Source organism: Paenibacillus sp. UNC496MF, assembly GCF_900113915.1.
Classification (GTDB): Bacteria; Bacillota; Bacilli; order Paenibacillales; family Paenibacillaceae; genus Paenibacillus_Z; species Paenibacillus_Z artemisiicola.
Genome location: NZ_FORE01000011.1, coordinates 344,674 through 401,139 on the forward strand (window position 1 = coordinate 344,674; position 56,466 = coordinate 401,139).

The window sequence follows — 56,466 nt, forward strand, 5'->3', positions numbered from 1 at the left end:
GATTAGCGATACAGGATGAGAGCAGTCTCGCCAGGCCTACTGCTTTTTGCCCCGTTTGCTTGCTTCGCGATAATATACGGCCTTCTGGACGATGGCGATGACGGCGAGGACGATGATGGGCAGCGGCGTAAACGCGTACAAAAAGGAATAGAGGACGAAGAACAGAATGCCGCCGATGATCAGCCGATCGACAGCCTTGAAGGAACTGTAGGCGGACCGGTAGACGATGAATCGCTCCGCTTCATCCAGCTTGTCGAACAGCTCGCGCTGCGCGGTTCTCGAGCGCATATCGATCGAGCGATCCGGAAACAGACGGTTATAACGGCGAATGACGATGGCTTGCAGGAGGACCGCTGCCAAGACGAACGCGACGGCGCTTAGCAGGTTCGCGATCAGGAAGGCTTCTTGACCGCTGGCCTGTGCTTCCCTGCTGGCGAGATAGGCGAAGCAAAGCGCGAACCACAGAAAGGCCGTCATCAGATTGAACGCGCTGATCTTGAGCAGCTTGCCGACCGCAAGCTCGCTCGCAGGCGGTTCTTCCTCCTCCGGCATCGGGGTTTCGTCGCCCGGCTTGGAAGATAACCGCGCGATTCCGGCGATGCTCCATATCGTGAAGAGGAGGCACGCGATGCCGATGATCCCGAAGATCATATCGTAATCGTACACGAACCCGGGCCTAAAGGTTACATGGTCGGGACGCGGAATCGAATCGCTGGTCAGCACAAACCCGCCAACGCCTCCGACGGCCATCATGAATAGCAAGTAAAGCACGGATAGTTTGTTCGATTTATGGTTCATGGTGCTCCCCTTCCCCCTCCAGGTAAAAGATTGACTCCACTTGCGCGCGAAAGACGGCCGCGATCTTCAAACACATGACGATCGAAGGCGCGTAATCCCCTCTTTCGATCAGGGCAATCGTTTGCCGGGACGCGCCGATCAATTGGGCGAGGTCGTTCTGCGACAGTCGGTCGCGGGCCCTAAGCTCCCGGACGCGGTTGCGTAATTCACCCACCGTATCACCTCCACATTGGAATTATACATAATCATAGTCAATTTGCATATGATCATATACAAAATGACTATGATGATGTACGAACACGTCATCCTCCTCAAGCGATAACATGAAAAAGAGCCGCGCTGCGCGCGGCTCTTCCGTCTCCTGCAATCGATTTATGCCTGTACGCTTACGCAAAGAACCGTCTTAGCTCTTGCGCCACCAATTCCGGCTTTCCGCCTCGATTGGCATTGCCGACGTCGCACGCCCCGCCGTGATCGAGTCCGGGCATTTCCACCCGTGCGGCCCGGGGCAGCGCATGCTCCAAAGCATCGAGCGCGGGCTTCAGGTACGGCAAGCCTTTGCTGCCTCCCAGCAGCAGCGTTTCGGTGCTCAAGGACTTGAACCGGTCCAGCTTTCCGGTCATTTCCGCCAGCAGCCGCCCGTCATAATGGAGCGTCGGAGCCAGCATGCGCATCGTGACGTCGCCCGCCTTTGCTTTCTTGTCCTCCGCCGCCATCATCTTATTCGTCATGGACTCGAGCAGCCGCCGAGGGATGGCGTTCAGCACCGCCCCGCCGAGCCGCAGGCCTTTCAAGCACGTGACGAGCGCGGCGGCCGTCTTGCCCCGGGCCATCTCTTCGTCGTAACGGGCCAACCATTCCGTCCGCTTCGCGTCCATCAGCAGCGCGGGTTCGTAGAGGGCAACCTTGCGTATCGCCGGCAAGGCGAGCGCCGCTTCGAGGGCGATGAGACCGCCCGAGCTGATCCCGAAGACATAGCGGGCACCCGTTTGCTGAAGCAGCGCCTCCACGTCTTCGACTTCCTTCCGGATTCCGTACGGCTCGCCGAAGGGTCCGCTGAGACCGCGTCCCCGGCGATCGGGCACGTAGACCGTGAACGCGTCGGCCAGCCGCTCCGCGAGCGTCATGAAGTGCTGCGAAGACAAATTGGCCCCGTGAATCACCACCAAGCCCGGTCCCCGACCGAATTGCCGATAACCGATGGGGGTGCCGTCACCGGATCGGACAGTACCGAGCGTAAAGGTCTTCTGTTCCGTCGCCGTCGCAGGGGATTGCATAACGGTTGCATTCATCCTTCCAAACGCCTCCTTAGAAGTTGCCCTTTTATTGAACCGCGTCGATCATTTCCCGGCCATGTTACTGCGAACCGCGGAGCCGCTCCGCTACTTCGCGCAGCCATTCTTCATTCCAGGACAGTTCGCCCGAGCGGAAGTCATCGATCACGGCGCGCAGCCACTCCAGCTCGGCGCCCGCTACGGCACGGCCGTATTCCGCCTCCAGCATGAACACCCGGGGAACGGTCTCCTTGTACCGCAGGAGCTGCGCATCCATGCGTTGGACGGCTTCTTGAAGCGCGGCTTCCCTCTTCTCGAATTGACGCAGAACGTCACCGGGCTCCAGCAGCGTGAGAAACGAGACGGCCGCGGGAAAATCCGGAAATTCCCGCGATTGGGTCGCGAGCATCTCCCGCAGCCATTCCTTCGATGCCTCGCTTCCTGCCTCGGTCAATTCGTACATGGTTCGGTCGGGGCGCCCGCCTTCGCTTAAGGTGCCTTGAACGGAAATGAGCCCCTCTCTGAGCAGCCGGTCGATGGTTTGATAAATACCGGTACGCTGACGGACGTTGATGACCTCATCCTTTCCTCTTTCTTTGATCAGCTGCTGCATTCTGTAAGGGTGCATGGGTTCTTCGGCTAACTGGGCGAGCACCGCTAAAGCCAGCGGCGATCGCTGCGGTTTGTTGGGTTTGTTCTTCATAGTCATAATATTACTATTTATATTATGGCTATGTCAATGGTTTCCAGCGAAATATCCCTATCCGCTCCAAAGCGATTTTTTATGTACCGGAACCCAACCTGAGCGATCGTGCTTCCGGACGGTACGAAGACGCCCCTAAGCGCGAAGAAAGGCAGCCGATCCATTCCGGACGGCTGCCTGAAGCGGCAAAAGAAAAACCGCTCAAACGCGGTTTTCGCATGGCGCGGATGTTCTCGTCCCGTTGCCGTTAAGCCGAGCGCACGCGCTTTAACGTTTTGCAAATTAAAACGTATTATATACGTTTTCGCATTCCTCGCCGGTCGGTTCATAGAAACAGTGCTTCTTCCATCGTCCCGCGAACGGCTGATCATACCATGTCGGCGGACACGGCCCGGGATTCTCGAACGAACCCGGACGGAAATACCAGAGGGAGAATTTGGCCGGCCAATTCCGCTCCCCGTTCACGGCGCGCTGCGCCAGACGGCGCTCCCTGTCTCTCGCGCCTTGATAATACAACCCATGCTGCAGCGCTTCGAACGCATGCGGCTGATTGATCATTTGAGGAATCGTGCGAATGCCTTTAAAATCGGAGCAATTCCCTCTTATCCGGTTAATGCCGACATTTCCGACCAGAAGCATGCCCATCTCGCCTTCGGTCTCGGCTTCGGCCCGAAGCAACCTCGCCAGCATATCGATGTCCTGTTTCCGGGCTTTTACGACTGCCATTGCCTCACCTCTTTAGATTTCTAGACTCATCATATTGTAGGCGAAGCGGAAGTGTGACACCGGCGGAATCGAGAGCGGCCGTAAACCGCCCATTTTCGACGCGGCTTGCTCATGGGAGCCGCTCGCCGTCGCCCGCCGATGCGGGCACTTCCTCCGGCAGCTCGCCGAACGTCATGCCGGGCACGTTGCGCGGTTTGTATTCGATGACGTCGGAGGAATAGATGGACACGTACAATTTGCCGGGCACCGCCAGCGCGCGGATCAGGATCGGTTGATTGTATTGGTTCTCGAAGGCGAAGTCGGGCCCGTTCCAGCTGACCGTCGCGTCGCGGCCCGAGCGCACGTACGGCACGCTCCGGCTGTGCGAATAGCGCTTCACGATCTGCAGCCCCGCACGGTCGCTCGCATTGAACAGCGTGGAGGAAACCTGGCATATCCCGCCGCCGATGCCCTCGGATAATTCGCCTCTCACGATGACGGGCGCCTCCAAATACCCTTTTTCCCTCGTGCGCTCGCCGACGACTTTGTTGAACGAGAAGGTCTCCCCCGGAAAAATGACCGTATTGTTGATCGCCTGCGCCGCCAGCCGGATGTTATGCGAACGGTTCTTGTTGCGGCTGTTGTAATACGTGGCGTAGTGGCCGATGGGCTTCTCCTTGATTTCCGCCAGCAGCTCGCGATCCACCCGCGGATAGACGGGAGCAAGCGGCGCATCGATCGCGGATGCCCCCGTGCCGTAGAAGTACGCATAGAACTTCTCGGTAAACTGCGCCTGGTCGAGCCGGTAGCCGAGCTGTTCGGCTACGATTCCGCCGTGATCGCCGATGATCGCGTTGCGGGGCGCTTCATAGCTTCGCCGCTTTAACTGCTCGACAAGCCGGTCGAACTTGTCCAAGTCCACCATGGTGAACCCGGGCGACGCGTAGTCGGCGCGATGAATCACGACGGCGTTCTGCCCGCGGAGCCCCACGGATAACTGTTCGTCGGGCTGCCCGTCGTCGATGCCCGGCTGCAAGAGCCGCATAAGGCCCGTAATCCATAACCATTTCATAAGGCGTTCTCCACTTCGTCGATTGTTCTAACTGCCATCGGGAAGTTCTGCGGCGATCCCGCTTAGCCGCGCTTATCGCGCACGGCCGCGATGCGGAAGCCCGGACCTATCCCCATTTTTAGGACGTATTCTGCCCTCGAATCGGAAAGCTATGCCTCATCGACAAAAGCAGCCGATCGATTGATCGGCTGCGATTATGGCTCCGTTGGGCGTTCGCGGCAGTCCTTGCGCGTCTAAGCGACGGTCACGATCACGGGCTGATGCTTTGTAAGGATGATCGTATGCTCATGCTGGGCCACGAAGCTATTGTCGGGCACGCCCATCGTCCATCCGTCCTGCCGTTCGACGGCATAACCGGCGCCGGTGGATAAGAACGGCTCGATCGTAATGACCATGCCTTCTTTCAGGACGCGCTTATCATGCTTGTTATAATAGGGAAGAATTTCTTGAGGAGCCTCGTGCAGGGATCGGCCGATCCCGTGACTGCACAGATTCTTAATCACGTTATAGCCGCCCTTTTGCGCCTCGCTTTGAATCATCCTGCCGATTTCGTTCAATTTCACGCCGTGCCTGAGGGAAGCAATCACCTTCATCATCGTATCGTGCGCGTATTGGCAGAGGCGCGTTAATGCCGGATCGTACGGAGCCAATGGAAACGAGTGCCCCGCATCCGCGAAATACCCGCCAAGCTCGGCCGAGACGTCGATGTTGATTAAATCGCCCGGTTGAATTTTGCGGTCCCCCGGTATGCCATGGGCGATTTCATGGTTTACGCTGATGCACGTATGACCGGGAAATTGATACGTTGATCTCGGCGCGGACACGGCTCCATGCTGATCCAAGATCTGCCCTCCGATTGCATCCAATTCCCGCGTCGTCATTCCCGGACGTACGCGTCGTTTCATTTCGCGTATCGTCATGGCCACGATTTTGCCGATTTCCTTCAGACCGTCCACGTCGTTTTGAGATCCGATCGTCACCGCATTGTCCTCCGTTTGTTCGAGATAACGCCATTTTATCACAAAGGGGAGGTCCTCCGTTATCCCGGCCGTTACCGAACCCGTAAATCGGGATCGTGACCGCCTGCATGAAGGGGAACGCGGTGAATACCCAGCCTTACAGCGAAAACCCCCGAGCGCCCGCGATACTTGGCATCTCGAGCGTGGCGCCTGCGCTCGCGTTCTCATTCATTGAGATACAGATCGACCTTGTTCTGAATCAGCTTGGCGACGTCCTCCGCCGATTTCTGGCCCTTGAAGAAGGATTCGCCCTCTTCGGAGACGATCTCGCCGACCCGGGACCGTTTGCCGACCGCGTGAACCGCGCCCGTCAAGTAGTCGCCGAACTGGTCGAGCAGCGCTCCGTCGGCTTTGACGGTCATGCCGTCGGCGGGACCGTTCGGCAAGGTGCTGAGCGTCCCCGCCTTGCGAAACTGCTCGGCCTGCTTGTCGTAGGCGACCCGGCTGATCGGGAAGCCGGCAAAGGAGATATCGCTGATCGAGTAGCTGGAGGCGGTGTTATCCGCGGGAACGGTCGCCGCCTCCTCGGCCGCGAGGAAGGCGATGAACTTCCAGGCTTGCGCCTTGAAGGGCGAGCCGGCGTTGATGCCGACGGTCTGGTTCGCCTGGAAGTAGCCCCCCGCTCCCAGCTCCGGCGCATGCGGCTTCGCATAGAGCTTGGCATGTCCGTCGAAGGAATCCATGGAAAACAAATAATCGGCCATCGACTGAATGGGGATCTCTTGGAAGTAGGTGTCGATCGATCCTTTGCCGACGCCGCGATCGACCTGCTTGGCGATCCCTTCGTCGAACATCGTCTTGATCCGCTGCAGCATGCCCGTGAACGCCGGCGAATCGAACTTCGCTTTACGGCTTGCCTCATCGACGTACAGGGGGTAATTCTCGCCGAACATCTCGTCGAGCATGTACGCCATGCTGCTGAGAAGCACCGTCTTATTGCCGCCCTTCTGCGTCAGCTGCTTCGCGATCTCCGAGAAGTCGTCCCATGTCCAGTTCTTGTCGTCGATCTGCAAGCCGGTCTTCTGAATCGCGTCCGAGTCGCCGATGAGTCCGTTCAGATAGAAGGAGAGCGGCATGGCGTACAGCCCTCCGCCGATCTCGCTGTTGTCCAGCACGTTGGCGAAATAATCGGCCTTGTCGAACGAGGCGTCCTGCTTCATCATGTCGTTCAGATCGACGAGCAGATGCCGGTTGGCGTATTTGTCCGTCGGCAGCAGGTCCAGCTCGAGCAGATCGGGGCCTTTGCCCGCGAGCATCGCCGCGTTGGTCGTCGTCACGTATTTCTCGATATTCGCTTCCTGGGAATCGATATCCTTGAATTCGGTCTGGGTATACGTCAGCTCGATCGTCGTATTCGGATGCAGCGATTCGTACTTCTTCACGGATGCCTTCAGCTGCGCGCTCGGATTGACCGTGGCGAAGACGAGCTTCACCGGACCGGACGGCTCGCCGCCGCCTTCCTTCTGCCCCCCGTCCCCGTCGTTCGCAGCCTTCGCGGGGACTTGTCCGCTTCCTTCCTTCACGTCTCCTCCTCCGGCGTTATTCCCGGCGCCTTGACCGGTCGTGGAAGGCGTGCCGCCGCCTGCGTGATTGCCGGCGCACGCGGAGAGCGCGAGCACGATCAGACCGAGCGCGATGAACAATCCCTTACCCTTCATCGTAAAACCCCTTTCCGGGAGCAAGCTTGCGCGCATCGCGCGGTTGTCCCGCTTAACAATATAAGGCAGGGATGTGACCAAAACTTCGCCGACTTGTAATCAAAATGTCGCGATATTCCGAAGGCGATCGCATAAAAAAAACAACACCTCGAAGAGATGTTGTTTGCCGGCGCCTATTCTTGGATGCGAAGAATGATTTTACCGGTATTTTGATTCTTTTCCATCCTCGCATGGGCTTCGTTCGCTTGGTCCCGCGCCCATACGGTGTCGACGATCGGCTTCAGGCGTCCGTCCGCAAAACGCGGCATCGCGAAGCGGGCGAACTGCTCGGTGAGCTTGATCTTGGCCGATACCGGTTGGGAACGCAGCGCCGTGCCGATGACCTGCAGCCGTTTCCGCAGCATGAAGCCCAGATCGAGCTCGCTTACTTTGCTTCCGCCCATCGTACCGATCACGATCAATTTGCCGTCCGTCGCAAGCGACGCCATATTTTGCTGCCAATACGGGGCGCCGATGAAATCCATGATGAGGTTCGCGCCGCGGCCATCGGTTGCTTCTTGCACGGCTTGGACGAACGGGCCCGCGGTGTAATCGATCGCCAGACCGGCGCCGAGCGCCAGACACGCGTCGCGCTTCTCCCGCGTGCCGGCGGTGACGATCGATGCGGCGCCCGCCTCGCGCACGAGCTGAATGGCCGCGGTACCGACCCCGCTTGCTCCCGCATGGATCAATACGTCATGGCCCTCCCGCAAGCCTCCGAGCACGAACAGATTCAGATAAGCGGTTAGGAATACTTCCGGAATCGCGGCCGCTTGTTCGAACGACAAATGGTCCGGAATCCGCATCGCCATGCCGGCCGGGATGGCGACCCGTTCCGCGTACCCGCCTCCCGGCAGCAGCCCGAACACGCGGTCTCCCGGCTCCCAGCCCTTCACGTCGGCGCCGGCTTTTTCGACAACCCCCGCCATTTCGAGCCCCAAGATCTCGGACGCGCCCGGCGGAGGCGGGTACAACCCGCGTTTTTGCAGCAGGTCCGCCCGATTGAGGGCGGTCGCTTTGACGGAGACGAGCAGCTCGCCGGCGGACACGGACGGCTCGCCGGCTTCTCCGAGGTACAGCTGCTTCGTTTGATCGTCTACAAGAATGGCTTTCATGGTTATCCTCCTTCGCGTCTTGCCAGGGCAATGATTACGCTGGCAGGAATGAACGGTCATCGCGTATGACGGTCGTGTTATCCCCCGGAGCGGCGGCATCTATTCGAAAGAAATCGGCAAAACGACTTCCACCACCGTCCCTTTCTCCACCTTGCTTTCGATGCGCATCGTCCCCCGATGATTTTGAACGATCCGCATGGATACCATCAATCCGAGCCCCGTTCCCGTTTCCTTCGTCGTATAAAACGGGTTGCCGATCTTCGTGATTTCCTCCTGCGGGATGCCGTACCCCGCGTCTTGGATTCGAATGGTCAGGTGATCGTGCGTTCGTTTGGCGGTTATGGTCACTTCTCCGCCGGCGGGCATGGATTCGATGGCATTCTTCAGCACGTTGATAAAGACTTGATTGATGCTGCTTTGACACAGAATAAGCGGAATATCGGGATCCAGCTCCTTCTTGATTTGCACGTTGTACAGGTTTGCCTGCCCTTCGAATAATCGCGTCACGTGATTGAATATCGACGCTACGTCCCGCAGCTCATAGACCTCGTTGGAAGGTTTCGCCAGCACCAATAGCTCGCTCACGATTTCGTTAATGCGATCGATTTCCGCCAGCATGACATCGTTGCGCGGTTTTTTTGTGCCCTCAAGATCCTCTTTCCGGTACAACTGCACAAATCCGCGCAGGCTGGTCAAGGGATTTCGAATTTCATGGGCGATCCCGGCCGCGAGTTCGCCGATGACGGACAGCTTCTCCGATCTGCGGATTAATGCTTCGGCATGCACCCGTTCCGTAATATCGCGCCCCATGCTGATCACGTGTTGAATGTCGCCCGCCGCGTTCCTTATTTTTTTGGAATGCGCTTCTTGCCAGATATAATGGCCGTTCTTATGCCGAAGACGATAGACGAAGATCCGACTATCCGCTTGATCCGTATTCCCCCGCCTTAGCCAGCCGCCTTTCCGATCTTCCGGATGCCAATACTCATAGGCATATTGCCCGATCAGTTCTTCCGGCTCATAGCCGAGCTGGCCTCGGATGGCGGGCGAGACATAGGAAATCATTCCTTCGGGCGTTAAACGCAAAATCACGTCTTGCGAATGTTCGGATATCAGGTTGTGCAGCTCTTCGATCTTCTTGAACTCTTCTTCCTTCCTTTTTTGTTCGGTGATATCGATGAGATGGGCAATGAATAGGTCATCCCCGGCGATTCCCTGGAAATTCCTTTCTACCGTCACGCGCAGATCACCCCACGCGACGGACCCGGATTGATGCACATATCGTTTTTCGAGCCGATACCCATCCCTTTCGCCCCGTACCAATTGACGCCATAAACGCCGATCCGCCTCTAAATCGTCAGGATGGGTGCCGGAGGAAACGCCAAGCTTGATTAATTCGCTCTCGTTATAGCCTAACATACGGCATAAAGACGGGTTGGTCATCAACACGCTGCCATCCGCGGCCAATAAAGCCATTCCGATCGGAGAGGTCTCGAATGCACGTATGAACAGACTGTGATCCTTGATATGAGATCCCATTTTATCCTCCAGCTTGAGGCGTTTAGCTCCTAAAAAGGATGAACCTAATAAAGCATTATAACAGCAATATTCAGTTATACCTATAACGGAATCGTATGGATTATTCAAGGTTGTTTAACGGAAGCCGCCCTGCCTGGCGGGATGGTAGCTTGCCTATGTTCCCCAGCGCAAACAGGCTGCCTGAATGCGGCGGCCCGCGCCTTCCATGTTGTATCAAAAACGTCAAGAAAGTCACATTATATCGCTGCTTCTCCGCCCCGCTTCGTATACACTAGACGTGCTTCCCGTTCATGGCATCATGGTCGACCAGCGAGCATTCGACTTCGGAAAGGAGGCGAACTTGCGCAACCGTTCGGCGATTATCCATCTCGAATAGGAGGAATTGACATGACCAACAGGTTGAAGCCTGCGTTTCAGCTCTTCATGGCGGCCGTCATGGCGGCCGTGCTGTTCATCGCTTTCGGCAACGATGCCAACGCCAAATCGCTCTCCTTCACCGCTTCCGACGATGCCTGGATGTGGGGCACGACGTTCATGGGCAGCTCCGCGACGAGCTTGTCCGTCTACGGCTCGCAGGATAAGAAAGCGTATTTGAAGTTCTCGGCCGGAGGCGCGGGCACGATTCAGGACGCGATCCTGAAGGTAACCTGCGTCGCCGGCGGGACGGCAACGGTGGGCGCTTACGCGGGAACGGGCAACACCACGTGGACGGAGTCCAGCCTGGCCTGGAATAATCAGCCCGCCGTCGGCACGCTGCTGGATGCCAAAAACACGACCTTCGTTGCCGGCACGACGTATTCGTTCCGCGTGAACGCGCTCGTCACGGCGAACGGCACGTACTCGGTCGTTTTGAAGGCCACGGCCGGAAGCGAGGTCGCTTTCGCGTCCAAGGAAGGCGCCAACGCGCCGCAGCTGATCGTCTCCGACGGCACGACGCCGGTCTCGGCCGAAGGCCCGAGCCTGGCCGGCTATACGCTCTACAAAGACTATTCGTTCGGCACCTCGCGCAACGTGAACAGCCTGGCCGCCCTCTCGACCAATTTCAATGCCTACGGCATCGCGGGCACGACGGTCATCAACAGCGAATGGCAGCGCTACCAGCCGATCAATGCGACGAATCACGCGCTGACCGCCAATTCGCTCGACTTGACGGCCGTCGCGAATCTTGGCGGCGTCTATGACGGCGGCATCAGCAGCGGGCAGATTACCACGAAGGAGACGTTCTATCCATCGAACGGCAAGACGTACGTCTTCCAGCTGCGCGCCAAGATCCCGAACGGCGTCGGCACCTGGCCGGCCTTCTGGATGTACTCGCCCGGCGGAACGGGCTCGACCGCGTCCGAAATCGACATCTTCGAATTCTTCAACTCCCCGACGCAGAACCACTACGACTGGACCGGCTACGATCACGGCTCCGGCGTCGGCGACAATTACTACAACATCATGACGAATCAATGGGTCTGGCATCCGGGCACCGACTTCTCGGCCGATTACCATACGTACTCGCTCGTCTGGCAGGAAGGCGAAATCCAGAAGTGGGTCGACGGCACGATGGTCAAAGGCTCCAACTTCGCTTGGTTCGGCCCTGCGCCGCAAGTGCTGATCAACCTGGCGATCGGCGGCAGCCCGAACAGCAATCCGACCGCCGCCTCGTTCCCGGCGAAGTTCAGCCTCGATTATTTCCGGGTCTACGTAAAGAATTAATTCCTGCTCCGAAGGGAAAAGAAAAAGGATGAAGCGGCGTTCGCTTCATCCTTTTTTAATTCCGTTCGATGAACGGAACGAACCATATGAATCGCTTGAACGCTGCCGCTCAAACGACGAACGGCACGCCGGTTAATCGCTCGCTCAACGTCCACAGCCGTTCGGCGTCCTCGTCGTTCACGGCCCGTTCGTATACCCCGGGCGTGAAAGGCGCGGACGTTAGGACGGCGATGTCCCCGTTCTCGCAATAGACGCCGCCCTTTCCGTCGAGCTGCGCATGAACCGCGCACCACACCAATGTGGCCGCGCCTTCTTCGATCGTCTTGAATTCGTCGTCGTACGTTAATAAGACGCGCTCTCCCCGCTCGTTCAACGCGCTGATGCCCCGCAATTCGTCCTCGGTCATGTAACGGCTCAAATTCGTGATGATCGTGCCCGGATGAGCGGCGAAGGCGCGTACGCCATGCCGTTCTCCGCGCTTGTCCATCGCCACCGCGAACAAGGCGTTCGCCGTCTTCGATTGCGCGTACGCAGCCCACCGCTCGTAGTCCCGCGCCGTGAAGTTGGGGTCTTCGAAGTCAAAGCCGCCGAGCTGATGCCCGCGGGACGAGACCGATACGATCCTGGCGCCTCCCGCCTTCTTCAGCGCCGGCCACAACCGCGCGGCCAGCTGAAAGTGGCCCAGATGGTTCGTCGCAAGCTGGCTTTCGTAGCCCCGGGAATCGCGCATCGGCGGCGTCGCCATAATGCCCGCGGAATGGATAAGAATATGCAGCGGACGGCCGCCGGCGAGGAATCGCTCGGCAAACGCGTCGATGGAGCCGGGGTCCATGAGCTCCAACCGCTCCAGCTCTACGCCCGGAATGCCGCTTAAGGCGGCCTGCGCTTTTGCCGGCGTACGGGCGGGCACGATAACCGTCGCGCCGGCTGAAGCAAGCGCCTTGACGGCTTCCAGCCCAAGCCCGGCATAGCCCCCCGTCACGATCGCGACTTTACCGGTCAAATCCCGGCCGTCCAGGGCTTCCTTGGCCGTCGTTCGAGGCCCGAATCCCGTATGAAGCGGCGTCTGGCGCGCAAGAGGATTTCGATTCGTCATGAGCGCGGCCTCCCGTTATTCTTCCCATCTGGAATGAAGCACGTGATGGCAAAAGTTAGGACGCTGGTAGCCCGGCAGGAGCAATTCGCAGATGTCGGCGTTAATCGTGCCGTACGTCGTCTCCGGTTTATGCCTGAAGCCTTCCAAGAAGGCGTTCAGAATGTTCTGTTTAAAATGGTTGCGCGGGAACGCTTGTACGATTTGCTGGCGAACGTCGTCCGAAATGAGATCGAAGTCCTTCCCGACGACGTCGTAGGCGACGCCGAAATTCATGAGCGCCGCTTCGGCTTCTTTATACTCGACGATGCCGATCGACGTGTGCAGGGCCACGGCATCCCACACCAGCCGGACCGATTCCTCCGGAACGCCGCGGCTTCGCAGGAAATCGCGCGCGGCATTCGCGCCGTCGACTTCGAAACGCTTGTCCGGGCTGCGGAACGCGGGCGTCAATCCCAAATCGTGGAAGAGGGAACTGATATAAAGCAATTCCGGGTCGTACTTCGTCTGCTGCAGGTTGCCTTGAAGCGACGCGAACACGAATACCCGGTTCGAATGGTTCCACAGCAGATCGTCGCCGTGCTCGCGCAAGAGTTCGGCCGCTTCGACGGCCAGCTTGCTGTCGGGAATTTTAATGTCTGCGATTGACGTTGTCATGATTCATAACCTCCTAAGATGTCGTTAAACCCATACTAGGGGTTCCGCGATCGGCGATCAATGGGGGCCTTTCTATGAGGATGATCGATCGCATGCATGATCCCCTGCATCCCTCCAGCGTCCCCTTTATCTGGAGCGGCTATGCTTGAGTCGCCTCGCGCCGGTTCCCTCCGATGCGGAAGTTAATCGCGGTTGACAATCAAGTTGCCGTCCCTTGGATTGATGATTGCAACTCATTCAGTTATAATCCATTTCGTTATTCGCTTCCCGCGCTCTTTAGGCGTAAAAGCAACCTGCGACTATGGTAAGATAAACGGGAGACGGTACGATTTAAAGAACGAAAGGAATTTCAATGAGCGACAAAATCATGGTTATCGAAGACGAAAAAAAATCGCGGAGGCCATCGCCTATGCGCTGCAACGAGAAGGCTATCTCGTCGAAGTCGTCCATCGCGGAGACGCGGCCCTCGACAGATTGCCGCTCTTCAAACCCGAAAGGAATCATAGAACCGAATGACGCCGACCTGCCCGCTGCCGATTCGCAACGGGGCAAAGTAATAGAACGAGTCGTTCTCGATCAGATAGGCGGTTTTGCCGCGGAGCGCGAGGTCCAGCGTCTGCCGGATGCCGTCCGACGCCGCGAGCGCCGGATTCGAGAAGAAATACGCGGAATCGCAAGGCGGCTCGATCGCGCTCGTCCGCACCGATTCGGAAGGCACCTTGTTCCGCCTCGTTTTCCCTGCCTATGGAACCTCGGCTTCGTAAGGCGCGCAAAAGCCGGCCCGTCCGCCGCCTGCGAGGGCGACGGACGGGCCGGCTTCATGCGGCCGCGGTTAACGCCGCAAGGAATAATCGATGTCGACGATGCCGCTCCGGTACGGCTTCCCGTTCCATTCCGCATAGACGAGACGCTCGCCGGAAGGACTCCACGCGCTGGTGACCGGTTCGACGTCGACGGCGATCCGGGTGGACTTGTCGGCCAGCATATCGTACAGATAGAGACCTTTGACGGCCGCGCCGCTCGCGTCGGCTTTCAGGCCGTAGGCGATGACGCGTTGATCCGGCGACCACGAGATGCCGCTCGACTCCGTCCCCTCGGCGATCGTCCGCTGGACTTTCCCGCTCTTGTCGCAGAGCTTGAGGGTCGTTCGGGAGCCGTTGACTTGCAGCACCAGCAGCTGGCGGCCGTCCGGCGAAGGCAGGACGTTCGTCACGTTGTCGAGGTTCAAGCCCGACGTCTCCTTGGTCGCGACGTTCAGCGCCTTGAGCGACGCATCGGATTGCGTGTTGTAATAGAGCGTGTCTCCGATCTTCTCCACGATATGCAAGCCCGTCTCATCCAGCTGGCCGACCGCCGTGATCCGGCCGTCCAAGGTCGCGAGATACGCGCCTCCGCCATACGCCGTCCCTACGATCGTCGCGGAGTCGGCCCATTTGGCGCTGGCGGCTCCTCCGATCGGCGCTCCGGTCAACCGGAACGTGTCCTTGGTCTCCATATTCATGACCGCGTAGACGGGATCGCCGAGCGAATACTCGGCATAGATCAAGTGCTTCTTGTCGGGCGACAGTACGGCCCCGCCCAAGTACGTATCCTTCTGCTGCTTCAGCAACGCGTACTCGCGCGTATCGAGGTCATACAGATATAGACTTCGGGGATACGAATCCGCGAGCTCCGCCAGGGACATCTTCCCCAAGGCTTCGTTTTCCTTCGAGACGATAATCGTGTGCTCATCCACCCAATCCATGATTTCCGCCTGATCCAAGCGGACGATATTTTCGACGGACACGCCGGGCTCTCCCGCCGGGCTGCCGGCATCGTTGACGACGGTTATTTTCGGTTCGTTCCCTCCTCCCGCGCAAGCCGTGAACAGGCAGGCGGCGGCCAGCACCGGGATAAGTTTCATTGCGGTCATCATTCGAATCATGTCATTCTCTCCTTTTTATCTGTGATTCCCGTTTTCGTGTCAATCGTCGTTCCTAGCACCCTCGATCGATCACATGAACACTGTAACAAATCATTGTTCCAAAAATAGAAACGATTGTTTCGAAGTTGTAAATAAACGTGTCGGGATTGTTGCACGCGGCGCCCAAGCATTAACAATAGCCGGTCAGGAATGACCGGCTGCTTTGGCGGTATGTATCGCGATTGGCTCAGTTCCAGAAATATTGCATCTTCCTATACCCGACGTCCCACATCGTTTCGCTTCCTTCGATGGTTATGGCAAGCACGCTGCCCGGTTCAAGCGGCATCTCGAACATCGCCGGGAACAGGTCCGGATAGCGGCGTTGATCCTCTCCCGAGCCGGTCAACACCTCGCGTCCATCGACGGTAACCCGGATGCTTCCGGTACCCTCCGATGGGTCGGGAAGCCCGTAAAGCAAGGAGAAATCAGCTTCTCCTTGCACGCATACGTGTACGTTTTCGTACGTTTGCCTACGACGTGATACAGATTATAACGGGGATCGACGATTTGACCGTTTATTTGGAAGCGATTCGGTTTAAGGCCCGGGGCCGGAAACGGCGGTCGCCGCAATCGCGCGCCAACCGTTTTTTGAGCGTGCGCCGAGCTTATACGCGCCGAAGCCGACCGCGGCGCCAAGCGAATTTTGGATGGCGTCGTTGACGTCGAAGCTGCCGAGCAGCGTCAGCGCCTGCACGGTTTCGCAGACGAGAATGAACGCGATGAATAAGGCGATAAATCGGACAAAGCGGACTCGGAATACCAACGGAATCAGAATGCCGTACGGAATGAAGGCTGCGACGTTGCAAAAATCAACCAACGCCATCAGCGTCGGATGCAGCGGTTCCGTCAGACTTGGCAGCTTATAAAAGCTGTCGGGCATCCCGATGAAGGTGTAGCCGGCGGTTTGCCCGGCGCTTCTTCTGCCGAAAGCAAGAAACAAAAAATAAAGCATTGCCAGGGTATAGAGGATAATGAGGGTGAAAAGGAATTTGCGCTGCCGTGACATGATGAATTCCTCTCTGCTCCGAAATCCGGTCGCATTCCCTTCCGATAACCTAATCGAGACTAGCGGCGCTGTCAATTCCGCCGCGAAAAAGGGCCGCAACAGGTCGCTTAGCGCGCCTGTCGCGGCCCTCGGCCCGTACGCCGGCCGCAGCGGATCCGAGCGTGCGATCAGAGCGTACACTCAATCGGCATCCCTTTCGAGTCGATCCAATTGATTCATTAATGCGTTTAAACTTTCGGCGACCGTAGCATGGGCCGTATCGATAACAAGGCGTTCCCGATCCCAAGCCTCGTAGCGTCGTGCCCTGACCTGCTCCCATGTGGGCAGCGCAAAGCCGGGAATATCGGTTTCGCGAGACTCGACTCGATGCCGATGTACGGACGCGTCGGAGCAGATCACTTCGATCTCCGCATACGGCTGATCAAGCGACTCTGCCACGCTGCGCCAAGCCTGGCGGGTGATGTGGATCGGATTGACCGTATCGGCAACCACGTCGAGCCCGAGACGCAGATTTTGCCGCGCTACCGCATAACACACGTTGTAGCCCTCGGGTCCTTCGACGCTGATGCCGGTCTCCCGCAGGCATGCTCCACGACATCGACCCGAAGATAGACAGCCCCAAGCGCTCTGGCAAGCGCCGAAGATAACGTGGACTTCCCGGTGCCCGGCAGCCCGCTGAATAGATATAGCATGAACCTCGCCTCCTTTCCTATAATCTTCGATCCTTGCGTTTGCCTTGCCGTTTTTTCCTCAAGGCTTGATCCATTCATACCGAATATCTTTCAACTGCTCTTCGTTTTCGCGTCCTCTTCCCACGATCCGAAATCCGTTCCGTTCATAAAATCGCCGGGCCTTCCGATTGACTTCGAACGTGTATAAACAGAGCCGTTCTTCCGCTTGCTGCTTGGCCAGGTCGAGAAGCGTCTTCCCGATCCCTCTCCCCTGATGCTCCGGATGGACGTAGAGCTGGTTCACCCAATTCGGATTGCAGGCAAGGATGCCTGCCACTTGCTCACCGGACGATTCAATGGCAAGCAGCACTTTATTCGTCGCGACGAGGATATGATTCAGAAAGTAAACATGGTCGTCAAAGGAATGGATCGCTTCCTGCCCGATTGCCCGCTGCTTGCTCGCTCGCCACATCGCAACCGTCGGCATCGCGTAAGACGGATCATAGTCAATGATGCAGATTCCCAATCGAATGAACTCCTTCGGTTTTGGCTTGGTTACGATTCATTATAGCAACGACATCAGTATGAGTTCACGCCCCGACATAATATTGCGCCTGCGCATTCCAGAGCTCGGCGTATTTGCCGCTCCGGTCGGCGATGAGCTCGTCATGGGAGCCGCGTTGAATCAGCCGGCCCTCGTGAAACACGGCGATGTCGTGGCAGAACCGGCAGGACGAGAGCCGGTGCGAGACGAAGATAGCCGATTTGCCGCCGATGAGCTTATTGAAGCGCGAATAAATCTCGAACTCCGCGATCGGATCCAGCGCCGCCGTCGGTTCGTCCAGGATGACGAACGGCGCGTTCTTGTACAACGCTCTCGCGAGCGCGATCTTCTGCGCCTCGCCTCCCGAAATCTCCACGCCCTCGTCGGAATAATCCTTGTGCAAGTAAGTATGCAGCCCTTGAGGCAGTTTCTTCAGCTTGTCGCCAAGCCCCGCCATGACGAGCGATGCCTCCGCCGCTGCGGCGTCGTAGCGCTCGGAGGCGGAGACGTTGTGGCCGAGCGAGAAGGCGTACAGCTTAAAGTCTTGAAACACGACGCTGAACGCGCCCATATACGCCGCATAGTCGTAATCCCGAATGTCCACGCCGTTTAACGTAATTACGCCTTCCGTCGGTTCATAGAGCCGGCACAGGAGCTTGATCATCGTCGTCTTGCCGCTGCCGTTCAGCCCCACGACGGCCAGCCGTTCGCCGATCGTCAGCGTCATGCTGAGATGCTTGATGGCGTAGTCGTCGGACCCGGGGTACTTGAACGACACGCCGCGAAACTCGAATTCCAGTCCTTCTTGCGGAATCGGCCGGCTGCCCTTGCTTTGCCGCAGGTGGTCCGGCAGGTCGAGGTAATCGAACGCGAGGCTGAGATACGGATTGTTCGTCATATAATTGCCGAGCACCGAGACCAGTTTGGCCAGCGCGCCGACGGCGCCCGTCACCGCGCCGATATATTGCACCACGCTGCCCAAGGGAAACATGCCGTAGAGCGCGCGCAGCCCGATGAAGAGATAGACGCAGCCGCCCAGCACGGCATTCATCGCCGCCGACAAGGCGTTGTTCTTGCCGAACAAGTCGAAGATCCGGTACCAGAACTCCGCGCCGACCGATTGATTGTAGTGATCCTCGATCGCCTGCGCCTGCTTATAGAGGCGAATGTCCTTGGCGGCGTTTTTGGACTGCATGTATTCGTTGAAGAAATGCACGTACGTATTCGACTTCGGATTTTCCTCGAACACCTTCTTTTGAATCCGCTCCTCCCGCTTCTTCAGCGCATAGGTGAAAGGAAGGTTGAGCAGGATCAGAAGAATCAGCAAGCCGGTGGCGAGCGGAGAGGTGATAAACGCGTGCTCGAAGGAAGAAGCGACGGTAAACATCCCGAAACACAGAAGGATCGATCCCGCCAGTTCGAACAGGGCTTGCAGCAGCTCCGGCAGACTATAGTGCAGGCGCAGGATCCCGAGGCCGTTGCCGTTCGTCTTGGCTTCGATATCCGCCAACCGTTCGTTATTCCTTGCATCCTCCACTTGATCGTAATTCAGCTCCATATAGCGCTTGCCCAGGAAAAAGTAGAACCGCGTCCACAACGTGCTGTTCAAGGTCGTGATCCGGCGCGTCGCCGCGGCCTGGATCGCCGAACCGGCAAATGCCAATCCGACGGCAAGCGCGGCATACAGCGCGATGCGCCCGGCGTCGCGCCCGCCGGCCAGCTCGTTGATGATCCGGGCGGACAAGTAGAGCACCGTCAACGGCTGAACCGCCTTAATGAAAGACGAGACGACGGTCAGCGGGATGTAGGCGGGCGTCAAGCGATGAACAATGCCGTATCCGCGGCGCAGATTATGCCAGATGGAACGCTTCTTCATGGTCGGCAACCTCCCCGTCCTTATAATAGTGAGCCTGCACGCGGAACATCTCGGCATACTTCCCGCCGGCGCGCATCAGCTCGTCGTGGGTGCCGCACTCGGCGATGCGGCCGCCGTCCATGAGCAGAATCCGGTCGCAGAATCGCGTGCTCGCCAGCCGGTGGGAAATATAAATCGAGGTACGGCCCGCGGTCAGCTCGGCGTAACGCTGGTAGATCTCGCTCTCGGCGATGGGGTCGAGCGCGGCCGTGGGTTCGTCCAAGATGATGACCGGCGCGTCTTTATACAGCGCGCGCGCCAGCGCCAGCTTCTGCTTCTCGCCGCCGGAGAGCTCGATGGCGTCGGCGTGGACCCGGCGGACGAGCAGCGTCGATGCCCCCTTCTCCAGCCCGCTTACCTTCTCCATCAATCCGGCCATGACCAGGCTTTTCGCTACGTTCGCGTCATCCGTCCGATCCGGGGGCTGCTGCGAGACATTGCCGGCGATATCGCAGCAGAAGAGATGAATATCCTGGAATACCGTCGAGAAGAGCGTAAAATACGCGTCCCGGTTGTAGCGCGTCACGTCGACGCCGCCGAGCGCGATCTCGCCGCGCGTAGGCCGATAAAGGCCGCATAAAAGCTTGATCAACGTCGTCTTCCCCGCTCCGTTCGCCCCGACGATGGCGATGCGCTCGCCCGGCTCGATCGCCAGATCGATGCCGCTAAGCGTCGGTTTCCCGGCATCCGGATAGGTATAGCCGACGTTGCTCAGCGTAATCGCGGGAGGCAGCCGATCGCCGGACGGCAGTTCGTGGCCGGCACCGGTATTGGAAAGATCGGGAACATCCAGGTAGCCGCGGATGTCCGACATCTCGCTTAACGCGCGCATCAGGTCGCTGGAGCTCGTCAAGATCCCCGACAACCAGCCCGCGAACGCGCCGATGGCGGCAAAGACGAGCACGAAATTGCCCAGGGTCATCTCGCCGTTCATCACCAAATAGATCAGAAACGCATACGCGGCGCCGTCGCGGAGCAAGCTGAGCGCCGCATCCGCCAGCTGAGCCTTCATATCGCCCGTCGCGACCTTGCGCTCTTGTTCGGTGCAGGTCCCGAGCACGTTGTGAAAGAGGCCGCGAATTAAACGGCTTAGGTCGTAGAGCCGCACGTCTTTGCCGCCGGACGGCTCCTTCGAGGCCTGCTGGAGATATCGGAGCCGGCCTTGCAGCTTGGACCGCTCTTCCCGCGTGTTCCGCTCGATCTTGCGGGCGCGAGACAGCGCAAGCCAGTTGATGCCGGCCGAAACGGCGAGCAGGAGCAGGATAAGGGGATGAACCGAACCGATCACCGTTCCGTAGGCCAGCAAACCGAGCACGTTCATCAAGAGCTGCGACAGGTTCCGCGGTATGTTGGAGGCAGGCGAGTGATTGCTTTGCATGGCGCGCCACGCCTTCTCTCCCAGCTTCGCGTATCCCGGGCTTTCCAGCACCTCGTAGTCCATGTGCAGATGCTTGTGCATGATGGTTTGAAGATGCTTCAAAATGCTGATCGTCCCGACGGATTCATGGGTGATGAGGTCGGCGTAGCTTTTCGCCCCGCTCAGCGCGGCCAGCAGAAGCGCCAGGCCGCCGACCGACAGGATAAACGCGCTTGGCGCGACGCCTTCCGTCAGGTTGTCGATGACGATTTTGGGCATCAGGATGCTGACGAAGGGAAACCCGACGCCGACAAGCGCCGAGACCGCGCAGCACATCAGCGTCAGCGGTCTTGCCCGCCAGTGCAGCCGCATGGAATACAGGATGTTCGACCATGCGGAGTACGTCCTTTTTGTGGGTGTGGACACGCTAAAACCTCCTTCTAAAATTTAGGAGAAACACAATGTCGACATTCAGCATAGCACACGCGGCCAATGCCAACCTATCAAGCGCTGGTTGAGCGCGGCTATTCAACCGGCGGTAGAATGAGGAAAGGCCGCGGGAGCCAGGATCCATCGCTCACGACAAAACACCCCGAATCGTCCGCGGCGTCAGCCGACGGTAATTCGGGGTGCAGGCTTATTTAACGTCTTGAAGCGGACCCCACGGAGCTGGTAAGGGCAGTTGCGAGAAACATCCGCTACTCCGCTGCCGGCTGCGGCTCTGCCGCCGGCGGTTGCTTCAACGCCGCCAGCGACGATTCGATCTCCGCGGTAAGCGTCGGATCGAGATATTGCGGCGCGGACCGCTTGGCCGGCGCGCTGAAGCGATTCATGGCCTCCAGCTCCGCTTCGATCAGCAGCACCCGCTCCTCCGCGCGGGCGAATCCTCTGACGATGCCGTCCGTCCGAAACGCCACGGCGCGCTGGTTCAGCTCCTTCAGGGAGCTGGCCACGTTCACGCGGGATTCGAGCAGCAGCCGGCGGTGCTGGTATTCCTCCGATTGCGCCTGCAGCTGGTCGATGCGCTCCTCCAGCACCTTCGTTTGTTCCTGAATCGCGCCGTACTGCTCGCGGTAAACGGCCAGCTTCCTCTCCTCCAGCAGCTTCTCCTGCAGCGCCAGCTTCGCGATCTGATCCTCGCCCCGGCTCACCGCGAGCCGCGCTTGGCGTTCCCGCTTCTCGGCCGCCGTCTCGGCATTCGCGATCAGCGCCGCTTGCCGTTTCTCGATGAACAGCTGGCGCGCCAACGCCCGCTGTCCTTTTTCCAGCTCGCCGCCGAATTCCCGCATGTATTGATTCACCATATGAAGCGGCTTCTCGCACTTGTCGATCAGCTCGTTGGTTTCGGCGAGAAACACATCCTTGACGCGCCTGAAGATTCCCATCTTACTTCGACTCCTTCGTTTGGTTTTGCTGCAATTCCCATTGGTCCAGGAAGTCCGAGGCCGACGGAATGCCGGCAAACCCGTTCGCCCCGTCCGCGACCCTCGCTCGTTTGCCTCGGCTGCTCATCCAGAACAAGAGCGCGCCGGCGAGCAGCAGCGCCCCGCCCGCCGCTATGCCGGGACCGATGCCATGCGCATGACCCCGCTCGATATGCGTGCCGCCCTCCCGAAGCATCGGCGCGATCGGCGGTACCGGAATGGCTGCGCCTGCACCGGGCGGCGGCGGCACAGCCGCGCCTTCGCCGCCTCTTATCTCGACCTTCACGCCGCCTGCAGGCCGGCCGGGCAACTCTTGATTCACCCTCACGACCTTCGTTACGTCACTCCCGCGCTCATGGGTCACCGTGCCGAAGCCGACTCCGACGGCCACGACGATGACGGATGCGAGCAGCGCTTTTTTGACCCAGGGTCTCATGCGACTCACGTTGGAATCATCCTTTCCTTTATGGGATTCTTGTCTCTACAGGACTTACTATAGGGAACGTTGGTAAAAGTACGGTAAAGGGCCAATGATTTCCCGCGAGCTTCGACTTGCGGAGCGCAAGGGCGGCATGGCTGCTTCGACCGCTACACGGGAAATTCCACCGAAAACGTGCTTCCTTTCCCGGGCGCGCTCTCAAGCACGACCGAACCCCGGTGGGCGACGACGATCTGTTTGGCAATCGCGAGTCCAAGCCCGGCGCTGCCTTCTTCGCGCGAACGATGCTTCTCGACCCGGTAGAACCGGTCGAAGATGCGCGACTGGTCCGTCTCGGCGATGCCGATGCCGCTGTCCCGGACGATGATTCGCCACTGCCTCGGGTTAGGGTCGAGCCCGACGTCGACCTTGCCTCCCTCGGGCGTGTATTTGATCGCGTTATCCAGCAGGATATAGACCAGCTGCTTCAGCCGCTCCGAATCGCCCTTCACGGTCAGCGCGTCCGGCAGCATCGTCCGCAGCGCGATTCCCTTCTTCTGCGCCACGCTTTCGAAGGCAAGCACCCACTGGCGCAGCTTCGGCACCATGTCGAACGCGGCCATCTCGAACTCGACCGAGCCGGCGTCGGACCGGGCCAGCATCAGGAGATCCCGCAGCATGCGGCTCATCCGGCCGATCTCTTCCTTCATATCCGATACGACTTCCTTCGAATACGGCGTGATGGTATCCGCGTTCTCCAGCTCGATCACTTCGAGGGACGTGTTCATGATGCTGAGCGGCGTTCTCAGCTCATGCGACGCATCCGCCAAAAATTGCTGCTGGTGCTTGAACGTTCGCTGAATCGGAATCATCGCTTTTTGGGACATCGCAGCGCTCAGCTTGACGGCCGCAATGATGAACACAATCAGGATCAGGATGAACACGAGGAGCAGATTCCGGAGGATATCCCAGTAAAACGTGACGTCCTTCGCCGCGTAGATCGTCGCCGGCCCGTTCGTCGTCATGATCGGATGCGCGCCTACGAAGAGCAGCCGGTCGTCCGTTCGGACCGTCATGGTCCCGACGCGCTGCGCCTCTTCGGGCTGCCAGCGCAGCCGGAACGCATCCCCGTCCGGCTGCCACTTCGCCATCCGCGCCCGATGGCGTTCGCTTAGCTCCGGGACGGCATCGCTCCCCGCGAGCGCTTGTCCGCGCTGATCCAGCACATAGTAGAAGTACAATTCGTCGCTGCGGCCGAACTCCAAATCGGGCACGACCACGCGGCCGTCCTCGGTCGCGTACAGGGTCGAACGGAGCGAGTCGGTCTGCTCCCGGTAGGCCATGAAGAGGAAGAACAGCGATACGATGATCGCGAACAGCGCCAAAAACAGCACGATGAGCCAGGTGTAGGTCATCGTGAGCTTCCGCTGCGTGTATTGGAACAAGTCGCGTTTCTTTCCTTTTTTAAGCGTCCATTTCAAACCGGTAGCCGACCCCCCTGATGCTGTGAATGACCGGTTCCCCCGCGGAATCGTCCAGCTTGTCCCGAAGCATCTTCACGGTGACGTCCACGTTCTTGTAGGAGACCTCGCTGCCGATCCCCCAGATGCGATCGAGAATCGCCTCTCGCGTCAGCACGTTTCCGGTGTTCCGCAGGAAGAAATCGAGCAGCTGGTACTCCCTCGGGCTCAGCGGAATCTCCGCGCCGTCCCGCGATAGCCGGCGCGAGGTGCGATCGAGCGCGAACCGCCCGAACGTCACGCTATCCGACTGCCTGGGGGCAAAGTTCCGCCGGGCCAGCACGCGAAGACGGGCGAGCAGCTCGTCCATCTCGAAGGGCTTGGTCAGATAGTCGTCGGCCCCCGCGTCGAGCCCGAAGATTTTATCCTGCAGCGCATCCTTCGCCGTCAAGAGCACGATCGCTTGCCCGTAATTGCCGCCGCGCAGCCGTTTGCAGACCTCGACCCCGTCCATGAGCGGCATCATCCAATCCAGGACGAGCACGTCGTACGCCGACCCTCGGGCATAATCGAGCGCATCCTCGCCGTTCTCCACCCAATCGACGTGGTAGCCGCCCTTTTTCTCCAGCATGTATTTGACGAGTTTGCCGAGCTTCTTATCGTCTTCCGCCAATAAAATATTCACGCGTACGCTCACCTTCGCTACCTTCGACTAATAGTTTATGATACCAAACAAACGGTAAAAGGTCGGTAAAAACCCCAAAAAAACAGCGGCAGCCGAAGACCGGAAATCAAGTCTCGGACTGACGCTGGCATCAGCGCTATAATCGAATGAATCCGCTAACGGACGATACGCGGGCGGCAAAGCGGCAGAGAAGGCAGAAACGGTCTATCTCAATCCCGCCTCCGCCAGTTTCTCGTCCAGCACCGCCTTTTGGCGCAAATGGTGCCTGCCGTGCATGCCGACCATCGCCAGCCACTCGCGGGCGTTGAGCCAGCCAAACCAGCCATGGCGCACCTTGCAGGCCGGATTCGCCTCCTGGACGCAATCCGCCCAATAAGCCAACCTCTCGAGCACGTGTTCCAGCCCGGCTCTGATCTCGTCCTTGCTCTCGGGGTTGCGCGTCGCGTTGGGCGGTTCCTCGAGCTTCACCCGAATATTGGGCCATGCTTGCTCCGCGAGCGCCTTCGCGCCGTCCGCCGTCTTGCCTTCGGACGATTCATGCGCCGCCTTGGCGCAGGTTTCCATATGGTCCATGTATTCTTTCGCCACTTCGATCACGTGGATATGCATTTGCCCGAGCGACCATACGTCTTCGTCGCATTTATAGCGCAATTGTTCGAGCGAATAACCGTCCAGGTTCCGCAGGTATTGCTGGATAACTGCCGTAGAATCGTTCATGAATTGATCCCCTCCCCGCTGATTTCGTCGATTCCTTCATTGTCCATCCCATGCCGCCGCGCAGCCCGCTCAATAAATCTTCTTCAACAGCGCGATCGCTTCCTCCAAGGTGAGGCCGAAGGTTTTGTAGTAGGCCGCGTCGCTTTCCATTTGCTTCAGGATCATTTCATCGCGGATGCTCCGCATCTTCTCGGGCGAAAACTCGGCGACGAAGCATCCTTTGCCGGTGACGGTGTGGATCAAGCCGCATCGCTCCAGCTCCTCCCAAGCTTTCTTGACGGTGATGACGCTCACGCGAAGCTCCAAGGCAGCCTGCCGGATAGGCGGGAGGACATAGCCGCTCGGAAGCTCGCCTCGCAAAATTTGCGCGCTGATCTGTTCGAATAACTGCTGGTAAATCGGTTTTTCCGACGCGTTCGAGATCGAGACGTTCATAGAAGTTCCACGTTGAGGAATCGTTTCGCCGCAACGCGGTAGGCAATCAGGGTGAAAATCGCAAAGATGGCGATGCCGGCGATCAGAATGAGGGCGTGAACCGCGAGATGATCCGCGACGGACACGTTGAAGACGTCGAACAGCGTCGGAATCTGAATGCCCAGCCATTGCGCGATGCCGGCGAATACCATCGCGGCCGCGACGGCCGTGCCGAGCGGCCCGCCGTATTTGTACGCCGTCTTGTAGTACATGGGGATGAAGACGAGGTTGAAGATCGCCATAATCACCATGCACAGTCCCCAGAAACCCATGGTCGGAGCGAAGAAATAGTACGTGATGTTCATGCTCGAGTAGACCAGATCGTGGATCAGACCGAAGATGACCGCGAATCCGACGTGCAGCATCTCCAGGATGATGATCACGGAGACCCTTGCTTTCACCATATCCGGCTTGGTTACGGGCATCATCGTCGTGAACAGCAAGTCGTTATGCGTCCTGAAGTTGCCGAATATGCCCGGGACCGATATCCAGAAAAAATACATCGGAACGATAAAATAGATCCAGCTCGGAATGAGCATTAACATCGCTAATAAAAACGGCATGACGAAAAAGATCGGCTGGATGCCTATTTTCAGCTTGGCGCCGTGGGACAAGGCGAGCGCGAGACTGTACTTGACTTTCATCCCCGTCGACAATTCCGCGACCTTCTTGTTCTCATCCAATTTGAACCGCCTCAGATAGCCGGAATAGGCGGCTTCGTCCCAATGCTTATAGAACCGCTTGATCGTATCGGTCAAGGTTTTGATCTTGCTGCGGGCATAAAATTCGATGCCGCCGAACGCGCAGCCGATCTCTTGTTTCAACTCGAGCTCGCGTTCGGCCATGTTCTTGCCCAGAATGCGGACCTCTCCGCCATCCGCGCGGATCATGTTCATCATCAATTTGATGGTGGTCGTTTTCCCCGCCCCGTTGGCGCCGATAAAGCCCATAATATACCCTTGCTCCAGCTGAAAAGAGACGTCCCTTAATTGAAATTGCGGATAGTGCTTCGTTAAGTTCCGAATGTCCAAGGCCAGCATATCACGTGCCTCCTCACATAATTGTGCATATCGTATATTCACAATATAACGCGCTGAAAAAAGGAAGTTAATGACATTTATGCTTAAGAAGCGCGATCTTCTTCAGTTCCCCGTATTGGCGGACCTAACAAAACCGGCAGATCTCTGCCGGTCCGATGGTCATAAGCTATGAGTCGCAATCGCTCTTGGTTGGCCGTCGACAACAAAAGTTTCGCCGCCGCTTCGGGCACGGATGCTTCCGCATAACCGGCTTACCGCGCGCTCGTTAATCCTTATTTCCGGGGTCATACAGCTTCTTCAACGTTACTCTTGCGGATTCGCCCTCGCTCTCCGGCCACGTATGCAATTTCCTGAAATCCGTGTTGTCCGTGATTTGATCGATGCTTCCGATCAACCGGCGGGCGGCAAGCCGTTGAATGTCCGGATCCGCGATTCGAGCGGCGATCAGGCTTGCGATTCGTTCGCCGTGCATGACGTTGAAGGGGCGATCGTAAAAGGGAGATGCCTCCTCGGGAACCGTCTCGGTAATTCCGAGCGCGTTATGCATCCGGGCTGCATGCGCGTAGGCTTGATTGAACGCCTGTTCGCGCGCTCGCCATGTCGCGGCCGTCTGGGCGGTCCACAGGCAGGGCGAGATGCGATCGGCGCACTTCAGCCGTTTGAATGCGGTACCCAACCACTTGGGATAGGGCGCATATCGACGCTCCATGAGGAAGCAGAGATGGATGAGATCGCGGACGAGTCGCGAAGCGATGATCGCGGAGCCGAGCTCGTCGCCGATGCAGCCCGCGCGCAGCATCAGATGCTCTTCTTGGCCGATTCGCTGCCAGGCGGAGGCGAGGAGATACAGCCAAACCTCGCGCGGATAGTAAGCGAACTGCTTGCGCATGGCGGAGAGTCGGCCATGATCGTCCCGGAACACGTCCCCCCTTGTGATTTCGAGCAGGGCCTGCGAAGGAAACGTCAGCCAGTCGAGGGGTTCGATGTCTCCCCTCATCCCCAGGCCATGCTCGATGAACCGCGGCACCGTTGTAATCACGGTCTTCCGAACGTCAACGGGAAAACCGCAGAATCTTTCAGGCGCCCGTTCGCGCAGCGCAGCCCGGATCGATTCCGCCTGCCCGAAATCGCCTTGGTCCAAAAACAGATAGACCCGGGGAACCCAGTCGTGATCCGCGGACATCTCCGTATCGTAGCCCAGCACTTCGCTGCCCGGTCCGAGCAGCGCCGACGAATACGGTACGCCTGCATAAGCGTCCTTCATGACCGGCTCAACGACTTCGAGATGAAATCGACGACATAACGCGACGCCCTTCATAAAAGCCATGCCTGCTTCCTCCATCCTCTTCTCCGTCTCCATCTCTATCACCAACTCCATCCACGCGAGATCGTATCGGCTCCTGCCATGATTTGACGCTGGAAGGAACCGATTCGTTGCGTTACGCGGCCCGTTAACCGAACAAAGGCAGCGGTCGTTTCCAGCCGGCCGGCGCGATTATTGCCCGGCTCTATGCGATTATTTCTCGGGTAATCGCAGCGTTCGACGGTTACGCTTCCGAAATTACGATAATTCTCGAATCGGTAAGCTTCTTGTCGTTTTTCCGCGCGAAACCCCCGTCCGGGCAAATAGCCCGCCGGGGGTTCCTGTATGGGATCTTATTCCAGCTTAAAGCAGCTCTTCGTTTATCGCAAGCCGCAGCGTCTTCACCTCGAACGGGCGGAACGCCAACCCGATGGCGTTCCCGTCGACGTCGAACGGCAGCTCGGCGATCGGTTCCTCCAGCATATTCGTTTCGCGGACCGCATGGAGAGGCACGTCCGCGCGCAGCGTGCAGGACACCGAAGCGCCCTTCGACTCGTACAGCCGGACGACCCAATCGCCCGATCCGTCCTCGGCGAGCTTGACGGTTTCGACGATGACGCTGCCGGCCTCCGTCTCGAAGAACGATCGGCGCGTCAGCCGCGCGCCGCCGCGCGCGACGGTCAGCGGCACGTTCAGCTCGTACGCTTCGCGAACCACGGGACTGTCGAAGAACGAGCCGTCCCAGAAGAGGAAGCCGTACGTAAAGACATGCGTGCCTTGGTCGGACGTTTCGTCCGGATAGGTCGGCGCCCGAAGCAGCGTCAGGCTCATCGTGCCGCCGTCGACGGAGATGCCGTACTTGCAGTCGTTCAGCAGCGCGAAGCCGCGGTTCGTCTCCGCGAGCGCGGACCACTTGTGCTGGCAGGCCTCGAACCGGTCCGCGTCATGCGGACGCGAGGCGTGATTCGGCCGCTTGACGTACCCGAACTGAATGTCCTGCATCGACTCGCCCGCATGCACGCGAACGGGAAAGTCCACCTTGAGCAGCTTGTTCGTTTCCTGCCAATGGACCGTCGTCCGGAACTCGACCCGACGGCTGCCGGCACCGACGCGGATCTCCTGGATCAGCGTCGACCGGTTCAACCGTCGCTCGACCCGCAGCGCCGCGAAGAGCGGACCGTTCGCCGCGACGGATACGGCCGCCGGCTCGTCCAGCTCCAGCCTCGCCATGCGATAGCGCCGGTCGATCTCCCACGCGTCGAAGTCGGACGGCTGATCGCGGTACATCCGCATGACGTTGCAGTTCCCGTCCGCCCATTCCGTTCCGGTCGCTTTGTCGACGATGCTGGCCAGCTCGCCCCGCTCGTTCACGACGATCGCGAGATATTCGTTCTCGAGGCGATTGCCCGAGGCCCGAACGGCCGGTTCCGGCGCGATGGCCGGCGACGCTTCCGGCGAAGTCTCTTCTTGCCGGACCGCATAGATGGCCCACCCCATGGACGGCGCCTCGACCTCGGCATAGCCGACGCCTTCGTGCCATTGAACCGGCAGGCTTCGTCCGGCCGCGTCCGAGATGCCCTTCGCGCCGCCCGGGAGCGCGACGAGTCCCTTCCTCGCCCACGACAGCGCATTGAATGCCGTCACGCCTGCACCGCCCGCGCCCGCAATCGTATTCCTCGCATCGGCGGCCAGTCCGTTCGCCTGCTCGTTCAACGCGGCGAGCGCGGCCTGCGCTTCTTCGTGGACGCGATGGATGGACGAGCCCGGCAGGATATCGTGGAACTGGTGCAGCAGCAAAATCTTCCACAACCGGTCCAGCTCCGCATACGGATACGCGCGCCGCTCGGCCAGCCGCGCGGCCGCCCCCCACAGCTCCGTCTCCCGCAGCGCGAGCTCCGCCAGCCGGTTCAGCTTCTTGATCGGCGCCTGCGACGTGTACGTACCCCGGTGCGCCGGATAGTACAGCTCGCCGACGTAGGTCGCGACCGGATCTTGGCGCTTGGCTGCGTCTTCGAAGAACGCGATCGGCGAACCGTGCTTCGTGCGGGGTACGCCCTCCAGGTTCTCGAGCCGCCGCATGAATTCCAGGTCGTCCCGGTTCGCGCCCCCGCCTCCGTCGCCGTGCCCGAACTGCGTCAGCCGGGTCGCGATGCCGTCTTTCTGCGCGCGGTCGTTCCACTGGCTGATCAGGAAAGACGGGGTGATCCGAATCGGATAGTTCGCCCCGTAATCGAGCAGGTGGGACAGGATGCGAGTGCCGTCGATCCCTTCCCAGTAGAACGTGTTGTAGGGAAACGGATCCCCGGCGTTATCGTACGTATTGAACATCTTGACGGAAGCGAAATAGCGAAGACCGCAGCCCTTCATGATTTGCGGCATATTGCCGGAGTAGCCGAAGACGTCCGGCAGCCAGAGCATCTCGTTGTCCTTGCCGAACTCCTCCCGGAAGAACCGCTTGCCGTGCATCGCCTGGCGGATCAAGCTTTCGCCGCCCGGAAGGTTCGTGTCCGGCTCCACCCACATGCCGCCCTCGGGGATGATCCGGCCTTCCGCGACGGCCCGCTTCATGCGGCCGTACAATTCCGGATACAGCTCCTTCGCCGTTTGGAACAAGTACGGCTGGCTTTGGACGTACCGGTACTCCGGGTACTCTTCCATGAGCGCCAGTTGATTCGAAATCGTGCGGGCGATCTTGCGCTTCGTCTCCTGAATCGGCCAGAGCCAGGCGATATCCAGGTGGGATTGTCCCATCATATGCAGCAGCGGCGACGTCGATCCGTTCACGCAAGCCAGCAGGGGCTTCATAATGTCCCGGCAGCGCTTCGCATTGTCCGCCATGGCTTCGCCGCTCAGGCTCCAATCGAAGACGGCGAACACTTGCGTCAGGCAGCGGTCGATCTCCGCGACGCGAAGCGAGTCGGGATCGATATGATTGCGCAGGTCGTACAGGCATTCCAGATCGAGGAAGAACTGATAGACGTCCTCTTCGAAGACGCAAATCCGCGATTCGCCGAACGTCGGGCATACGCCCGCATGTCCGGCGTACGCTTCCGCGACGATCTCGAACCGTTCGCCCGCGCGCGCGCCGCGCGTCAGCGTGAGGTCGCGGTGCTGAAGATCCATGGCGCCGCGCACGGCGCCGTTGACGTACACCGTCGCTTCCGAACCGTAATCGAGCACGGCCGCAAGCCGTTTGCCCGCGGCCTCCTCCGGCACCGCGAACGACGCGCGAAACCAGCCGTACGTCCAATCCCCGCCCCACCGTTCGCCCGGAGCGATCGGCCCGAACGGCCTTCCCGCCAATTCGCCGATCGACAGCTGCTCCCGGGTCGCGAATCCGTCGAATGCCAGCCCGGCGATCTTCGTGAACAGCAGCCGGTCCTTCTTCTGCAGCAGCTTAGCGACATGAAATACAATCTCTTTGGTTCGATTCAACGTGTCTGCTCCTCGCTTATGAATTCATCGCAGCCGTTCGAATGCCGCCGATCCGAACCGTGGCCAAGCCCTGTACCGAGCGGCATATGGCCTTTGATTCCGCCATGGTAGCCGTCTACGAAATACGCTTTGCTCATCCCACTCCAACTCCTTCAAGACGCTTGCGGCAGCGGCCGCTCCCGGTACGATACGACCGGGAGCGGCCGCTGCCGCTTCTTTCTAGGAAGCATGCCTGACGTTAAGAAGACGATTTCGCGTTTGCGCCGTCTTGAGCAGGGACGAGCCCGAGGCGCGGATCGGCCAAATCCAGCTTGTACATGAGCTGGTTGTAGTTGTACCGCGGCGTCGGCGGATGATCGGTGTAGGTGTTGGTATACGTCGCCTCGAAATAGATCGTCCGTCCGCCGTTCTTGGCGAAGACCGCGTGCTGGGCCGGGTTGTAGAACGTGTAGTTGTTATGCGTCACGATCTTCGCCGCCTTCGTCCAAGGTCCTTGCGGCGACGGAGCCGCGGCGACCCAAAGCTCGCCCAGCAGCGACGTCTTGCCGAACTTCTGCTGCGCGATCATGACGTATTGCTTCAGGTAATCGTTCCATTCAACCGAGCTTTGGGCAAGCTGCACCTCTTCGCCGTCGGCCGCGCTCTTCAGCTGGTAGTAATGCGGGTCGTCGTTCTTGATCAAGCCGAGCCCGATCAGCTCCTTCTCCTGGTCCTGCGAGATCATCGGCGTGTTCTTCTTCCAGCCCCAGACCAGACGGCCGTCCGCATCGCGGTCGAGCTTCGTGTTCGCGCCGTCGTACCGCGACCCGGGAGCGAGGCACGTGAACGATTCCCACTGCGTGTAATCCAGTACCGCGCTCAGCTTCGACTCCACCCGCAGGTTCGGGAATTGATGCTCGGTGAACACCCAGTAGCCTTTGCCGTTCTCCTCGTAATACGTCGCCAGGCCGTCCTCGCCGGCGTGGCGCCAATCGTTCATGTCCTTGGACGGGAAGTCCGCGACCGGTTCGAACTGCTGCTTCTTGTCGTCGAACATCAGGATGCCGTATGCCCGCGTCTCGGGCGCATGGGTGCTGTAAGGAGCCAACAGCCGCTCCTTGCCCTTGTCGTCCTTGACCGTCATCAGCCCGAATACCCAGGCGATGTTGGCGCCGTCGGGCAGCGGCGGCACGAGGCTCTTGACCGAGCCGTCGTCGTTGGTGATGTACTGGAGATCGACGCCGGCATCCGGATCGAGCCCGCCTTGGCCCGGCAGCTTCGACGTCGCGCCCGTGACGCGGAAATTGCCGAGCGGGTAGCTTGGCCGGTCCGTATCGCCCCAGAACCAGTACAGCCGGTTGTTATACACGATCGTCTGCACGGAATCCTGCCCCATGACTTGGCCGTTCAGCAGCGGTTCCTTGATCGGCGCCGGCAGGCCGAGCAGCGCGCTGTCCCGGTAGATGCCCTCGCCGGTGACGCGATACAGCCGTTCGGCGACGTTCAGCCGCGTCATCTGCAGCGTCGCGCTTCCGCCCGGGGTCACGTCCACGGCCGTGCCGTTGTAGCCGAAGCCGTCCTTCGGATATTCGTAGCCGTCGCTCGCGAGATGGAAGAACACCCTCTGATTCATGAGCCCCGGCTCGTCGAACGCGACGACGCCGGCGCTGTCCGTGTAAAACGAGATGCTGTTCGTCGTTCTCAGCTCGACGAGCGGGATGCCCCTGCCCGTCGCCGAATCGACGACCTTGATCATGAACGGCGCGTTCTTGTCCGGCGCCGGCTTCGCCAGGGACATCCCCGGCATCATCATCGAGACGAGCAGCACCAACGCCATTAGCCCTGCCAACTTCCCTCTTCCCGCTTTCATCTTCATTCCTCCTGATTCTTCGATTACCGCAAGCGAAGCTCGCGAGCGAACCTTGCTCTGAACCTTGGAGCTTATCTTGGAGCGGATCCTTGATGCATGACTTGGAGCAGTTGCCAAGAACAGTTGCTTAGCGCAGTTAAATAGTTACATAGAGCGGCTGTTTAGACGTTTGCAAGGACAACTTACTTAACCCCGTTCATTCAAAGCGATCACTTGGAAACGACCCGCTTGGCGGCATCGTTGTAAATCCGCAGTACTTTATCGAGGTCGCCCATGCCTTTCACCTTGGCGATGAATTTATCCCAGTCGGCGAAGCTTGCCTTGCCGGCGACGAATTTGGACTCTTGTTCCAAAATATACGTTTTGATCGGCGTCATCACTTCCGAGATCTGCTGGCTCTCGGCCTGCGTGAATTGGAGCGTCGGCGCGGTATACGAAGAAGGCACGTAGTCGTTATTCGGCATCGGCAGGCTGCGCAGGTACGGCGATTTCTCGATCGGCGATTCCTCGTACTTGCCGTTGAAATACGTATAGTCCATGGCGGCGAAGTCCACGAAGGCCTTCGAATCGGCCGCGATCTGCAGACCCGGCGAATAGTGCTTGCTCGCGCGAATGCCGTATTTGTCGCCGACCACCCAAGGATCGTCCGCGTTTTTGAATTCGTCCGTGAAGGTCGGGTTGCCGTCCTTGTCCAGCGTGTAGGATTTGCCTTCCTGTCCCCACGTGATCAGCCGGATGATCTCGGGATCGTACTGCAGGTCGATGAATTTAATGAGATCCTCCGGATTCTTCACGTCGGCGTTGATGCAGAACGTGGCCCATCCGAGGTCCGGCGTGTTGCCGTTCGCGACGTTCTGCCAGGACTTGCCGTACTTCGGATTGTCGGGGTACAGCGACACGGCGAAGATCTTGCCGTCGGCCGCCGTTCGGGTGTAGTTGCCCGGGTCCGTGAACCACTGCGCCAGCCAGATGAAGTTGTCCCCGTTCAGCGCCTTCTGCTTCAGCGTATCGTCCGTATCGGTCAGGTACTCCGGATCCAGCAGCTTCTCGTCGTACAGCTTATGGGCAAACTCCAGCGCTTCCCGGAATCCCGGCTGGAAGACGCCGTACGTGTACTGGCTGCCGTCCCAGTAGATGTCGTCCACGACGTGGTTCGCGTTGAACAGCGACCTGAGATCGTTCCATCTCGTGTTGATCGGGTACTTGTCCGGATACAGCTCCTTCAGCTTCTTCGCCGCGGCGTACAGCTCGTCCAGCGTGGACGGGATCTGGATCTTGTCCTGCTGGAACAGGTCGTACCGGTACGACGACACGTTCTGAATCAGCATCCCGGTATCCTTCGGAAAGCGCGGCAGCGACGTTTCTTTGAAATAGTACATTTTGCCGTCGGCGTTCGTGACCTGCGCCGTGCCGTTCTTCACCTGGCTCAAGTAATTCAGGTAATTGGGCATATCGTCCTTGTACTGGCTGAGGTCGAGGATCTGGCCGTTCTTCACCATCTCGGACGTGTCGTAGAAGAGCGGCGTCGCGAAGAAGTCCGGCAAGTTATCGCTCGCGATCATCAGCTTGACCTTCTGGTCGTAATCGGAAGACGGAATGTAGTCCCATTTGATGTCGATTTTCTTGCCCATTTTCTGCTCCATCAGCTTCAGCCATTCTTGCTGGATGGGGCTCTTCGTGTTGTCCACGCCGTTGGCCGAGAGCGCGACCGTAAAGCTCAGCGTCCCGCCGCTTGTCGAAGCCTTATTCGTGGATGACGGGTCGGTTTGATTCGCTGCGTTGTTTCCCTTGTTGCCGTTATTGCCGTCGCTGCAACCCGCCGCCAGAATGACGGAGGCGCAGATCGTCGAGACGACGCCCAGTTTTGCTGCTTTCGAATTCATGCTTATCCCCCAATTGGTATGGATTTTGATAAGAGGCTGAATGGCTATGATGACGATGCGAACAACGACCGATGCTCAGGCGCCTCCAATCCACGGTCCGTGTGTTCTTCGCATGCGGTCCATCCGGGCGGCCGGCTAGCCTTTAATCGAGCCGACGAACATGCCTTTGGTGAAATACTTCTGGAAGAACGGGTAAATGATCATGATCGGGAACATGGTGATGACGATGACGGCCATGCGGATGGACTTCGGGTCCATCAAGGAGCCCGGCGAATTGATGGCCACGTTGCTGGCCCCCACCCTGCCCTGGATCGCGTTGGAATCCAGCGTGAACAGATAGTTGCGGAGCACCATCTGCAGCGGATACTTCGCCTGATCCTGCAGATAGATCAGCGCCTCGAACCAGCTGTTCCAGCTGCCCACGATGCCGAACAAGGCGAAGGTGGCCAGCAGCGGCTTCGATAGGGGAAGAATGATCCGGAACAGAACCACGACTTCGTTGGCGCCGTCGATCAGCGCCGCGTCCTTCAGCTCGGACGGAATATTCGCGAAGAACGTCCGGAACAGGAACACGTTATAGGCGCCGACCGCGCCCGGAATGATCATGACCCAAAACGAATCGAGCAGATGCAGATTGCGGATCAGCAAGTAGGTCGGGATAAGGCCGCCGCCGAAGAACATCGTGATCATCAGAAAAACGTTCAGGAATTTCTTGCCGATAAAGCCGGGAATGGTAAGCGGATACGCCATCAAGGACGTAAACAGCAGCATGACGAACGTCGAGCCGAGCGCGTACCCGATGGAATTGAGATAGCCCGTGAAGATCAAGCGATCTTTGAAAATATCCGTATACGCCTTGAACTCGAAGCCGAGCGGCCAGATCGTCACGCTGCCCTTGGCCACGTAACGCGCGCCGCTCAAGGACGTGGCGATAATGTTGAACACCGGGTACAGCACCGCGACCAAGATCAGCACCATGATGAAGATGTTAAGCACGTCGAACATTCTGGAGCCGAGGCTTTCTTTCCTCATAGCTCTCCCCCCTTAAAACAAGCTCGTATCCGAAACCTTGCGGCTGATCCAATTCGTAATGAACAGAATGACAAAGGAGATCACGGACATGAACAGCCCGATCGCGGTCGTGTACGCGTATTGCGCTCCCAAGATCCCTTGCCGGTAGACGTAAGATCCGATGACGTCCGCCACGCTGTACGTCGCGGGATTATACAGCAGGATGACTTTCTGGAAGTCCGTGCCCAGCACCCCGCCCATGGCGAAGATGAGCAGGATGACGGTCGTCGGCCGAATGGACGGCCAGGTGACGTGCCGGACCTTCTTCCATCTCCCCGCGCCGTCGACGTCGGCGACGTCGTAGAGCGACGGATCGATGCCGCTCATCGCGGCCAGATAGATGATCGCGCCGAACCCGACTCCCTGCCAGATTCCCGACGAGATGAAGATCGTCCGGAACCAGCCCGGATCGAGCAGGAACGAGACCGCCTCTCCGCCGAAATGCGTAATCACATGGTTGACGAAGCCGTCCCGCGCCGTGTAGATCTTGATCAAGCCCGCGACGATGACGACCGAAATAAAATGCGGGAAGTACGAAACCGTTTGCACGAGTTTTTTGAAGCGCTTACTTTTCAGCTCGTTAAACAGCAGCGCAAGCACGATCGGCGCCGGAAACGACCAAAACAAGGAGTATAAGCCGAGCAGCAGCGTGTTCTTCAATACGCTGAAGGCCATGGGGTCGTGAAAGAACGTTTTGAAATACTTCAAGCCGACCCACGAGCTTCCCATAATGCCCTGCGCGGCGCTGAAATCTTTGAACGCGATCAGAATGCCGTACATCGGAAAGTAATTGAAAATCAGCACGGTCAAAAATCCGGGCAGCACCATCAGGTACAGATAGCGATGCCGCCACATCCGCGTTCGCATGCTTCGATCGTTAGCCTGCAATGAAAACACTCCTTTTTGCCAAATGACTGCAAACCTAGTATACGAGGTTATTCGAGCTACATATGAGTTCTAGCCGCGCTATGTTCGGACCGCACCTCCCGTTCGATCACCCTGAAGCTCGTCCGCTGCACGGTGGGTCCGCACGATTATGATAGCGCATTCATTTCTGAAATGACGCGCTATATCAAGGTTTATCGTATGTCCCCCTCCTCTAGCGCACCGCTAGCCGATGGCTCCGTTGTCGTTCCCCGCATGCGGATTCGCTTGCCTCACATACCAATTATCAGGAAGTTATTATGCTTTTACCAAAATGTAACACATACTATTTGGACCGTCAATTCGTTTTTTGACAGTAGTTATTAGATTAAGTTAGTATACTTTGTAAGCACATTATCTTATAATCAAGAGAAACAGAGCTTTCACTTCACTTGAAGGAGACGATTTATGGGCAAGAACGACTCGATATCGCCGAAGTATCAGCAGGTCAAGGATTATGTGCTTACGCAAATCGAAAACAACGCGCTCGGCAAGGACGGCCGGATCCCGAGCGAATCCGAGTTCTCGCAATTGCTGGATGTCAGCTCGATCACGGTGCGCAAAGCATTGAACGAGCTGGTCAACGAGGGGGTCATCTACCGCGTCCGGGGAAAAGGCAGCTTCGTGTCGAACCGGGGAACGGCGGCCGATGCGGCGACGCGCTACGTCACCTTCATCATTTCCGGCAATGAGTTATACGACAGCTCCTACTTGCAAATCACGAAGGGCGTCCAATCCTTCTTGAGCCAGCAGGGCTGCAAGCTGATCATCGAGTTCGTGGAAAACAACTTCGAGCAAGAGCGCGAGCTGATTATGAAGCTGATCCAATCGGAGACGCGCGGACTGTTGATTTATTCCGTCAACCCGAATGCCGCCAAGACTTACCTGCAGGAAATCCGCAAAAAGGCCATCCCGTTCGTCATGCTCGACCGCATCCCTTCCGGGTTCCCGGTCGATTGCATCACGTGCAACAATAACGACGGCGCCTACGAGGCCGTCGCCCATCTCATCGCCCATGGCCACCGGAACATCGGCTTTGCCGCCTACGACTTCTACTTGAGCGCGGAGGCCGAACGCTTCAACGGTTATCAACGCGCCATGCAGGACGCTTCCCTCGTACCGAACGACGAGACGTTGTTTTTCCGGCGGGAGCTGGATTACGACAAGCTGATCGCTGCCATCAAGCGCGGCGAGCTGACGGCCCTCTTCTGCGTCAACGACCGGCGGGCGCTCGAAATCATCGAACGGCTGACGCAGGAAGGCATAAGGATTCCCGAAGAGATCTCCATCATGGGCTTCGACGATTTCGAAAGCTCGAAGTTCGCCAAGGTGCCGCTAAGCACGGTCCGGCAAAATTTCGAAGCGCTCGGCTACGAGGGCGCGAGACTGCTCTTCGAGCTCGGCGGCGACGCCGTGCGCTGCCACAAGAAGATTCTGCTGTCGACCAGCCTTGTCATCCGGGAGTCGATCAAAGAGCTGTAGCGCACGAAGAAAACCCCGATTCGCGACGAATCGGGGTGCTTTTTTCTGTTTACGCTTGCTGCACGGTCTTAATCAATCCGGCCAAGGCATGCCTTGCATAACAAATCTCCTCGCTCGGTAATCTAACACAAGTCGAAGGTTGCGAACAAGGGAGGAACGACGCGTTGGCTGCCGACATAGGCGCGCACGAAAGGGTTGAACTGCGGGAGCTGTTGGCTGCATCCAGGAGCCATATCCGCACCATGAAGCTGTATCGACCGCATATCCGGGACCGGCAGCTGGCGCAGATTGCGGACCGACAGCTGCAATTGGCGATGGAGGGCTATGATCGATGCGTCCGGGCGGTCCAAGAGGCGGCTGCCCAAGCTCCGCCGAAGGCGGACGATCCCGGCCACCCGGCGCCTCTCGGCCCGGATGATCGAATAACCGATGCGGATGCCGCGGTTGCGTTGCTGAACCTTCATAAGACTTCGGCCGCGATGAAGTTCATGGCGGCGCTGGATTGCTCGCAGCCGCAGCTGCGCGATACGCTGCTTCAAGGCGCTCTCCATTGTGCCGAGCAGGCTTTCGAGACCTCGCGGTACTTGAATCGGAACGCGGACCGTCAAATGCCTGCGATGAAAGAGGGGACGCCGGAGCACTTGTCCGGAGAGATGAATCCCATGAATCTATGGAGGCAGAACGCGATCGCGTTCCACGGGCATTCAATACGCAAGCGCGAATAACCCGTTGATATGCGCCAAGTACCGCATGCCGCTTGCCTTCTTCATCAAAGACGCCGGCAGGCCTCTCAGTTCGAGGCCGCTCTCGCCGATCATGCCGATGCCGTCCTTACGTCCCAAGCTGGCGAGAGAACCGGAGTTCACCGGCTTGAACGCCGCCATTTTGCCGCCTTTGAAGAAAGCGAACAGGTTGCTTCCGACGAGTTCGCCCATTTGCCAGGCCAGCTGCGCGGTCTGCGGGTAGGGCAATCCGTCCGGTCCGAATACGATCGCGCAGTCCCCGGCAAGGAATACATCCGGGTGCGAGACGGATTGCAGATACTCGTTGACCGTCGCGCGTCCCCGATCAACGTCGATGCCGCAGTTCGCCACGAGCGAGTTGCCTTGAACGCCGCCCGCCCATATCACCGTACCCGATTCGATCGTCTGCCCGTCGGTCAGGCTGACCGACGAGCCATCCACGCGGCTGATCTTCCGGCCCGTCAAGAATCGCACGCCGCGAGCCTCGAGGCTCTTCGTCGCGCGCTCGACGAGATCCGCCGGGAACGCGGGCAGAATGGAAGATTTGGATTCTACCAAGTACAACGCGACGTCTTCGTAATCGACGCCGCGTTCGCGGCATATGCGCGGGAGCTCGTCAGCCAGCTCGCCGATCAATTCGACGCCCGTCAAGCCGCCGCCGCCGATGACGATGGTCGCGTCCGCCTTTGATTTTGAGCGCGCGTACGCGGCTATCCGGTCTTTGACGCGAGCGAAGATCCGATTCGCATCCGCGACGGATTTCAGCGTGAGGCTATTGTCCTGCAGCCCCGGAACGCCGACGAAGTTCGTTTCGCTGCCGAGCGCCAGGACAAGCGCGTCATAGTCGTAGGACATGCCGTTTTCCAACTCGACTCGCCGGTTTTCCGGATCGATTTTGGACACCGTGCCGATATGCAGATGGATGTCTTTGCCTCTGAGCAGATGACCGAGCGGCAGCGCGACGGCTTTCTCGGTCACGTTACCGGCCGCCAGACGATGCAGCTCGGTGATGATTTGGTGCGATTCGGATTGGTTAATGACCGTAATCGTCGCTTCCTCCGCCGTAAAATGCCGCCGCGCGGTAAGCGCGCCGAGCAGACCGCCGTAGCCCGCCCCCAGTATCAGAATTTGCTTGCTCATGTCTCCGTCCTCCCCGTTCGCTTCTTCGTTGTCCCATCATCTTCGCCTGCGCCAAGGCCGAATCCGTCACGATCCGAGACGGCGCGCGGTCACGTAATGCGCCTTCCAATAGCCCGAGTCAAGGCGGGTCAATTTGACGCCGCCGGCGCCATAGGCATTTAACATTTTGCCTTTGCCGACATAGATGCCGACATGCCCGATGATGCTGCCCCGGCTCGGTACGCGGAAGAACACGAGATCGCCTTCCTTCAGCTGCGGCTTCGCGATAAACCTTCCGACCCGGGCTTGTTCGCGGGCCGTGCGCGGCAGCTCGTAGCCGAATTTCTTGTATACGCGCATCGTAAAGGAGGAGCAGTCGAAATAATCGGTCGTCGCCGTGCTTACGCCGAATTGATAGGGCGTCCCCATGTAATTGTCCGCGTAATGGATCAACCTGGCGGCCGTCTTCGAGGACATGGCGTTCGCTTTCGGGGCTTGTCCGAGCCCGAGGCACGTCAAGCCGATCGACAGGCCCAGCCCGACGACGATTAATTTGCAGGACGTTTGCTTGATATTCATACCGATCGTCACCCTCCATGCTTTAAAATTCGTACAGCTTCCGGATGCGCAGCCGAGCTGCGTATTTTGTGCAAATGTCTGTTGTAAGACCGGCCTCCCCTAGAGACCGCTCATGTCCATTTGGGGCGGAGGCATCGGAATGAACGACGAACCCGCGCGCGAAAACGGCTTGCCCCCGATCACCACGCGGTCTTCGTTAAAGCGCTCTATGCATCCTCCGCCGGTCATTTTCTCATTCGTAACGACCATGACATAGCAGCCGAATAAATGGGCATTTTCAAAATCGGCGTCATGTTGAAGCGGGCTGTATGCCATTTTCGTTCCCATCCCTTCCTCTTGCCTATCCGATTTATAATCGATCGATTTGCAGGGAGACAGCTCGTCCATGAACTGCCTCGCCTCCATCTCCATACCGTACGAAGCTTGCCGATTAGCCTTTGAGCAATTCCCCGTTAACCAGCAATTTCAGCGTTCGGACGAAGAGCACGACGACGACGATGCTAAACACCACCAAAATAATGCCCGACAGCGCGATCAAGGGCCAAGAATCCGCGAACAGCGCGTATTTTAGCGCCGCGTTGCTGAGCGCGGCCATCGGGAAGCTGACTCCCCACCAGGAAGCGCCGAACGGGATCGTTTTCTTGAATACTTTGAAGAACAAGACAAGGAATAAAAAGAGTCCGAAGTAGAACAAAATCGAAGCGAATTGATCGATCCGCTGCTCGAAATTCGTATAGCCGAGAAAACCTACCTCGAACGGCGCGATCATAATGATCATGGATGGCGTTAACCCGGCCGGCATCGGCGCGTGATGAATCAATCGGGAGAAGATCAACGTGAAGTACACCAACGCGATCACGCCGCCTATCGCCAGCGATAACAGATTCACTTCATGCGCCCACGGAAACGGCATCGACCCTCCGGCCACCGAAATATCGAGGGTACCCACCACGGGTACCAGCGAAGCCGGAACCTTGTTCACCGGCTCATGATTCCCGTTCAACAATCGCGTGACGAAAACAAAACAAAGCGCTAATGCCGATACGGTGCCGACGATCCAGATCACCTGACCGAACCGCGTACTGTATACGCCGATTACGGAGGAGAGCAATAGAATCGCGATCGTAATCGTACCGAAAAAATTCCCGATAATCGGATGCCTGAATTCAGCCTTGACTTTCTGGCTGTAGTTCATCCATTTCGCGAGATACCCGATGCTTAACGCGATAAAGATCGCGATGGCGATCATTCCCGTTACGTCGGCTATGGCGGTGGAGGCGCCGAATACCTTGTTCGCCTCCCTCCAAGCCAAGGACAAGCCCGAGATCCCCATCACGGACGCAAATAAATTTACGGGCAAAAATTGAATGGAACCAATGCTTTTATGTTTCTCCATGGCAGTCGCTGCTTGCATGAACGGACACCGCTTTCTGGTTTTGTGTTACGGAGGCGATCGCGTGAAGTCGTTGAGATACGTCAAAAGGATCCGCTCCTTTATTCGTTTTCCTCCCGATCAGATCGGCTTTTCTCCTGTTGGCTCATTGTATGGGATGCAAAATCATAGATCAATACCGCTGTTACTATAGAAACCATAGATCAGAGCAATGATAAATCGAGGAAGACCGCTGCTTCGACGGTTGCTTCCCCCTTACGACGGCGCGGCCTCCTGCTTCAATTCCTTCACGTGAGCCGTAATCAGATCGATGAACCCGAGCGCGGCCTTGCCCATGTATTTATCCCGGTGATACGCAATCCCGACTTCCCTCGACAGCGCGGGATTCTGGATCGGAATGCGGAACAAGTCGTCGTAATCGTACATGTCGACCAGGGTCCGCGATAAGATCGTGCCGCCCGCGCCCGAACGAACGAGCTTGAACAACGATTCGATCGTCGTCGTCTCGATCAAGGGCACGAGCTTGCGGCCGGCCTCCGTGCACGTCGTGTCGATCAACTGGCGGCACCGGTGCGTTTCCGGAAACATGACGATCGGGACATTCAGAATGTCCTCGAAATTAATGGCCGAACGGCCCGCGTACGGATGATCCGAAGTCGCCACGAAATAGAAGTTTTCCCGATAGAGCGGAACCGTTCGCACGCGATCGTCCTCGACCGGAAAGATCGTCAAGGCGACATCCAACTCGTTTTGCAGAACCTGGTTCACGATATCTTCGTCGCCGATGAGTTTAATCCGGACTTTGGGGTATCTCTGATGGAAATCAAGCAGCAAGGACGATACCAATTGGTTCAATTCCCCGGGCAGCGCGCCGACCGTCAATGTGCCCCGCTCGATCTGCTGAAGCTCGTGAATTTCGTCGACGGCGCTCGCTAAATTGCCGAACGCCAGCTTGCAGTGCCGGAACAAAATCATGCCCGCCTCGGTCAACGCGATTTTTTTCCCGATGCGATCGAACAGCAAGACGCCGAGCTCGTCTTCAAGCGTCTTGATCTGATGGCTCAAGGAAGGCTGGGTAATGCCCAGCTTCACGGAAGCCCTCGTAAAGTGCAGTTCCTCCGATGTCGTGATGAAGGATTCCAGCTGCCGCAATTCCATTCGGGTCCCCCCTTTCTCTTCGTTGTCGGGAAACGCAACAGCCAAGCCAACGCCCATCCCGTTCGTCGGCTTAGTTTCCCCTCATGTCCGGCGCGATTATTTACTCGGGCTTCCCCCCGGGAGTCGCCCCGGTTTCGAACAACGCAACTATAACCAAATCGTTCTTCATCGATCAATGCCTCTTTTTCTATCAGGATCATAGTTTACTTCTATCAAAGCGCGGATGGCATCCAGTATTTGACTATCACCTGCAGAGATAGTACGTATCAGGATTCCGTATTTTACAACGCCTCGGCGTTGCGTTTAGAATTACTTCTAACGAGGCCATTCGTTAAGCGCGCATGCGGATTCCAATGCAAAAAGAAACCGAAAAAAACCGCGATAATCGCGGTTTTCAATCGTCTGCTTTTCTCCGGTCGGGAAGAACCTGCCCGTATGTCTGCCGAACCGTGCATCGTGAATCGCCGGTCAGCGGACCGCCAGCGACTTTACGCCGAGGATATGCTGAATATAGTCCTTCTTGCTCTGCGCGAGCCGTTCATCCGTCAAGTTGGACGTATCGTTTAACGCGAAATGAGGCAGATAGTCCGCGCTGATGAAATGCGCCAGCGCTTCGACCGGGCGGAGAATCTCTTGAAGCGTGAACCGGTTGAATCCGGTGGATTGGTAAGACGCTTCCGTGCCGTACGTCGAGATGGCGACGCCGATTTCCTTGCCGGCCGTCTTGCTGGCGTCCGATCCATAAGCCCAGCCGTACAGCAGGACTTCATCGAACCACTTCTTGAGCAGCGGCGGCGTGCTGTACCAATACAGCGGATATTGAAAAATAATGCGGTCATGGCTCTCGACTAGCTGCTGCTCCCGGGCGACGTCGATTTTCTCGTCCGGATAGGCCGCGTACAATTCGTGGACCGTGATCTCGCCGTGCTTTTGCAATTCTTCGCGCCATGCCTTATTGACGCGGGACGTCTCCATGTTCGGATGCGTAATGATGACCATGATTTTCATCGAATCGTCTCCAATCCTGGATAGTGATTGATTTTCACCTCGTTAGCCTGCCCCGATATCCGGTTTTGCCACGCCCGCCAGCCCGCGCGAATGATGTGGAACCGCTGCGTATAAGTTCCAGCTTCGAGCGGATACTACACCCGTCAAGGTCAATCGAAATCATCCCCTCGCCTCAATTATCCATGGAAAGAAAAGCATGATCCCATCAAAGCGGCTGCGAAAAGGAGATCGGACATTGGGTTGGAATATGCTGCAGACCAGAAGGTTTTTATGGGCCTATCTGCTTGTCGTTGTCATGCTGGTCGGCTCGGTGCTGCTTGATCAGCGGGACGTGCTGTTCCCTGAAATCGCGGGCATGGCGATGGGCGTCATCGTATTCCAAGTGCCGCACTGGATCAAGAAGCCTCTTCACTTGTGGCTTTCGCCCACGTTGGGAGCCTTCATCGGCACTTCCTTGAATTATGCGTCCCTGGCGCCGTTGATCAAATTATGGATCGGCCTTGTGATCATCGTCATCCTGATGCATCTATTCCGCGTCCAATTCGGACCGACGATCCCGGCTGCCCTGCTGCCGATCTTCATCGGCTTGCATGATTACGTGTTCGCGATTTCGACCGCGGTCTTTTCGTTTGTCATCATGTGGGCCGCTTACGCCGTTCGCACGCCCGAAAAGGCGTCGAAGGATCCGGTAAAATTCCGCAACGTCGCCGAAACGGTGACCATCACCCTTGTTTTAATGCTATGGATGGGCATCGTGGCCGCGACCGGTTTTGAAGCCCTGATCGTCCCGCCCGTATTCGCCCTCATCTTCGAGGTGTTTCATTCGAACTTCGGTTGGAAGCTCATTCCGCCTCGATTGGCCGTCTTAACGATTACGGCGCTTCTCTCCGTCGGCGTCTATCACCTATTCGGCGATTCGATCCTAACGGTCGGCGTCATCAACGTCATCCTTACGCTCTTGCTTTGCATCGCCTGCAAAACGCCCGTTCCCGTCGCGTTCGGCGTGTCGCTCATGCCGCTTATTTACCCCGCCTGGGGATCGTGGTGGTTTCCGGCAGGCGTCTTCGTCACGACGGGCGCCTTGATGTGCATCTCCGCCGCGAATCGTCAGATTCGCAATTCGCGAGCGGCGGCCGTGAACGAATAAAAGGCAGCCTCGCGGCTGCCTTTTTTATCGTTATTCAACGTACCGCCCGGCTCCTCCTATCGCCGCGAAGGGCGGTAAGCCGTTGACGGCTTCTTCGCGGCTCATGGCCGTTAAGCCGGTTCGCGTCAGTTCCAAGATGCCATAGGGGCGAAGCAGACCAATGAACGAATCGATCTTCTCTTGATCGCCCACGGCCTGGATGATCATGGTGTCCGCCCCGATATCGACGATCGAGGCGCGGAACGCCTCCACGATCCCGAAGAGATCCGGCCGCAGCCGGGCAACGGCGCTGACGCGGATAAGCGCCAGCTCGCGCTCGACGAACGGCGACGCGCTGACCTCCGCGATGCGGATCACGTCGATCAGCTTATGAAGCTGCTTGTTCGCTTGCTCGAGCAGTTTGTCGTCTCCGGTGGTCACGATGACCATGCGTGACAAGCCGGCTTCTTCCGACTCGCCGACCGTGATGCTGTCGATGTTGAACCCGCGGCGGCCGAACAATCCGGCAACCCGCTGCAGCACGCCGGGGTGGTCGTTGACAAGGACGGAAATCGTATGCCGCTTCATGCTTCATCCCCCATAATCATGTCGTCGATCGTGGAACCCGGGGTAACCATCGGGTATACGTTCTCCTCTTGACTGATCTGAAAATCAATCAGCACGGGACCCGGCAGTTCCAGCGCCTGCTTCCACGCTTCTTGCGCCTCCGCTTTATTCGTCGCCCGAAGTCCGGTCACGCCGTAGGCTTCGGCGAGCTTGACGAAATCCGGGCTTCCCGAGAGGTCCATATGGCTTAACCGGTTATCGTAGATGAGTTCCTGCCATTGCCGGATCATGCCGAGAACCTGGTTGTTCAAGATCACGATCTTCACGGGGATCCGGTAGATCGCGCATATCGCCAGCTCCTGCGCGCACATTTGGATCCCGCCGTCGCCGTTAACGGACACCACGAGGCGGTCCGGCCGGCCGACCTGCGCCCCGATCGCGGAAGGCAGCCCGAACCCCATCGTGCCCAGGCCGCCCGAGGTAATCAGCGAACGCGGCTCCGAATACCGGTAAAACTGGGCGGCCCACATTTGATGCTGGCCGACGTCCGTGGTAACGATCGCTTTGCCGCCGGTCGTTTCGCTGATCATTTCCATGACGTATTGCGGCTTTAATACGGCTGCCGAGTCCGTGTACCGAAGCGGATAACGCAGCTTGTTTTCTTGGATCTCCGCCAGCCACGCATCCGATCTCGCCGGCTTCGCATCCGCGTTCGCCAGCCGAAGGACGGATTTCACGTCGCCGACGCACGGGATCGCCGTCGCTACGATCTTGCCGATCTCCGCCGGATCGATGTCGATATGCGCGATCGTCTTCGCCTTTGGCGCAAAACCGCTTGTCTTCATCGTGACCCTGTCATCGAAGCGCGCGCCGATGCCGATCAGCAGATCGCAATTCTGCAGCGCTTTGTTCGCCGCATACGTGCCATGCATCCCCGGCATGCCCATCCATAATTCATGCGCGCTCGGGAAGCCGCCCAGTCCAAGCAGCGTCGTCGTAACGGGAATTCGCGTCTTGCCGGCGAATTCGAGCAATTCCAGCGACGCGCCGGAATGGATGACGCCCGCGCCCGCCAGAATAACGGGACGTTCCGCTTCCGCGATCGCTTGGATTAATTTGCCGACTTGGCCCCGATCCGGAATCGTCTCCGGCTCATAGCCCCGAATCCGCGGCGTGCCCGCCGGGTAGTCGAACCTCGCCTTCTGGCTCGTCACATCCTTCGGAATATCGATCACGACCGGTCCCTTTCGCCCGGTGGAAGCGAGATAAAAGGCTTCATGGACGATCCTCGGCAGCTCGTTGACATCGCGAACCAAATAATTGTGCTTCGTGATCGGCATCGTAATCCCGGTGATGTCCGCTTCTTGGAACGCATCCGTACCGATGAGCGGCGTTGCGACGTTGCCGGTTATCACGACCAGCGGAACGGAGTCCATATGAGCCGTGGCGATGCCCGTGACGAGATTCGTCGCCCCCGGTCCCGACGTCGCGAAGCAAACGCCTACTTTCCCCGTTGCCCGCGCATAGCCGTCCGCGGCGTGGATGGCCCCCTGTTCATGGCGCGTCAATACGTGCGCGAAGTCCGGGAGATCGTGAATGGCGTCGTAGATATGGAGCACGCTTCCGCCCGGAATGCCGAACACGCATTCCACGCCTTCAATCAGCAAGCTTCGGAGCAGTGCCTCCGAGCCGGTTATCCAATCGTTATTCAAGAGCTTTTGCATGCTCTCCTGCTTTGTGCCGCGCCTTTCGGTGACGATCATGATTTTTCCTCCCCCTGTCAGCGTTCGCCTCTACCGCGATTTAACGGACCCGTCGATCCAGGAACATTTGCCGTTGCCTCATTGTATGTAATTTGAATTTTCGGATCAATACCGCAATTTCTATGAACCTGATAGGCTGAGGCGATCGTTCGGGAAGCCGTTTCCGTCGTCGGGCATCGCGCATGTACGGGACCGCGAGGCAAGAAGCATCGAGGAGGCGGATAATAGAAGAAGGGCTGGATCATCGGCAACATTCGCAACGGCTTGAATCGGACAGCCTAGTTCATGCGCTGCCTCCTGCCGCGCGCTATGGAAGGGTCTAATTCGTTTGTCCTTTCAAGGCCGCGAAATAATCGAACACAACCTCGCGAAACTCCCGGGCGGCAGGCGATATGTACCGGCTCTTGTGCCACAATAACGCGATCTCCCGTACCACTTCGTGCGTCTCGATCTGGAGATACTTGATCTGGGCCCGATCGTTCCTTGCCGTGCTTGGGATGAACGCGATCCCGATTTCGGCTTCCACGAGATTGACCAGCCTCGCCGGTTCATCCCCCTCGTAGACATAATGCGGCGCGAAGCCTACCGATCTGCATACCTCGTCCATTAAATCGCGCGTCCCGTAGCCGGCCTTTACCCCGACGAACCATTCCTCCCTCAGCTCCGCCAAGGCGACGCTGCCGCGATCCGCCAGCCGATGCCCCCTCGGAACGGCGACAAGGATGGGGTCGATAAACACGATGCGGCATTCGATGTCATCCCGTTCGATCGGCGGCGAGGACAAACAATAATCCACTTCGCCTCTCTCCAGAAGCGCGATCATTTCCTGCGTCGTCAGCATTTGCACGTGAAATTGAATATGAGGCCGCTTCTGTCGAAAGTTTCGAAGGATGTAGTGCAATACGCTTGCGCTCGTCACCCCCAATTCAAGCGTGCCGTGATCCGGGCTGGATAGATCGTTCAGCTCCAGCCTGCCCTGGTCCAATTCGAACAAGGCCCGTTCCACCCGGCGCAGGTATCTTCGACCGTAATCGTTCAACTGCAGCCTTCTGCCTATACGATCGAACAGCTGGACGCCGAGATCGTCTTCCAGGCGTTGAATCGTCTTGCTTAACGACGATTGCGTCACATGCAGACGACGGGCGGCTTCGGTCACATGCTCCGACCGGGCTACCGCGAGAAAATAGTGCAGCTGAAGAAGTTCCACGTTCGCACGCTCCTATTCATTCCTTCTGGTTAATAAGAATATAACATGAAATGCGTTGGAATAAATAAACGCGATCGATTATGATGGCGTTACGAGAGTTCGGGAACGAGAAATGAGGAATGTTCATCTTGAATCGTAAATTCATTGTTTATCTGGTCGCCTTCGCCGCTTTTTTCGGTCCGTTCACGCAGACCATCTATACTCCTGTTTTGCCTGAGGTTGCCCGTCAGCTCCATTCCACCTCTTTCGTCGTCAATTTGACGATCTCGGTGTTTACCCTATTTCTGGCCATCATGCAGATGATCTATGGCCCGCTCACGGACATCAAGGGGCGCCGCAAGGTCATGCTGCTGGGCATCGCGCTGTACGTGATCGCTTCGGCCGGCTGTTTTTTCTCCGGGACGATCGCCCTGCTCCTGGTCTTCCGCGCGCTGCAGGCGATCGGCATCGCCGCCGGATCCGTCGTGGCCGTCACGGTCATCAGCGATTTGTTCGAAGGCAAAGAACGCGGCGAAGCGATGGGCACCTTTCAAATGCTGGTGTCGCTCGGCCCCGTGCTCGGGCCGGTGGTCGGCGGCTTCCTTAGCGGCTTGTTCGATTTCCACTCCGTGTTTCTCGCGCTGGCGGCAACGGGCATGCTTGTGCTGGTGTTCAACTATCTCTTCTTGAAGGAAACGAAGCCGGACAGCGTTCAAGCAGGCCGCTTTCAGCTGCGGGACTTTGCGGGGATTCTTCGGCATCGCATCGGATCGTCGATCATTTACCTTGGGTTTCTTCAGTATTATACGTTTTACTATTTTCTTGTCTTCCTCCCGAACATTTTAACCGATCGCTACGGCTTGTCGGCCGAGCAAAAGGGGCTGGTCTTTCTGCCGATGTCGCTCGGAATCGTGGTCGGCAGTTATGTCGGCGGGAAGATCCAGGCACGGTTCGAAGGCGAAAAGCTGGTCGTGCTGACGAGTTATCTAAACGCGATTTCGTTGTTGATTTTCCTGATCGTCTATTCGATCTCGCTGCCTTGGCTGCTGGCCGGCATTATCGTATTCGGGTTATCCCTCGGGCTCTCGCTCCCGGTGCAGACGACGCTGCTGACGGGCGCGTTCACGAAGAACCGCGCGACGGCCGTAGGAGCCTATAACCTCTTTCGCTATATGGGGATGGCTTGCAGTCCGATCGTCGGCAGTCTGTTCTACCGGATAGGCGGCTATGTCCTGTTGTATGGTTTTATCATGATCGTCTATCTGGCCTTTGCCTTGCTGCTGTCGCGGCGACTCCTCGGCGCGCAAGCCGTCAAGCCCGCGTCATAGAGGCTGCCGACATGGGATTAACGCAGACCCACCGCTCCGGCGGCGGGTCTTCGCTTGTTCTTAGAAGGCCGTCCCGGTGTTTTCAGGAATAGCTTTCGTTAATGGCTTTCATAAATATCCTATCGGCGAACGCTTTCTTTCGGTACAATGGACATGATACCGACTACTTAAACCATTCGAACCGGGAGGAACAGGCAAGATGATCGAATCATTCGAGCAGCTTTTTGAATCGGCACAGGTACGACGGTTGCTGGAGCAGATGTACGGCAGCGAAGAACGAGAGCAGCAGGTCCGCAGATATCGCAGGGCGATGGACAGCTACCAAGCGCAATACGGAGAGCCCGCGGCACTGAGCTACTTCAGCGCGCCGGGACGCACGGAGATCGGCGGCAATCATACGGACCATAACCATGGGAAGGTGCTGGCGGCCAGCATTCAGTTGGATACGATTGCGGCTGCGGCGGCCGTGGACACCGGGGTCATTTCCGTCATTTCCGAAGGGTATCCGGGCATCTCGGTCATCCGTCTGGACGATCTGGAGCCGCAGGCCGGCGAGAGCGGAACGGCCGCGTTAATCCGCGGGATCGCGCACGGCTTCCGTCAGCACGGGTACCGGATCGGCGGGTTCAACGCCAGCGTCGGCAGCACCGTTCTTCCGGCATCCGGTCTCAGCTCCTCCGCCTCTTTCGAAATTCTGATTTGCCAAATACTGAGCACGTTCTACAATAACGGCGAGCTGGATGCGGTCATGATGTCGCGCATCGGCAAGCATGCCGAGAATCTGTATTGGAACAAGCCGTCGGGGATGCTGGACCAGATGGCCTGCTCGTACGGCGGCATGATCGCCATCGACTTCAAGGAGCCGGCGGAGCCTCGGATCGAACGGATTCCGGGTACCTTCGAAGCCGCGGGTTACAGCCTGGTCATCGTCGGCACCGGCGGCAACCATGCGGACCTGACGAACGATTATGCGTCGATTCCGAACGAGATGCGGGCGGTGGCGCAAGCCTTCGGCGTCGAGGTATGCCGCGATTTGACGGCGGAGATGATCTACGGCCGGCTCGCGGAGCTTCGCGAAACGGCGGGAGATCGGGCGGTGCTGCGGGCGCTGCATTTCCTGGACGAAACCGACCGCGTCGACCGTCAGGTCGAAGCGATCAAAGCCGGCCGTTGGCAGCACGTGCTGAAGGATATTACCGCTTCCGGGAATTCCTCGTGGAAATGGCTGCAGAACATCTACCAAGAATCGGTGTCCCGCGAACAAGGGATTGCGCTGACGCTCGCCATCACCGAGCGGTTTATCGACCGGCTGGGCGACGGCGCCTGCCGCGTGCACGGCGGCGGCTTCGCGGGCGTCATTCTGGCCGTGCTGCCGCATGCGGCGGTCGCGGAGTACCGGGAGCTGATCGGGCGTACGACCGGCACGGAACTGTTCAAGATCCGCGTGCGCGAGATCGGCGCGGTATGCTTGAATACGCTCGCGTAGGGCCGCGGAATATGTAACGCGCTTCTATTCCATACCTTCATACTGATAAGAACGGCAGCCGATCCTCCGATCGGCTGCCGTTTTATTGAACGCGATTCATGCTGATGCTTAACGTTTCCCAATTGAGGCGTCATTCCGAACCTTCGACGATTACAAAAAAGCCGCGATTAACGCGGCTTAAGTCAAAGCTTGTTCGAGGTCAAGCGTTAGTCGCTCGCCGAGGTGCCAAGATCGTCGGAACGTCCGGCTGCGAGGCGGGACCACTGGGCGGTCGGGCGGCCGTTCAGCCGAAATTGCCCGCCCTTGGCGTCCCAATGCCGCGGCCAGCCCTCGGGCGAATCCTCCCAGAACTCCTGCCGGCCGTAGACGGTCAGGTCGAGCAATCCGTACGACGGAGCCATCGGCTCGTTGCCGCGGCCGGTGGTCCAGTACGTCTCGTAGACCTTGTCGCCGTCCCGGAGATAACTGACCAGGATCCCGAAGTGCCGGTTTGCGATCAGCCGGTCCACGGAAGCCGGAGGGACCGAATACCAAGGAACCGTCCATCCCATGAAGTCGCGGTACCGCGAGCTCTCCTCGTACGGCCCTTGGCAGAACGTCGCGTAGCTCACGTCCCGGGAATGCAGATAGGACAGCTCGCTGATATGGGTCGTGGAGAAGGTACAGCCCTCGCACTGCCGCGCGGCGGTCTTGCCGGCATGCCACATCTGATAGTACACGATCAGCTGGCGGCGGCCTTCGAACGCGTCGAGCAGCGTGACCGGGCCTTCCGAGCCGACCAGCGGGGCGGTCGCGTCCGTCTCGACCATCGGGAGCCGCCGGCGGACTGCCGCGATGGCGTCGCCTTCGCGCGTATGCGCTTTCTCCCGGATGCGCAGCGCATCCAATTCGGCCTGCCAAGCGGCCCGGTCGACCACGGCGGGCTGGCCGGACTTGTTGTCGGTTGGATTCATGGGTTCCCCCTCCTACAGGTGTACGACGATCGTGCCGGATTCGACGGTGACGGGATACGTCTCCACTTCCGGCGACGCCTCGGCTTCGATCGTCACCTCATAAGTTTTGACCAGGCACTTGTGCGGGTCGAAGATCGATTTGCCGGTGGTAATGTCGAATTCCCAGCCATGCCATGGACAGCGCACGATCTCGCCGTCCCGGCCGTACGCGTATTCGCCGGGCGCCGAAGGAAGGGTCATGCCGGTTACGGTACCGACGCAGAGCGGCGCGCCCTGATGCGGACAGCTGTTTTTGAGCGCGTAAAACCGGCCGTGCACGTTAAATACGCCGATCGGGCGTCCCTCCACGACCAACGTTCTTCTCGTTCCCGCCGGGAATTCGGCGACTGTCCCAACGACGTGGCTTCCCATGCCGTTCGCCTCCTTTAATCAAGCCTGTACAGCTCATGCGCGTTGTCGAAAAAGATCCGGCGCCGCAGCGGCTCCGGAAGCTTCGGAAACGCGCGGGTCGGGGAATCGAAATCCCAATGCGGATAATCGCTGGAAAACATGAGGATATGCTCGGCGTCCATCATCTCGAAGATTTGCAGCAAGTAAGCGTCGTTGTCCGGCCGTTCCAGCGGCTGCGACGTAATCCGCACGTGATCGCGCAAGTATTCGCTCGGTTTGCGTTTCAGCCACGGGACCTCGTACCGGAGCGCTTTATATTCCGCGTCCAGCCGCCACATCAAGGGAGCCAGCCACGAGACGCCGCCTTCGACGAGGACGATTTTAAAGCCGGGAAACCGCTCGAATACGCCTTCCGTCAGGAAGCTGACCAGGTGCGCCTGGAACCCGAGCGACAAGCAGGTGTGCCACTCGATGTAATGGGTCGGATACCCCGGGGTCGGCTGCACGTTGATGCCCATTCCGTCGGTACCGGGGTGAATGGCGAACGGCAGGCCGAATTTCTCGCATGCCTCGTAGATCGGATAGAACTGCCGCTGGCCGAACGGGGCGCGGGCGCCGGAATCGGTCATGACCTGGACGAAATGCGGATGGCCCGCCCACCGCTCGATTTCGCGCGCGGCGGCATGCGGGTCCTGCGTGTTCACCGTGATGGAACCTTTGAATACGCCGTCCGCATTGTATTTGCTCAACCATGTATCCGCGAGCCAGTCGTTATAAGCCGCCGCGATGGCGTTGCCGAAATCGGGGTCGGGGTGCAGGTTGCAAAACGCGCGCGGCATGAGAATGGCATAGGCATGTCCGTACTCGTCGATGAGCTGCTTGCGAAGCAGCTCCGGATCGGAGCCCGACGGATCGCCCTGCGGCGGTCTTGCGTCCAAGCGGTCGCCGTGCACGGGATTGCCGTAAAAGCCGCGCCCGCCTCCGTTATAGCGTTCCCGCCACGGCTGCTTCATGTAGGAACGGATCTCCTCCGCGTTTCTCGGGTAGGGATGCACGTCGCAGTCGATGATGCCCGTCCGCGTCTTCCTCGGTTCGATCGTGGTTTCCGTCTGCTGCTCCATCCTTTCGTTCGCCTCCCTTACATGATTGAAACGGCCGTCTCCCGCACCTTGCTCTCGTTGACCTCCAAGCCGAGCCCCGGACCATCCGGCACGAACAGGTAACCGTCCTTGAATTCCAATTGATTGTGAAAGAGCGCCGAGAGCTTCTCGTTATGCCCGGTGAACTCCTGATGGTACATCGCGTTGGAGACGGACGCGCAGAAGTGAAGGCTGGCGGCCGTTCCGATGGTCGGCTGGGTATTGTGCACGACGATCGGTTTGCTCCAAGCTTCGCACAAAGCGGCGATTTTTTTGGCTTCCGTGAGTCCGCCGCATTTGACCAAATCCGGCTGAATGATGTCCGCCTTGCCCTGCAGGATCAGATCGCGGAACTGCCAGAGCGTGTATTCATGCTCTCCCGCGCTGACCGGGGTATCGAGCGCATCCGCGACCTGCGCCATGGCCAAGTAGTCGTATTGCGGCGTCGGTTCCTCGAACCAGGCCAGTCCGACGTGCTCTTCGAGATAACGCCCGATCTGAATGGCTTTATGCGCGGTGTAGCCGTTGTTCGCGTCGAAGCCGATTTTCACCTCGTCGCCTACCGCGGCGCGGATCGCTTTCATCATCGGAATCGCGGGATCGTTCGCGATCTCGCCCCGCAACGGCCCGTAATTCATGCGCAGCTTCAGGACCGTAAACCCGTTCTCCACCTGGGCGCTCATGATGCGGGCCACGTCGTCGGCCGTCGCTCTTCCGTCCCAGCCGTAGCTGTAATAGATGTTCACCCGATCCCGGAATCGTCCGCCCTGCAGCTGATAGACCGGCTTGTTCGTCGCTTTGCCGATAATGTCCCACATCGCGAGATCGATCCCCGACATGGCTTCCGATTGCGCGCCGGACGGGCCGAGCTTATAGGGCGCCAGCAGCATCTTCTGCCACAGCACCTCCGCGTCGAAAGGGTCCCCGCCGATTACGTGCGGCTTCAAGGCATGCACGGCCATGGCCTGCAGCACATGTCCGCCCATGGGCGAGCATTCCCCCCATCCGCTGATCCCTTCGTCCGTCTCCAATTTGACGAACAAACTGCCCCAAGGAAAAAGAAACGTGGTCATGTTGGTGATTTTCACGGCTTTGCCTCCTTACAGAAGAATATTTAATATATTTTATATATTCTGATTTTGTAAGAAATCTCCTTCAACAGGCTCGAATTTTCCCGAACGCGCCAGGCTTGCAACAAAAAAATCCGCTCAAATGGTAATATCCCCTCATGGTTGACAGCGAAGAAAAGCCCATTGGTACAATGGACTTAAAAGCTGCAATCGGAGGGGATTTTTTTGGCGAAAAAGGGACAACTATTTTTCCAATACACGGCACAATTAAAAAGCGAGGCTATTCGTCTTTATGAATCAGGTGTAAGCTCTCGCGAAGTAGCGAAACAATTGAATATTCGTAGTAAAGCTCAAGTGTTGGATTGGGTTAAGAAATCCCAAAATGGTGTTTCATTAGAGGATGGTCGTGGACAGCATTCATCCCTCAGAGGTCGACCTAAAACGAAGTTCGCAAGTCTAGA

At 58.3% G+C, this 56,466-nt stretch carries 55 protein-coding genes and 1 pseudogene; 7 read left to right on the forward strand and 49 right to left on the reverse strand.

What is annotated here, in order from left to right; genetic code table 11:
• Positions 1-36: 36 nt before the first annotated feature.
• The 10 genes from BMZ79_RS21115 to BMZ79_RS21165 all read right to left on the reverse strand — a co-directional run bounded on the left by BMZ79_RS21115 (position 37) and on the right by BMZ79_RS21165 (position 9,922).
• On the reverse strand, positions 37-798 hold the full coding sequence (locus tag BMZ79_RS21115) for a DUF3169 family protein (RefSeq protein ID WP_090643417.1): 762 nt from the start codon (positions 796-798) through the stop codon (positions 37-39).
• Positions 788-1,012 (reverse strand): helix-turn-helix transcriptional regulator, encoded by a 225-nt coding sequence (locus BMZ79_RS21120; RefSeq protein ID WP_090643420.1) that lies wholly within the window; start codon positions 1,010-1,012, stop codon positions 788-790. Before BMZ79_RS21120 ends, BMZ79_RS21115 begins: the two co-directional genes overlap by 11 nt.
• A 172-nt stretch (positions 1,013-1,184) precedes the next feature.
• Positions 1,185-2,090, reverse strand: coding sequence for an alpha/beta fold hydrolase (locus BMZ79_RS21125; protein ID WP_090643422.1), 906 nt, complete (start codon positions 2,088-2,090; stop codon positions 1,185-1,187).
• Positions 2,091-2,154: 64 nt separating this feature from the next.
• Positions 2,155-2,775 (reverse strand): PadR family transcriptional regulator, encoded by a 621-nt coding sequence (locus tag BMZ79_RS21130; protein WP_256252929.1) that lies wholly within the window; start codon positions 2,773-2,775, stop codon positions 2,155-2,157.
• A 282-nt stretch (positions 2,776-3,057) separates the two neighbouring features.
• Complete coding sequence (locus BMZ79_RS21140) at positions 3,058-3,501, reverse strand: cell wall hydrolase (RefSeq protein ID WP_090643430.1); 444 nt, start codon at positions 3,499-3,501, stop codon at positions 3,058-3,060.
• A gap of 109 nt (positions 3,502-3,610) precedes the next feature.
• Positions 3,611-4,552, reverse strand: a complete 942-nt coding sequence (locus tag BMZ79_RS21145; RefSeq protein WP_090643433.1) for a VanW family protein — start codon at positions 4,550-4,552, stop codon at positions 3,611-3,613.
• A 233-nt stretch (positions 4,553-4,785) separates the two neighbouring features.
• Positions 4,786-5,532, reverse strand: coding sequence for a type I methionyl aminopeptidase (gene map / locus BMZ79_RS21150; protein ID WP_090643622.1), 747 nt, complete (start codon positions 5,530-5,532; stop codon positions 4,786-4,788).
• A 203-nt stretch (positions 5,533-5,735) separates the two neighbouring features.
• Positions 5,736-7,229, reverse strand: coding sequence for an ABC transporter substrate-binding protein (locus tag BMZ79_RS21155; RefSeq protein WP_177222250.1), 1,494 nt, complete (start codon positions 7,227-7,229; stop codon positions 5,736-5,738).
• 173 nt (positions 7,230-7,402) lie between these two features.
• Entirely contained in the window at positions 7,403-8,383 is a 981-nt protein-coding gene (locus BMZ79_RS21160) for an NAD(P)H-quinone oxidoreductase (protein WP_090643438.1), read from the reverse strand.
• Between the two features lie 99 nt (positions 8,384-8,482).
• On the reverse strand, positions 8,483-9,922 hold the full coding sequence (locus BMZ79_RS21165) for a PAS domain S-box protein (RefSeq protein WP_090643440.1): 1,440 nt from the start codon (positions 9,920-9,922) through the stop codon (positions 8,483-8,485).
• Positions 9,923-10,309: 387 nt separating this feature from the next.
• Between BMZ79_RS21165 and BMZ79_RS21170 the strand changes: the two genes are divergently transcribed.
• Positions 10,310-11,626 (forward strand): glycoside hydrolase family 16 protein, encoded by a 1,317-nt coding sequence (locus BMZ79_RS21170; RefSeq protein WP_177222251.1) that lies wholly within the window; start codon positions 10,310-10,312, stop codon positions 11,624-11,626.
• A 109-nt stretch (positions 11,627-11,735) separates the two neighbouring features.
• Here BMZ79_RS21170 and BMZ79_RS21175 read toward each other — a convergent pair whose 3' ends face one another.
• The 26 genes and pseudogenes from BMZ79_RS21175 to BMZ79_RS21280 all read right to left on the reverse strand — a co-directional run bounded on the left by BMZ79_RS21175 (position 11,736) and on the right by BMZ79_RS21280 (position 37,458).
• Complete coding sequence (locus tag BMZ79_RS21175; RefSeq protein ID WP_090643446.1) at positions 11,736-12,722, reverse strand: SDR family NAD(P)-dependent oxidoreductase; 987 nt, start codon at positions 12,720-12,722, stop codon at positions 11,736-11,738.
• Between the two features lie 15 nt (positions 12,723-12,737).
• Complete coding sequence (locus tag BMZ79_RS21180; RefSeq protein WP_090643448.1) at positions 12,738-13,376, reverse strand: HD domain-containing protein; 639 nt, start codon at positions 13,374-13,376, stop codon at positions 12,738-12,740.
• Between the two features lie 484 nt (positions 13,377-13,860).
• Complete coding sequence (locus BMZ79_RS21185; protein WP_090643451.1) at positions 13,861-14,094, reverse strand: hypothetical protein; 234 nt, start codon at positions 14,092-14,094, stop codon at positions 13,861-13,863.
• Positions 14,095-14,208: 114 nt separating this feature from the next.
• On the reverse strand, positions 14,209-15,279 hold the full coding sequence (locus tag BMZ79_RS21190; protein ID WP_218154748.1) for a TolB-like translocation protein: 1,071 nt from the start codon (positions 15,277-15,279) through the stop codon (positions 14,209-14,211).
• A gap of 247 nt (positions 15,280-15,526) precedes the next feature.
• Positions 15,527-15,757: a hypothetical protein gene (locus BMZ79_RS35620; RefSeq protein WP_371263759.1), complete on the reverse strand. Its 231-nt coding sequence runs from the start codon at positions 15,755-15,757 to the stop codon at positions 15,527-15,529.
• A gap of 117 nt (positions 15,758-15,874) precedes the next feature.
• Positions 15,875-16,345 (reverse strand): VanZ family protein, encoded by a 471-nt coding sequence (locus tag BMZ79_RS35625; RefSeq protein ID WP_371263760.1) that lies wholly within the window; start codon positions 16,343-16,345, stop codon positions 15,875-15,877.
• 180 nt (positions 16,346-16,525) lie between these two features.
• Positions 16,526-16,882 carry a P-loop nucleotide/nucleoside kinase family protein gene (locus BMZ79_RS21200; protein WP_256252930.1) on the reverse strand — a complete coding sequence of 119 codons (357 nt, stop codon included), beginning with the start codon at positions 16,880-16,882 and terminating at the stop codon, positions 16,526-16,528.
• Positions 16,867-17,115 (reverse strand): P-loop nucleotide/nucleoside kinase family protein, encoded by a 249-nt coding sequence (locus tag BMZ79_RS35215; RefSeq protein WP_371263761.1) that lies wholly within the window; start codon positions 17,113-17,115, stop codon positions 16,867-16,869. The genes BMZ79_RS21200 and BMZ79_RS35215 overlap by 16 nt, the downstream gene beginning before the upstream one ends.
• Complete coding sequence (locus BMZ79_RS21205) at positions 17,096-17,503, reverse strand: GNAT family N-acetyltransferase (RefSeq protein WP_090643624.1); 408 nt, start codon at positions 17,501-17,503, stop codon at positions 17,096-17,098. Before BMZ79_RS21205 ends, BMZ79_RS35215 begins: the two co-directional genes overlap by 20 nt.
• A gap of 103 nt (positions 17,504-17,606) precedes the next feature.
• Positions 17,607-19,436 carry an ABC transporter ATP-binding protein gene (locus BMZ79_RS21210; protein ID WP_177222252.1) on the reverse strand — a complete coding sequence of 610 codons (1,830 nt, stop codon included), beginning with the start codon at positions 19,434-19,436 and terminating at the stop codon, positions 17,607-17,609.
• On the reverse strand, positions 19,411-21,258 hold the full coding sequence (locus tag BMZ79_RS21215) for an ABC transporter ATP-binding protein (RefSeq protein ID WP_143089016.1): 1,848 nt from the start codon (positions 21,256-21,258) through the stop codon (positions 19,411-19,413). Before BMZ79_RS21215 ends, BMZ79_RS21210 begins: the two co-directional genes overlap by 26 nt.
• A 272-nt stretch (positions 21,259-21,530) precedes the next feature.
• Complete coding sequence (locus tag BMZ79_RS21220; protein WP_090643462.1) at positions 21,531-22,217, reverse strand: PspA/IM30 family protein; 687 nt, start codon at positions 22,215-22,217, stop codon at positions 21,531-21,533.
• A 1-nt stretch (position 22,218) separates the two neighbouring features.
• Entirely contained in the window at positions 22,219-22,701 is a 483-nt protein-coding gene (locus tag BMZ79_RS21225) for a hypothetical protein (RefSeq protein ID WP_143089017.1), read from the reverse strand.
• A 143-nt stretch (positions 22,702-22,844) separates the two neighbouring features.
• Positions 22,845-24,155, reverse strand: a complete 1,311-nt coding sequence (locus BMZ79_RS21230; protein ID WP_256252932.1) for a sensor histidine kinase — start codon at positions 24,153-24,155, stop codon at positions 22,845-22,847.
• The gene (locus BMZ79_RS21235; RefSeq protein WP_090643467.1) at positions 24,139-24,819 is read right to left on the reverse strand and encodes a response regulator transcription factor; all 681 of its coding nucleotides are present in this window, start codon (positions 24,817-24,819) and stop codon (positions 24,139-24,141) included. The genes BMZ79_RS21230 and BMZ79_RS21235 overlap by 17 nt, the downstream gene beginning before the upstream one ends.
• Positions 24,820-25,023: 204 nt before the next feature.
• Positions 25,024-25,536 carry a DinB family protein gene (locus BMZ79_RS21240; RefSeq protein WP_090643469.1) on the reverse strand — a complete coding sequence of 171 codons (513 nt, stop codon included), beginning with the start codon at positions 25,534-25,536 and terminating at the stop codon, positions 25,024-25,026.
• 69 nt (positions 25,537-25,605) lie between these two features.
• Positions 25,606-25,971 carry a GntR family transcriptional regulator gene (locus BMZ79_RS21245; protein WP_090643472.1) on the reverse strand — a complete coding sequence of 122 codons (366 nt, stop codon included), beginning with the start codon at positions 25,969-25,971 and terminating at the stop codon, positions 25,606-25,608.
• Positions 25,968-26,573, reverse strand: coding sequence for an ABC-2 transporter permease (locus tag BMZ79_RS34375; protein WP_256252941.1), 606 nt, complete (start codon positions 26,571-26,573; stop codon positions 25,968-25,970). Before BMZ79_RS34375 ends, BMZ79_RS21245 begins: the two co-directional genes overlap by 4 nt.
• Before the next feature lie 12 nt (positions 26,574-26,585).
• Positions 26,586-27,050 (reverse strand): annotated as a pseudogene (locus BMZ79_RS35220) (ATP-binding cassette domain-containing protein); the annotation flags it as partial.
• Positions 27,051-27,315: 265 nt separating this feature from the next.
• Positions 27,316-28,377 carry a DUF4037 domain-containing protein gene (locus tag BMZ79_RS21255; protein ID WP_090643630.1) on the reverse strand — a complete coding sequence of 354 codons (1,062 nt, stop codon included), beginning with the start codon at positions 28,375-28,377 and terminating at the stop codon, positions 27,316-27,318.
• A gap of 339 nt (positions 28,378-28,716) precedes the next feature.
• On the reverse strand, positions 28,717-31,788 hold the full coding sequence (locus tag BMZ79_RS21260; RefSeq protein WP_090643477.1) for an alpha-mannosidase: 3,072 nt from the start codon (positions 31,786-31,788) through the stop codon (positions 28,717-28,719).
• Positions 31,785-31,925, reverse strand: coding sequence for a hypothetical protein (locus tag BMZ79_RS34385; RefSeq protein WP_177222253.1), 141 nt, complete (start codon positions 31,923-31,925; stop codon positions 31,785-31,787). Before BMZ79_RS34385 ends, BMZ79_RS21260 begins: the two co-directional genes overlap by 4 nt.
• A 101-nt stretch (positions 31,926-32,026) precedes the next feature.
• Positions 32,027-33,637, reverse strand: a complete 1,611-nt coding sequence (locus tag BMZ79_RS21265) for a hypothetical protein (RefSeq protein WP_090643480.1) — start codon at positions 33,635-33,637, stop codon at positions 32,027-32,029.
• Positions 33,638-33,846: 209 nt separating this feature from the next.
• Entirely contained in the window at positions 33,847-35,520 is a 1,674-nt protein-coding gene (locus tag BMZ79_RS21270; RefSeq protein ID WP_090643482.1) for an extracellular solute-binding protein, read from the reverse strand.
• A gap of 135 nt (positions 35,521-35,655) precedes the next feature.
• A complete protein-coding gene (locus BMZ79_RS21275) occupies positions 35,656-36,552 on the reverse strand; it encodes a carbohydrate ABC transporter permease (protein ID WP_090643484.1) in 897 nt (298 codons plus the stop codon).
• A gap of 12 nt (positions 36,553-36,564) precedes the next feature.
• Positions 36,565-37,458: an ABC transporter permease gene (locus BMZ79_RS21280; RefSeq protein WP_090643486.1), complete on the reverse strand. Its 894-nt coding sequence runs from the start codon at positions 37,456-37,458 to the stop codon at positions 36,565-36,567.
• 465 nt (positions 37,459-37,923) lie between these two features.
• Between BMZ79_RS21280 and BMZ79_RS21285 the strand changes: the two genes are divergently transcribed.
• A complete protein-coding gene (locus BMZ79_RS21285; protein WP_090643489.1) occupies positions 37,924-38,997 on the forward strand; it encodes a GntR family transcriptional regulator in 1,074 nt (357 codons plus the stop codon).
• A 242-nt stretch (positions 38,998-39,239) separates the two neighbouring features.
• Positions 39,240-39,722 (forward strand): spore coat protein, encoded by a 483-nt coding sequence (locus BMZ79_RS21290; RefSeq protein WP_143089018.1) that lies wholly within the window; start codon positions 39,240-39,242, stop codon positions 39,720-39,722.
• On the opposite strand, the gene BMZ79_RS21295 is transcribed toward BMZ79_RS21290, so the two are convergent.
• The 6 genes from BMZ79_RS21295 to BMZ79_RS21320 form a co-directional block, all read right to left on the reverse strand.
• On the reverse strand, positions 39,702-40,880 hold the full coding sequence (locus BMZ79_RS21295; RefSeq protein WP_090643495.1) for an NAD(P)/FAD-dependent oxidoreductase: 1,179 nt from the start codon (positions 40,878-40,880) through the stop codon (positions 39,702-39,704). The genes BMZ79_RS21290 and BMZ79_RS21295 overlap by 21 nt on opposite strands.
• A gap of 66 nt (positions 40,881-40,946) precedes the next feature.
• On the reverse strand, positions 40,947-41,438 hold the full coding sequence (locus BMZ79_RS21300) for a C40 family peptidase (protein WP_090643498.1): 492 nt from the start codon (positions 41,436-41,438) through the stop codon (positions 40,947-40,949).
• Between the two features lie 99 nt (positions 41,439-41,537).
• The gene (locus BMZ79_RS21305; protein ID WP_143089019.1) at positions 41,538-41,825 is read right to left on the reverse strand and encodes a hypothetical protein; all 288 of its coding nucleotides are present in this window, start codon (positions 41,823-41,825) and stop codon (positions 41,538-41,540) included.
• A 43-nt stretch (positions 41,826-41,868) separates the two neighbouring features.
• Complete coding sequence (locus BMZ79_RS21310) at positions 41,869-42,852, reverse strand: SLAC1 anion channel family protein (protein WP_090643503.1); 984 nt, start codon at positions 42,850-42,852, stop codon at positions 41,869-41,871.
• 234 nt (positions 42,853-43,086) lie between these two features.
• The gene (locus tag BMZ79_RS21315) at positions 43,087-43,989 is read right to left on the reverse strand and encodes a LysR family transcriptional regulator (protein WP_090643510.1); all 903 of its coding nucleotides are present in this window, start codon (positions 43,987-43,989) and stop codon (positions 43,087-43,089) included.
• Between the two features lie 468 nt (positions 43,990-44,457).
• Positions 44,458-44,997, reverse strand: coding sequence for an NAD(P)H-dependent oxidoreductase (locus BMZ79_RS21320; RefSeq protein WP_090643513.1), 540 nt, complete (start codon positions 44,995-44,997; stop codon positions 44,458-44,460).
• Between the two features lie 235 nt (positions 44,998-45,232).
• On the opposite strand from BMZ79_RS21320, the gene BMZ79_RS21325 reads away from it, so the two are divergent.
• Entirely contained in the window at positions 45,233-46,144 is a 912-nt protein-coding gene (locus BMZ79_RS21325) for a hypothetical protein (protein WP_143089020.1), read from the forward strand.
• A 30-nt stretch (positions 46,145-46,174) separates the two neighbouring features.
• On the opposite strand, the gene ilvN is transcribed toward BMZ79_RS21325, so the two are convergent.
• From ilvN to BMZ79_RS21340, 3 genes are all read right to left on the reverse strand, one after another.
• Positions 46,175-46,711 (reverse strand): acetolactate synthase small subunit, encoded by a 537-nt coding sequence (gene ilvN / locus BMZ79_RS21330; RefSeq protein WP_090643518.1) that lies wholly within the window; start codon positions 46,709-46,711, stop codon positions 46,175-46,177.
• Complete coding sequence (ilvB, locus tag BMZ79_RS21335; protein WP_090643520.1) at positions 46,708-48,453, reverse strand: biosynthetic-type acetolactate synthase large subunit; 1,746 nt, start codon at positions 48,451-48,453, stop codon at positions 46,708-46,710. Before ilvB ends, ilvN begins: the two co-directional genes overlap by 4 nt.
• Before the next feature lie 319 nt (positions 48,454-48,772).
• A complete protein-coding gene (locus BMZ79_RS21340; protein WP_090643523.1) occupies positions 48,773-49,660 on the reverse strand; it encodes a LysR family transcriptional regulator in 888 nt (295 codons plus the stop codon).
• 119 nt (positions 49,661-49,779) lie between these two features.
• Here BMZ79_RS21340 and BMZ79_RS21345 point away from each other — a divergent pair, with 119 nt between their 5' ends.
• A complete protein-coding gene (locus BMZ79_RS21345) occupies positions 49,780-50,967 on the forward strand; it encodes an MFS transporter (RefSeq protein WP_256252933.1) in 1,188 nt (395 codons plus the stop codon).
• Between the two features lie 199 nt (positions 50,968-51,166).
• Complete coding sequence (locus tag BMZ79_RS21350) at positions 51,167-52,453, forward strand: galactokinase (RefSeq protein ID WP_090643525.1); 1,287 nt, start codon at positions 51,167-51,169, stop codon at positions 52,451-52,453.
• 206 nt (positions 52,454-52,659) lie between these two features.
• Here the strand turns inward: BMZ79_RS21350 and BMZ79_RS21355 are convergent, their stop codons facing one another.
• From BMZ79_RS21355 to BMZ79_RS21370, 4 genes are read right to left on the reverse strand one after another with little or no spacing between them, the layout of a single operon-like run.
• Positions 52,660-53,406 carry a DUF899 family protein gene (locus tag BMZ79_RS21355; protein ID WP_090643528.1) on the reverse strand — a complete coding sequence of 249 codons (747 nt, stop codon included), beginning with the start codon at positions 53,404-53,406 and terminating at the stop codon, positions 52,660-52,662.
• A 12-nt stretch (positions 53,407-53,418) separates the two neighbouring features.
• Positions 53,419-53,817 carry a Rieske (2Fe-2S) protein gene (locus BMZ79_RS21360; protein WP_090643531.1) on the reverse strand — a complete coding sequence of 133 codons (399 nt, stop codon included), beginning with the start codon at positions 53,815-53,817 and terminating at the stop codon, positions 53,419-53,421.
• Positions 53,818-53,831: 14 nt separating this feature from the next.
• Positions 53,832-54,917, reverse strand: a complete 1,086-nt coding sequence (locus BMZ79_RS21365) for an amidohydrolase family protein (protein ID WP_090643534.1) — start codon at positions 54,915-54,917, stop codon at positions 53,832-53,834.
• Between the two features lie 17 nt (positions 54,918-54,934).
• Entirely contained in the window at positions 54,935-56,023 is a 1,089-nt protein-coding gene (locus tag BMZ79_RS21370) for a mandelate racemase/muconate lactonizing enzyme family protein (RefSeq protein WP_090643536.1), read from the reverse strand.
• Between the two features lie 207 nt (positions 56,024-56,230).
• Here BMZ79_RS21370 and BMZ79_RS33695 point away from each other — a divergent pair.
• Positions 56,231-56,466: transposase (locus BMZ79_RS33695; RefSeq protein ID WP_143089021.1), on the forward strand; the 236-nt coding region annotated here is incomplete at its 3' end.

Bases quoted from the DNA above. Each gene is read 5' to 3' on its own strand.
- BMZ79_RS21115 (WP_090643417.1), bottom strand. From the start codon at position 798: ATGAACCATAAATCGAACAAACTATCCGTGCTTTACTTGCTATTCATG.
- BMZ79_RS21125 (WP_090643422.1), bottom strand. From the start codon at position 2,090: ATGAATGCAACCGTTATGCAATCCCCTGCGACGGCGACGGAACAGAAG.
- BMZ79_RS21130 (WP_256252929.1), bottom strand. From the start codon at position 2,775: ATGAAGAACAAACCCAACAAACCGCAGCGATCGCCGCTGGCTTTAGCG.
- BMZ79_RS21140 (WP_090643430.1), bottom strand. From the start codon at position 3,501: ATGGCAGTCGTAAAAGCCCGGAAACAGGACATCGATATGCTGGCGAGG.
- BMZ79_RS21145 (WP_090643433.1), bottom strand. From the start codon at position 4,552: ATGAAATGGTTATGGATTACGGGCCTTATGCGGCTCTTGCAGCCGGGC.
- BMZ79_RS21155 (WP_177222250.1), bottom strand. From the start codon at position 7,229: ATGAAGGGTAAGGGATTGTTCATCGCGCTCGGTCTGATCGTGCTCGCG.
- BMZ79_RS21160 (WP_090643438.1), bottom strand. From the start codon at position 8,383: ATGAAAGCCATTCTTGTAGACGATCAAACGAAGCAGCTGTACCTCGGA.
- BMZ79_RS21165 (WP_090643440.1), bottom strand. From the start codon at position 9,922: ATGGGATCTCATATCAAGGATCACAGTCTGTTCATACGTGCATTCGAG.
- BMZ79_RS21170 (WP_177222251.1), top strand. From the start codon at position 10,310: ATGACCAACAGGTTGAAGCCTGCGTTTCAGCTCTTCATGGCGGCCGTC.
- BMZ79_RS21175 (WP_090643446.1), bottom strand. From the start codon at position 12,722: ATGACGAATCGAAATCCTCTTGCGCGCCAGACGCCGCTTCATACGGGA.
- BMZ79_RS21180 (WP_090643448.1), bottom strand. From the start codon at position 13,376: ATGACAACGTCAATCGCAGACATTAAAATTCCCGACAGCAAGCTGGCC.
- BMZ79_RS21190 (WP_218154748.1), bottom strand. From the start codon at position 15,279: ATGAAACTTATCCCGGTGCTGGCCGCCGCCTGCCTGTTCACGGCTTGC.
- BMZ79_RS35625 (WP_371263760.1), bottom strand. From the start codon at position 16,345: ATGTCACGGCAGCGCAAATTCCTTTTCACCCTCATTATCCTCTATACC.
- BMZ79_RS35215 (WP_371263761.1), bottom strand. From the start codon at position 17,115: ATGAATGGATCAAGCCTTGAGGAAAAAACGGCAAGGCAAACGCAAGGA.
- BMZ79_RS21205 (WP_090643624.1), bottom strand. From the start codon at position 17,503: ATGCCGACGGTTGCGATGTGGCGAGCGAGCAAGCAGCGGGCAATCGGG.
- BMZ79_RS21210 (WP_177222252.1), bottom strand. From the start codon at position 19,436: ATGAAGAAGCGTTCCATCTGGCATAATCTGCGCCGCGGATACGGCATT.
- BMZ79_RS21220 (WP_090643462.1), bottom strand. From the start codon at position 22,217: ATGGGAATCTTCAGGCGCGTCAAGGATGTGTTTCTCGCCGAAACCAAC.
- BMZ79_RS21240 (WP_090643469.1), bottom strand. From the start codon at position 25,536: ATGAACGATTCTACGGCAGTTATCCAGCAATACCTGCGGAACCTGGAC.
- BMZ79_RS21245 (WP_090643472.1), bottom strand. From the start codon at position 25,971: ATGAACGTCTCGATCTCGAACGCGTCGGAAAAACCGATTTACCAGCAG.
- BMZ79_RS34375 (WP_256252941.1), bottom strand. From the start codon at position 26,573: ATGCCGTTTTTATTAGCGATGTTAATGCTCATTCCGAGCTGGATCTAT.
- BMZ79_RS21255 (WP_090643630.1), bottom strand. From the start codon at position 28,377: ATGGCTTTTATGAAGGGCGTCGCGTTATGTCGTCGATTTCATCTCGAA.
- BMZ79_RS34385 (WP_177222253.1), bottom strand. From the start codon at position 31,925: ATGAGCAAAGCGTATTTCGTAGACGGCTACCATGGCGGAATCAAAGGC.
- BMZ79_RS21265 (WP_090643480.1), bottom strand. From the start codon at position 33,637: ATGAAAGCGGGAAGAGGGAAGTTGGCAGGGCTAATGGCGTTGGTGCTG.
- BMZ79_RS21270 (WP_090643482.1), bottom strand. From the start codon at position 35,520: ATGAATTCGAAAGCAGCAAAACTGGGCGTCGTCTCGACGATCTGCGCC.
- BMZ79_RS21275 (WP_090643484.1), bottom strand. From the start codon at position 36,552: ATGAGGAAAGAAAGCCTCGGCTCCAGAATGTTCGACGTGCTTAACATC.
- BMZ79_RS21280 (WP_090643486.1), bottom strand. From the start codon at position 37,458: ATGCGAACGCGGATGTGGCGGCATCGCTATCTGTACCTGATGGTGCTG.
- BMZ79_RS21285 (WP_090643489.1), top strand. From the start codon at position 37,924: ATGGGCAAGAACGACTCGATATCGCCGAAGTATCAGCAGGTCAAGGAT.
- BMZ79_RS21290 (WP_143089018.1), top strand. From the start codon at position 39,240: ATGAAGCTGTATCGACCGCATATCCGGGACCGGCAGCTGGCGCAGATT.
- BMZ79_RS21295 (WP_090643495.1), bottom strand. From the start codon at position 40,880: ATGAGCAAGCAAATTCTGATACTGGGGGCGGGCTACGGCGGTCTGCTC.
- BMZ79_RS21300 (WP_090643498.1), bottom strand. From the start codon at position 41,438: ATGAATATCAAGCAAACGTCCTGCAAATTAATCGTCGTCGGGCTGGGC.
- BMZ79_RS21305 (WP_143089019.1), bottom strand. From the start codon at position 41,825: ATGGACGAGCTGTCTCCCTGCAAATCGATCGATTATAAATCGGATAGG.
- BMZ79_RS21310 (WP_090643503.1), bottom strand. From the start codon at position 42,852: ATGCAAGCAGCGACTGCCATGGAGAAACATAAAAGCATTGGTTCCATT.
- BMZ79_RS21315 (WP_090643510.1), bottom strand. From the start codon at position 43,989: ATGGAATTGCGGCAGCTGGAATCCTTCATCACGACATCGGAGGAACTG.
- BMZ79_RS21320 (WP_090643513.1), bottom strand. From the start codon at position 44,997: ATGAAAATCATGGTCATCATTACGCATCCGAACATGGAGACGTCCCGC.
- ilvN (WP_090643518.1), bottom strand. From the start codon at position 46,711: ATGAAGCGGCATACGATTTCCGTCCTTGTCAACGACCACCCCGGCGTG.
- ilvB (WP_090643520.1), bottom strand. From the start codon at position 48,453: ATGATCGTCACCGAAAGGCGCGGCACAAAGCAGGAGAGCATGCAAAAG.
- BMZ79_RS21345 (WP_256252933.1), top strand. From the start codon at position 49,780: ATGTTCATCTTGAATCGTAAATTCATTGTTTATCTGGTCGCCTTCGCC.
- BMZ79_RS21350 (WP_090643525.1), top strand. From the start codon at position 51,167: ATGATCGAATCATTCGAGCAGCTTTTTGAATCGGCACAGGTACGACGG.
- BMZ79_RS21355 (WP_090643528.1), bottom strand. From the start codon at position 53,406: ATGAATCCAACCGACAACAAGTCCGGCCAGCCCGCCGTGGTCGACCGG.
- BMZ79_RS21360 (WP_090643531.1), bottom strand. From the start codon at position 53,817: ATGGGAAGCCACGTCGTTGGGACAGTCGCCGAATTCCCGGCGGGAACG.
- BMZ79_RS21365 (WP_090643534.1), bottom strand. From the start codon at position 54,917: ATGGAGCAGCAGACGGAAACCACGATCGAACCGAGGAAGACGCGGACG.